Below are 57,671 nucleotides of genomic sequence, written 5' to 3' on the forward strand. Positions count from 1 at the left end.
GCGTAGAGAGTGTATTCAGACGGCTCGCCGCCATAGTAAACAAAAAAAGCAATAATCCCCAACATCATGCGTACAGATATCATACTTTCCGGTGTGGGAGGACAAGGTATCCTCTCCATCGCTACTATCATAGGTTCGGCAGCCATCAATGAAGGACTTTATATCAAGCAGGCCGAAGTACACGGTATGAGCCAGCGTGGAGGTGATGTGCAATCCAATCTCCGCATCAGTTCCGAACCCATTGCTTCTGACTTGATTCCACTGGGAAAAGCTGATATTATCATCTCTCTGGAACCGATGGAAGCTCTTCGCTATCTGCCTTATTTGCACAAAGACGGTTGGTTGATTACCAATACGGTTCCTTTCATCAATATTTCCAACTACCCGGAAGAAAGGAAGCTGATGGACGCCATTCAGGGATTGAAACATGCCGTTGCCATTGACGTGGATGCCATAGCCAAACAGGTAGCATCTCCGCGGGCTGCCAATATTGTCCTGCTGGGTGCCGCTTCACCGTTCATCGGCATTGATGTGGACAAGATAGAAGAAGGTATACGTCGTATCTTCGGACGGAAGGGGGAAGACATCGTAGAGATGAATCTCAAAGCTTTCCGTGCAGGGCTGGAACATGCTCATGCATCAATCGGTCAAACTAAATAGGAGCAGCTATGGGAATACCGTTTCAACGTGACGTGGTGGAGGATGTGCTGCAGCGTATGCGCATATCCAAAGTGGGGGATGCCACAATCCGCCAGACGGTCGCTCTGTCCGAAGAGTTGGAGCGACGTACCGGTGAGAAGTTCATTCATCTCGAAATGGGGTCTCCCGGTTTGCCGGCAAGCCGCCTTGGCATAGAAGCACAGAAGGAAGCTTTGGATAACGGAGTCGCTTCGTCTTATCCGAATATCTCAGGTATCGCTCCACTGAAAGAGCAGGCTTCGCGTTTTGTGAAAGCCTTTCTGGATATTGATGTCAAACCGGAAGGGTGTATCCCGACGGTGGGTTCCATGATGGGTACGTTTGCTTCTTTCATTGTATGTACACACCTGTCGCCGGAAAAAGACACGATATTGTTTATCAATCCCGGTTTCTCCGTACAACCTTTGCAGGCAAAAGTGCTGGGGTATAAACGGGAAGCATTTGATGTATATGACTGTCGGGGAGAGCGCTTGCGTGATAAGCTGGAGAGCATTCTGGCAAAAGGTCACATTGCAGGCATTGTCTATTCCAACCCGAACAATCCTTCCTGGGTTTGTCTGACGGAAGAAGAATTGCGCTATGTCGGTGAACTGGCGACAAAGTATGATGCCATTGTCATTGAAGACCTCGCTTACCTGGGCATGGACTTCCGGAAAGAGCTGGGACACCCCTTTGAGCCGCCTTATCAGGCAACTGTGGCGCGGTACACCAAAAACTACATGCTGATGCTTTCGGCTTCCAAGATATTCAGTTATGCCGGAGAACGGATTGCTACGGTGGCGATTTCTGACGAACTGTATAACCGGGTTTATCCGAAGTTGAAAGAAGAGTTCGGCATTGACACACTGGGGCGTTTCTTTGTCTTTGTGGTGGTCTATACCTTGTCTTCGGGTGTGACACATTCGGTGCAGTATGCATTGGCAGCCATGTATAAGGCTGCGTGCGACGGAACGCTGGACTTTGTGGGAGAGACGCGTGAATATGCCCGTCGGGCTGCCCGTCTGAAAGAAATATTCTTGCGCCATGGCTTCCACATCGTGTATGACAAGGATCTGGATGAACCGGTCAGCGATGGCTTCTTCTTCACAATCGGCCGCAAAGGATATACTGGCGATGAGTTGTTGGACCGACTGTTGTATTACGGCGTGTCGGCCATTTCCCTGCGGACGACGGGAAGTGAGCAACAAGGCATACGGGTCTGCACATCGATGGTGAAGGAAGCACACTACGCATTGCTGGACGAACGATTGGAAATCTTTAACCGAATGGAAAAATAGCAAACTCTTATGGCAGCGATAAAAGCAAATTATATGACCGCCGAAGAAGCGGTGAAACTGATCAAGTCGCATGACAGAGTCTATATTCAGGGAAGTACTTCCATCCCGGAGGTCCTCTTGGATGCACTGACGGCACGTGGGCACGAGCTGGAAGGTGTGGAGATGTATTCGGCTTTTGCCATCGGACGACGGGATGCCCCGTATGCCGTGCATGAGTTGAGGGATGCGTTTATTCCTCGTAGCCTGTTCATTGCAAACTGTCTGCGAAATGCCGTTGCCCGCGGTGAGGCGCAGGCGATACCTGGCTTCCTGGGACAGATTCCGGGTTTCTTCCGTGAAGGAATCATTCCGTTGGATGTGTCTTTGCTCAATGTATCCCCACCCGATGATGAAGGCTACTGCAGTTTTGGCATATCAGCAGACCTGGCCGTGTCGGCTGTGGAGTGCTCCAAGATACTGATTGCGCAAGTGAACAAGCAAATGCCGTTTTCTTATGGAGATCCGGTGATACATATTTCCAAGTTGGATGCGTGCGTGGAAGTCGATGACCCGTTGGTGACACTCCCCATTGCGCAACCGAATGAGAAAGAGCAAAAAATCGGACGTTACATTGCTGAACTTATCCCCGATGGTGCGACGCTGCAAATTGGGGTAGGAGGTATTCCGAATGCAGTACTCGACGCGTTGCATGACCATAAGGATTTGGGATTGCATACGGAGGCAATGACTGATGGGGTAGTCCCCTTGTTGGAAAGCGGTGTCATCAATAACTCCAAGAAAGTCATCATGCCCGGCAAGAGCGTAGCGTGTCTGGCTTTGGGCTCACAGCGTCTGTATGATTATATGGATTACAATCCGGATATTGTCATCAAGGATGTGGCATGGACCAACGATCCGTTCATTATTCGTCAGAATCCCAAAGTCATGGCTATCAATTCTGCGATTGAGGTTGACCTGACGGGACAGATTTGTGCGGATTCCATCGGTACACGTATGTTCTCCGGTGTGGGCGGTCAGCATGACTTCATGTATGGAGGATGGCTTTCAGAGGGTGGCAAGACCTTCATCGCCATGACGGCTGCCTCGAATAAGGGCCGTTCGAAGATTCAGCCGGTTCTGACGTCGGGAGCCGGGGTTGTGACGACACGGGCACAGGCTCAATACATCGTGACTGAATACGGCGTGGCGTTCCTTAAGGGAAAAGACCTGGCACAGCGGGCACGGGCCCTGATTGATATTGCCGAGCCCTCGGCACGCGAAGAATTGGAACGGGCTGCCTGTGAGCGATTCGGTTACAGTTTCCTACGCCTGAAATAATCACGCAGTCTGTCAAATGAACCAGTAGCGGGTTTGCCGGAAGAGAACTATTCCTTCCGGAGACCCGCTTCTGCTCTCTTGGATCGGGCTTGGCAGAAATTCGAAACTGTTTTTTAATTTTGCATCCGAAACCGATTCTGAATATATGAAGCTAACGCATATCGATCTTACTACCGGAAGTGTCACGCCTACCATGCTCCGTTTTGCTGTTCCCATGATTCTGGGCAATCTTTTTCAGCAAGTCTACAACCTGGCAGATACACTTATTGTCGGACACTTTCTGGGAGTCGGTGCTTTGGCTGCGGTGGGAGCATCCTATACCCTGATGGTCTTTCTCAACTCGATACAGCTGGGACTTTGCATGGGCAGTGGGGCGGCATTTTCCATTTATTATGGTGCGCAGGATTTCACCAGACTTCATCGCAGCCGTTTTGTCGCCTTTGTACTCATTGGGCTGCTGACTCTCGTGCTCAATATTGCCGTATTCCTGTGGCTTGATCCCCTGATGGGACTGATGCATGTACCGGCAGACATCTATACCCTGATGCGTGAATACCTGTGGGCGGTCTGTTGGGGAATAGGCTTTACCTTCCTTTATAATTATTATGCCTCGCTGTTGCGTGCAGTCGGAGATTCTCTGACACCTCTTTTATTTCTGGCGATTTCAGTGGTGCTGAACATTGGGTTGGATTTATTGTTCATCCTTCCATTGGACTGGGGAGTCGCCGGAGCAGCTTGGGCAACCGTCATTGCGCAGGCCGTATCAGCATTTTCACTCATGATGTATACTTATGGACGAGTGCCCGAATTGCGCATCCGGCGTAGCGACATGCATTTCAGTCGCGACATAGCCGGCGAGATTGCTTCTTTCTCCCTGCTGACCTGTGTCCAGCAGTCGGTCATGAACCTGGGCATCCTGATGGTGCAAGGATTGGTCAATAGCTTTGGAACAGTGGTAATGGCAGCATTTACGGTCGCGGTGAAAATAGACACTTTGGCATATATGCCGGCTCAGGATTTTGGAAATGCCTTTTCTACGTTTATTGCCCAGAATTTTGGAGCCAAACGGTTTGACCGTATCCGTCACGGTATCCGCAGTGGAGTCTGGACGACCTTTCTGTTTTGCGCAATCGTGTCCGTTGCAGTGTTCATGTTTGCAGAGCAGCTGATGATGTGCTTTGTAGATGCCGGAGAAACAGAACTGATCCGTACAGGTGCCGGCTATCTGCGTATAGAAGGAGCGTTTTATGTAGGTATCGGATGCCTGTTCCTGCTTTACGGTTATTACAGAGCAATCAAACGGCCTGGGATGTCGGTCGTGCTGACAGTCATTTCGTTGGGTACCCGTGTCGTGCTGGCCTATTTGCTGGCTGCCGTTCCGTCTATCGGTGTCGTGGGTATCTGGTGGGCTATTCCTATCGGCTGGTTCCTGGCAGATGCAGTCGGCATCCTGTGTCTGAACCGTCTCAAGCCTGTCGGAAGCTGAACAGAAAGCTTTGTCCGGTCTTCTCTTTTGCGGAAACAGCTTGTAGGGTGCTGTGTTTTTAGTACCTTTGCAACTCAAAATAAGAAATTATGGACACTAACAATTCTGTCATATTTCATCGTGATACGGTTGAGTTTGTCACGGTAGCTGCTGAGTTCTGTGGCTTTCTGGAGCGTGCAAATACCAGACCTCGCCGTCAGTTTGTAGACACGGCACTGAAGATTCTGCCGTTGCTCTATCTGAAAGCTTCCATGCTCCCTCCCTGTGAATCCATAGGAATGACGGAACCGGAGACGTTTGTGAACGAATCAGATTATGAAGTGGTGCGTCTTAGTGTGGCGGGAGTGATGGGCGAACGCGACGATTATCTGGATGTCTTTCTGGATGATATGCGTTACAGCGATACCCCCATCCGCAAGACCATTTCGGAAGACTTGGCTGACATCTATCAGGATGTGAAGAACTTTGTCAGCGTTTACCGCTTGGGGTTTGACGAGACCATGAACGATGCGCTGGCTATCTGTGAGGAGAATTTTGCACTATATTGGGGACAAACATTGGTCAACACCATGCGTGCCTTGCATGAAGTGAAATACGCACCTGCCGATGAGGATGACGCAGAAGAGTTACATGAAGATTACAACGACTGAATGAAGACAATAAGAGATGTATTTCCAAAGGCCGAATTGGCCGCTTTGCCCAAAGTGATGTTTGAAGGACGTATCGTCTGCATACAGACTGAAGCAGAGGCAAACAAAGCAATAGACTATTTAATGACTTATCCACGGGTGGGGGTAGATACGGAGACACGTCCGTCTTTTGTAAGCGGACAAGTGCATAAGGTTGCATTGGTCCAGATATCTACTGCCGATACCTGCTTCTTGTTCCGCTTGAACTATATAGGTTTTCCAGAATCGTTGAAGCGCTTTCTGGAAGATGAGACGGTGGAGAAAATCGGACTGTCGCTGAAGGATGATTTTGGAGCCTTGCGACGGAGAAGTGACTTTGTTCCGGGTAACTTTATCGAGTTGCAGGACTATGTTCACCAATTCGGTATCAAGGATCAGAGCCTTCAGAAGATATATGCCAACCTGTTCGGACAGAAAATATCGAAGTCCCAGCGTCTTTCCAATTGGGAAGCGGATGTATTGTCCGATGGTCAGAAGGTCTATGCTGCCATTGATGCTTGGGCATGTCTGAAGATCTACAATCTGTTGGAAGAGTTGCAAGGCTCCGGTGACTACCACCTGGAGTGCACCACCATTGAAAACATCGAAGTAGTACCACATGAATAAATCTATGAGTTATAAGAAAGTATTTCTGAAAGCAGGGAAAGAGGAGTCTTTAAAGCGTTTCCATCCATGGATTTTTTCGGGGGCCATCCATCACATTGAAGGAGAACCCGATGAAGGAGAAATCGTCAGTGTTTACACTTCACAGAAGGAGTTCATTGCTATCGGTCATTTCCAGGTAGGCAGTATTGCCGTCCGTGTACTGACCTTTCGGGACGAAGTGATTGACTCTGCGTTTTGGAAACGCAAGTTACAGATAGCCTACGATTTGCGTCGCAGTATCGGGGTGGCGGAGAATCCACACAACAACACCTATCGATTGGTACATGGAGAAGGTGACAACCTGCCCGGATTGGTAATCGATATTTATGCCCATACGGCAGTCATGCAGGCTCACTCTGTCGGAATGCATGTCTGTCGCATGCAGATAGCCGAAGCATTGGCCGAAGTGATGGGTGATGTCGTGCAGAACATCTATTATAAGTCAGAGACGACTTTGCCGTTTAAAGCAGAACTGGATGCAGAGAATGGTTTTATCAAGGGTGGAAGTACGGACAATGTGGCCATGGAATATGGACTCAGGTTCCATGTGGATTGGTTAAAAGGGCAGAAGACCGGCTTTTTTGTCGACCAACGCGAGAATCGTGCCTTGCTGGAAAAATATGCCAAAGGGCGCGATGTACTCAATATGTTTTGCTATACCGGAGGTTTCTCGTTCTATGCGATGCGTGGAGGAGCCCGTCTGGTACATTCGGTGGACAGCTCTGCCAAAGCCATTGATTTGACAAACGAGAATGTGCAGCTAAACTTCCCCGGAGATCCGCGCCATGAAGCGTTTGCAGAAGATGCTTTCAAGTACCTTGACCGTATGGGACATCAATATGACCTGATTATATTGGACCCTCCTGCTTTCGCCAAGCATAAGGATGCTTTGCGAAATGCACTGCAAGGATACCGCAAGCTGAATGCCAAGGCATTTGAGAAAATACGTCCGGGTGGTATCCTTTTCACTTTCTCCTGTTCACAGGTCGTGACCAAAGAGAACTTCCGTACAGCCGTTTTTACGGCAGCAGCCATGTCCGGTCGCAGTGTCCGTATTTTGCATCAGCTGACACAGCCAGCCGATCATCCCGTCAACATCTATCATCCCGAAGGGGAATATCTGAAAGGTCTGGTGCTCTATGTAGAGTAAAAAGGAAAAAGAAGATAGGATTTAGCCCGACTTGTTTGTCAAAACGACAAATGGGTCGGGCTTTCTTTAGAATTATGCTACCAATGTTTGTCGGTAACGAACACGGAACAGCATAATGATGCTGAAAATGCCTTCTCAGGTATTCTTTGGATTAAACAAGTGTTAATACAACACATTCTTAAAGCCTTTATCTCTGAAAATATGTTCTACAGCATAAAAAGCGTTAATATAACGCACTTTTTTACCCGATTATGTGTTGCATAACATAAATGTGCCTATCTTTGCACTGTGTTTTTCATGGTATTAGATTTAAGGTTAAGGAAGATTGGGGATCGTGAGATTCCCTTCTTTTTTTATATACCCTTCCCAACGTGTTTGTTTACTCCCTTCCGGCTATTGACTTCCCAAAATGTTTCATTACTTTTGTCTGCAAAAATGATATTCTATGCATGTATTTTATGTACCGGAAATAAGCGTGAGGCAAGAGCTTCCTGAAGAAGAAGCCGCTCATTGTCTTCGGGTGTTGCGTTTGTCGCAGGGAGATGAGATCACACTGACTGACGGAAGGGGATGCTTTTATAAGGCACAGATTACTGCAGCTACCGGTAAACGTTGCCTCTTTACCATCCTTGAACAGGAAACGCAACCTCCTCTGTGGCGGGGGCATTTGCACCTGGCTATGGCACCTACCAAGAATATGGACCGGACGGAGTGGTTCGCTGAAAAAGCGACAGAAATCGGTATGGACGAGCTGTCTTTTTTAAATTGCCGCTTTTCTGAAAGGAAGGTGATTAAGACCGAGCGCATTGAAAAGATAGTCGTATCGGCCGTCAAACAGTCATTGAAATCACGCAAACCGCAGGTGAACGAGATGATTCCGTTTGAGAAGTTCATTCGACAAGATTTTCCCGGAGATAAATTTATTGCTCACTGTTATGAAGGAGAGAAGCCTTTGTTGAAAGATGTGTTGACCTCTGACAGAGATACATTGGTACTTGTCGGTCCTGAAGGAGATTTCAGTCCGGAAGAGGTTGCACTGGCTGTTTCGCAAGGTTTCCGTCCAATCAGTCTGGGCAAATCGCGTTTGCGTACAGAGACAGCCGCATTGGTTGCCGTTCATTTGATGAATTTGTATCACCAAAACTAATAGCCTATGAAAAACAAGTTCACAGGAGCTGCCTGCTTATTCCTTTTACTATTGTTGGCAGCATGTAGCAAAGAGAGAGACATCCGTACTGCGATTCCTTCGGATGTAAAGATGGTTGTTGCAACTGATTTTAAAGCATTGGTCAAGAAAGGAGGGTTGACTGACCCGAAGATGGCACAATCCGTCAAAAAGCTGATTGAAGAGAATGTTCCGGAAGAGGACCGTGCGTTTGCCGGTGAGTTGCTGGATGACCCTGCCGGTATGGGGATTGATTTCGACCAACCCGTTTATACCTTCAGGACCGCGAAAGACGAAATAGCCGTAGTCGCCAAGTTGGCGGACAAAAGTGATTTCAAAGAGTTTTTTTCCCGTATATGGAGAGGGGAGACGGAAGTAGCATGGAAATCTGAAGATGGATTTGACTATGATGTACAGGGCGACGGAGTTGTTATAATGAATGATGAATTAGCCATGATCACGATGGCGTCGTCAGGCTCCGCCACATCGGATGCGTTGCGTTTGCGTTCCATGGGATGGATCAATCAGCGTCCGGAAGACAGTTTCCAGGCAACGGAGGACTGTGAGAAGATGGACGAGGAACAGGGAGATATCTCCAGTTGGATGAGCATGGAGATTGTACCTGAGGAGATTAAAAAAATGGTCCCTCAAATGGGACTTCCGCGTGATGTGCAGCTGGATGATATCCACTACTTGGTTAATCTGGATTTTGAAGAAGGAAAAGTAGTGCTCCACTCTGAAGTGCTGATAGCCAATGAAGCTGCAGCCAAGCACTATGAAGAACAGGCAAAGATACTCAAACCGCTGGATGGAAAATTCTTCCCAACCGGGAATGCTTCGCCATGGATTTGGGCCGGTGTCGGCATTGACGGACCGAAACTGTATCAACAACTGAAAGAAAACGCTCCGGTCAAACAGCTTTTGGAAGGTGCCGTCTTTGGATTCAATATCCAGAAGCTGATATCTTCCATGGATGGAGATGTGGCAGTAAGCGCGGATATCATACCGGACTCGTCAGCTGGCATTTTCCCGTTGTTTACCGTGCAGGCGGAGCTTGACAATGACTCCATTCTGGAGGATATGGACGTGATGCAACAGACCCTGAATATGCTGGGGTTGAACATGAAGAAGGATTCACCTCGTCAATACAGCCTGGAACAGCAGAAGATGAAGCTGTGGCTGGGAGTCGACAAGGAGAATCATTTCTATTGCACAAGTGATGCCAATGTGTTGCAGCCGGACGGTAAGGCCGCCGACTGGGCAGCTGATGCGGAAGGTTGCCTGTTCTACATGCGGATGGATATTCACCGGTCAGTGGAGAAGCAGTCGAGCATGCTGAAAAGCGACCCCCGTCTCCGGGTATCCATGCCGATTATTGAACTCTTTGATGCAGTGACCCTGTATGCAAAAGATGCCAACGAATGCCGGATGGAGCTGACGGCTGTGGACAAGGATGCAAATCTCTTGCAGCAACTTTTGGCAAAAGTAGTATCGCTTTATGGAACTCATTAAATTGGATCATACACTCCCGATGGCATTCAGCGGACAGGTACAGCCTGTTTCTGATGTATGGCATCGGGAGTTGTCTTTCCGGCGTGGGGAACATGTCCTGATAGAAGCTGCTTCCGGTACGGGAAAAACTTCGTTGTGCAGTTATGTGTATGGATATCGGGAGGATTATGAAGGAACGATTTGTTTTGACGGAAAGGATATTCGCCGTTTGAAGACAGGCGATTGGGCACAGTTGCGGAAACGGAGTCTCAGCATGTTGTTTCAGGAGCTGCGTCTGTTCCCGGGACTGACGGTCTGGGAAAATATAGAACTGAAAAACAAGCTGACCGCTTACAAGACGCACCGACAAGTGGAAGAATGCCTGGAGCGACTGGGACTGTCCGATAAACTCCGGACTCCGGTGGGTAAGATATCTTTCGGCCAGCAACAGCGGGTGGCATTTGTCCGGGCTATCTGTCAGCCCTTTGACTTCATATTCCTCGATGAGCCGGTAAGCCATCTTGATGATGCCAATGCAGAAGCGATGGCTGCCCTGTTGAAGGAGGAGGCAGAGGCTCGGAACGCAGGAATCATCGTTACTTCCATTGGAAAACAGTTGCCGTTGAACTATTCGAAGATACTTCATTTATGAATCTGTTGTGGAAACTTTTACGCGAACATGTAAGCGTTACCCAGCTGGTGGGCTTCTTTGTGGCAAATCTGTTGGGGATGCTTATCATCTTGTTCGGATTGCAATTTTATGCCGACATCTTGCCTTTGTTCCAGGGTAAAGATGCTTTTTTCAAGCGTGAGTTCCTGATTGTGTCTAAACCGGTGAGCACACTGGGCTCGCTTTTGGGAGGCAAGGGGACCTTTTCTGCCCGTGAGATACAGGGATTCCGTGACCAACCTTTTACCCGGCAGGTCGGAACCTTCACCTCCTCGCTCTATGATGTGTCAGCATCTATCGGTATGCTGGGGACCGGTATGCAGGTCGGGACGGAGATGTTCTTCGAATCGGTTCCGGATGATTACATCGATGTCAATGCCCAAGCATGGACGTATGAAGAGGGAAGCAGGACCATTCCAATTATTCTTCCTCGCAACTACCTGAATCTGTACAACTTCGGCTTTGCTCAGAGCCGTAATCTGCCGAAACTGTCCGAAGGAGTACTTTCCATGATCCGGCTGGAGATACGTTTGTCCGGCGGGGGACATGTGGAGGTCTATGACGGACGGATTGTAGGCTTCTCCAACCGGCTGAATACCATCCTGGTGCCTGAAGCGTTCATGAATTGGGCCAATCACTACTATGCACCGGGAAAGAAAGCCGAGCCTTCACGGCTGATTGTAGAAGTGAACAACCCGGCTGACGAGGAGATTGTCAAGTACATACAAGCTCGTGGCTATGAGGTGGAAGGCAACACCTTGGATGCCGGAAAGACCGTCTGGTTCCTGCAGATACTGGTCGGAATCGTACTTTTTATCGGAATTGTGATAACCTTCTTGTCATTTTATATTTTGATATTGAGTATTTTTCTACTTTTGCAAAAGAATACGAAGAAGATGCAGACTCTGCTGCTGATTGGTTATTCGCCCGTGCAGGTAGCCCTGCCTTATCAGGTACTGGCTGTCGGACTTAATTTGGGAGTTACAGGCATTGCTTGTGTGTTGCTCTACGGGTTGCGCAGGATGTATCTGAATAACCTGCAAACATTATTCCCCTCGTTGGAGGGAAGCAGCGGACATACGGTCCTTGCGGTGGCAGGATTTCTCTTCCTTTTCGTATCCATTATAAATATAAGTATTATTCATTATAAACTGAGACAAATTTGGAACGGAAAATAGCAAAACAGATTCACATCTCGGAGGGCACGATGTTCTCCATTGCAGTAATAGCCGTTTGTTGGTTTATTCTGTTCTCACCCTGGACACGTCCGTTGGTCAACTTCTGGTGGATACTCTCCATCTCGTCGGTGCTAATCTCTATCTTGGCGGGACATTTCCATCCGGAATGGACCCTTGACCTGGATGTCGATAAGAAGAATATTCTGATCGGGACGGTGCTGGCAGGAGTGTTGGGCATCGGATGCCATGTGGGCAGTCAGTTCCTGGTTGACTGGATTCCGGTCCTGGAGATTGATTTGGAGCGTATCCATCTGTTTTATGATGACCCTGTCTACTATCTGCTGTCCATCCTCATTTTGTTCCTGATGGGGGCGTCGGAAGAAATATTCTGGCGAGGGTATATCCAGCAGGTCTTTTCTGAACGGTGGGGAGCCAACACCGGTTACGTGCTGACCACACTGCTCTTTGCATCGATGTACGTGTGGTCGTTCAACTGGATGCTGATTGTGGGTTCATTGTTGCTGAGTATGTTGTGGGGAGGACTTTGCCGTTTGGACTCCCGCTGGCTTTCTCCGGTTATGTTGTCCCATGCGTTGCTTAATGTCATTGTCTTTGTTTTATTCCCCATTTGAACGGCATTCAAATCCTTTTTAAAGATGTTTCAACAAGTCGAATTTGCGTTACGTCCCCGTCCGCGGGGATTTCATTTAGTGACTGACGAGGTGCTTCGCCAGTTACCGGAACTGCCCCGTACGGGGCTTTTGCATTTATTTATCAAGCATACCAGTTGTGGACTGTCAGTCTGTGAAAATGCCGATCCCGATGTTCGGACTGATTTGGAGTCAATCTTCAATCGGTTGGTGAAGGAGCGAGAATCCTACTATGAGCACGTGCTGGAAGGAGATGATGACATGCCGGCTCATGCCAAATCGGTATTGGTCGGTGTCGAACTGACTCTTCCCATCACGAACGGCAGGTTGAACCTGGGGACCTGGCAAGGCATCTACCTGTGCGAGTTTCGGAATCACGGCGGAAGCCGCAGGGTGGTAGCTACCATCTTGGGAGAATGACACGCTGGGAGTATGACAAACCTGAAACCTCTATTTGCTTATGCTGAAAATCATCCATACAGCGGACTGGCACCTGGGACAGACTTTTTTCGGTTATGACCGGAGGATGGAACACCTTGATTTCCTGCACTGGCTGCGGAGGGAGGTCGGAATCTGTCAGGCAGACGTGCTGCTGGTGTCAGGCGATGTCTTTGACAGTCCGAATCCATCCGCAGAATCGCAAAAGCTTTATTACCGCTTCCTTCATGACATTACCCGGGAGAATCCGCAGTTGCAGTTGGTCATCATTGCCGGGAATCATGATTCCGCAGCCCGGCTGGAAGCCCCTTCGCCCTTACTGGAAAGCATGAACATTGTTGTGCGGGGTGTCATCCGTCGTCGTAGCGACGGGAGCATTGACACGGACCATTTGATTGTCCCCTTGCGAAAGGAGGGAGACATTGCGGCCTATTGCCTGGCTGTCCCTTATCTGCGCCAGGGGGACTATCCGCAGGCTGACAGTTATGCTGAAGGAGTGCAGTCATTCTATACGGAGCTGATTGAACAGGCGTTGCCACTGAGAAAACCCTTGGTTGCCATGGGGCATCTGCAAGCTACCGGTTCGGAACTTTCGGTGGATGACCGTTCGGAGCGTACGGTCGTAGGTGGGTTGGAGGCGGTCTCTCCACAAGTGTTTGACGGGAAGGTGGAATATGTGGCACTGGGTCACCTGCACCGGGCACAACGGGTGTCCGGACGGGAACTGGTGCGTTATGCCGGTGCACCGTTGCCCATGTCGTTTGCCGAAAAGCATTATCGGCAGGGCGTGATGCTGGTGACACTGGATGAGGACGGAAGGAAGCCGGCGGTTGTCGAACGCCGCCTCTATGAACCGCCTGTTTCCTTGTGGAGCCTGCCGACAGAAGAGGCTGAGATAGAAGGTGTGCTGGAAGCAATTGCCGGTCTGCCTGTAGGCGAACCGGACGATAGCTCTCCCTATCTGGAAATCAAGGTGAAGGTGACACAGCCGGACCCGACCTTAAAATACAAGATACAGGAGGCGTTGAAAGGGAAGCAGGTCAGGTTGGCACGTATTGTGGCAGTAGCTCCCCCGAAAGCAGAAAGTTCCCGCCGCTTGACAACCTATGAAGAGGTGCAGCAACTGCGCCCCATCGATATCGCACTTGATTTTTACAAGCAGAAATACGGAGGAAGTGAGATGCCGGACGCCTTGCAGCAACTGTTCAATGAAGTGGCGCGGGAAAATGTGTGATGACCCTATATATAATATAAGGAAAGGAGTAGGATATGAAGATATTGGCTATCCGAGGAAAGAATCTGGCGTCGCTGGAAGGCGAATTTGAAATCTCTTTTACCGAAGAACCCTTGAAGTCGGCCGGCATTTTTGCCATTACCGGTAGTACGGGTGCCGGGAAATCCACCTTACTCGACGCACTGTGCCTGGCACTCTTTGACGCCACACCGCGCATGAGCAAGGCACGGGAAAACAATGTGCTGGTGCCTGACGTGGCTGACCGGCAACTCTCGCAGAACGATAGCCGCACCATCCTGCGAAGGGGAACGGCTGAAGGATATGCCGAGGTGGACTTCCGGGCATTGGATGGACACGATTACCGTTCACGCTGGATGGTACGTCGTTCGCGTGGACAAGTCTATGGCTCGTTGCAGAAGGTCGAGATGCGTCTGACTGACCTGACTGCAGGCGGTGTGGAGGTAGGCGGTACCAAGACCGAACTGCTGGCGAAGATTGCCGGACTGATAGGACTGTCGTTCGAACAGTTCAGTCGTTCGGTGTTGCTGGCACAAGGCGATTTTGCCACGTTCCTGAAAGCGCGTCAGTCCGAGAAAGCTGAAATCCTGGAGAAGCTGACCGGAACGGAAATCTATTCACGCATATCGGCATCCATCTATGAACACTGGCGGCAGGCGAAGACAGGCTATGAACAGCTGAAGGCAAAGATGCAGGATGTGGTCCTGTTGCCCGGGGAAGAGCTGGAAAAGCTGATGGAGGAGGACCGCACGTTGGATGACGTCATCCGCCGGGAGCAGACCGAGAGGGACCGGCAAAAGGCGCGGTTGCAATGGCTGAACGAGCAGGAGCGGATGCTCACCCTGCTGCGTGAGGCGATGGAACAACGGGCGGCGGCAGATGAAGCGTATGAAAAGGCTGCTCCGCGTTTCCGGGTTCAGGAGGAGTGGGAGCAGGCACAGAGCATCCGTGAATCTTATGTGCAGGAGCAACGTTGCCGGGAACTGGCCGTGCAGCTTGCCGGTCAGCTGGAGTCGCTCCGTCGGGAGGAAACCACTTTGTCCCGTCAGTTGACGGAACTGCAGGCTGCCAAAGAAAAGGCGGATGCAGAGCTGGCTGCTTATAAAGAGGAGTTGCAGGCACTGCGTCCCCGCTTTGATGAAGCACACCGGCTGGATGCCCGACTGGAGGAAATCAGGAAGCAGGTACTGGATGCCGCAAGCCAGAAGCAACAGGCATCTGTCGAAGTGGAAAAACGTGAAAAGGAGCTGGCTGACCTTGCCCGACAGCAGGCGGAAGCCGAACAGCAGGACAAGCTGGCTGCCGAGTGGCTGGATAAATATAAATCGTATGAGACCCTGATACCGAAGGTAGACCTGATCGGCGATTTGATTCGAAACATTCGTGCCGCCCGTGAGATGAGGGCTTCCAACGAACGGTTGCTGACGGAGAACCGCCAGCTATTGGCGGAAGAGCAGGAACGGCTGACTGTCCTGCAACAGGAGGCACAACGGCTCGATGCGCTTCTTCCGGCAGAAATAGCAACCCTGCGTGCCCGGTTGGTGGAAGGTGAGCCGTGCCCGGTGTGTGGTAGTCTGCATCATCCGCTGACGGGGACAGGAGAGGCCCCTTCGTTGCAAGAGGAAGAACTGAACCGGGCGAAAGAACAGAACAACCGTTCGCTGACCTTGTTGCAGGAAGCCATTGCCAGGCATACGAACGAGCTGTCCAGGTTGACCGCCCTGATAGAGACGTATACCCGGCAAGCTGAAGAGGGAGCGACACACCTGGCATCACAGGTCGCTTTGCTGCCCGACTGGAAACAATGGCTGGAAGAAGGGAAGCTGGAGCACTACATCCGGAAGTTTGTCAGCCAGTGGAATGAACGGACACAACGCAGACATGTCATACAGGAAGGGTTGGCGAAGGTGAAAAGCCGCCTGGAGGCACTGTCGTCCGAGAGGGGTGCCCGACGTGAGGAACTGAACCGGAAAGTGGCGGCACATGCTCAGCTGGAGCAGACTTACGCCCAAGTGAAGGCGGATAGGGCGACCTTGTTCGGCGGACAATCCGTCAAGCAGCTTCAGCAGAAGCAGGAACAGCATCTGAAGGACCTGGAGGCTGCCGCCCAAAAGATGGCTGCCGAAGTGCAACAGTGTCTCTCCCGGTTGCAGCATTGCAAGGGAAATCACGAACAGTTGGTGAAAGAGCAGGCACGGACCGCGGAACTTCAGGCAGGTGCCGTGAAGCAAATCGAGGAGTGGTTGCATCTTCATCCCGCATTGGACGGGCGGAATGCCCTGGACCGTTTGTTTGCCAGGGATGCAGACTGGTACCGGCAAGAAAAGGAGGCCTTGGAGAAACTCAAAGAGCTGCGTACGTCCCGCATGGCTGTCTGTGAAGAACGTCGGCAGAGTGTGGACAAGCACCTGTCAGACAAGAATAGACCGGAAGATGGAGTCACCGCAGAGCAGCAGACGGAGCTGATCAGAGAGCTGGAGAGTCAGTTGGAAGTTCGCAACAAGCGGAAGCTGGAGTTGCACTTGACACTGGAGACTCACAAGAAAAACGAAAAGCAGCTGGCGCACTATCGGAAGGAACTGGAACAACAGGAAGAGGTGTACATCAATTGGGCGAAGCTCAACGACCTCTTCGGTTCACAGACCGGAAGCAAGTTCAAGGAGATAGCGCAAGGCTATACGCTGGACATCCTGGTCGCATACGCCAACAAGCACCTGGAGGAACTGTCCAAACGCTATCTGCTGCAACGTATTCCTGACACCCTGGCACTTCAGGTCATTGACCAGGACATGCTGGGAGAGGTCCGGACGGTGCATTCACTTTCCGGGGGCGAATCCTTCCTGGTTTCATTGGCGCTGGCATTGGGGCTGGCGTCCCTCTCATCAAACCGGATGAACGTAGAGTCGCTGTTCATTGACGAAGGATTCGGCTCGCTGGACCTCGATACCCTGCGCGTGGCGATGGAGGCACTGGAAAGTCTGCAGACCCAAGGACGGAAAATTGGTGTCATCTCACATGTCCCTGAAATGACGGAACGCATTACAACCCAAATCCGTGTGGTCAAGGAAGACAATGGAAAAAGTCGGATTGAAGTCGTCGTCCGCTGAATCCGCCTTCCTTGCCGGTCATGGAAAAAAGGGTGTGAATAAAGGAGGCAATAAATATTTCTTGTATTTTTGCACATCTTTTACGATTACATTTCGCATCCGGTGATTAGGGGAAGGAGCGAAGGTTCTCTCCCCTGGAGCCTGCGGAATCTGAATTGACTTATTAGAAAACTGTTCAAATAAAAAGTATTATGAAAGCCCTGAAGGAGCGGATTCTCCGCGATGGAAAATGTTTGGAAGGCGGCATCTTGAAGGTCGATAACTTTATCAACCATCAGATGGACCCCATCCTGATGAAGTCAATTGGTGTGGAATTTGTACGTCGCTTTGCCAGCGACCGCATTGACAAGGTGATTACCGTCGAAGCCAGCGGCATTGCCCCTGCCATCATGGTCGGGTACCTGCTGGAGCTGCCGGTGGTGTTTGCCAAGAAGAAGAAACCTAGCACCATGGACAACATGCTGGTCACTTCCGTCTACTCATTCACGAAAAACCGTTCCTATGACGTCTGTGTCAGCAAGGACTTCCTCTGCAAGGGAGACCGCGTGCTCTTCATTGACGATTTTCTGGCAAACGGCAATGCTGCCAAAGGCATCCTGGACCTGGTGCAGCAGGCAGGAGCCGAAGTGGTAGGCATGGGCTTCATCATTGAGAAATCCTTCCAGCACGGCGGTGACATGTTGAGGGAGATGGGCATCAAAGTCGAATCGTTGGCCATCATTGACAGTCTGGACAATTGTCAAATCAAAATACGTGATTAATGAAAGAACAAACAAGTGAACAAGTAAGTCCGTCGGGACTTATTTACGGGCTGGAAGACCGTCCCCCGTTCAAGGATGCCTTCTTTGCGGCTATTCAACACCTGCTGGCAATCTTTGTGGCAATCATCACGCCGCCGCTGATTATTGCCGGTGCGTTGAAGCTGGACTTGGAAACGACCGGTTTCCTGGTGTCTATGGCACTTTTCGCCTCCGGTATCTCCACGTTCATCCAGTGTCGCCGTGTCGGTCCCATCGGAACCGGACTGCTGTGCATCCAGGGGACTAGCTTCTCATTCATCGGCCCCATCATTTCTGCAGGTACTTTAGGAGGATTGCCCTTGATCTTTGGAACGTGTATGTCGGCATCTGTTGTGGAAATGTTGATTAGCCGGGTACTGAAGTACACACGCCGCATCATCACTCCGCTGGTGTCCGGCATCGTGGTGACCCTTATCGGTATGAGCCTCATCAAAGTCGGCATCACGGCTTGCGGAGGAGGAGAGGCTGCGAAAGCCGACGGCACATTCGGCGCGTTCCGCTACGTCGGACTGGCTGTAATGGTGCTGGTGCTTATCATCTTCTTCAACCGCAGCAACAACCGTTATCTGCGCATGAGTTCCATCGTTATCGGACTGGTGATTGGCTATGTTGTCGCCTGGTTCATGGGGATGGTCGATTTCAGCTCCATCCAGAGCTATGGCGGGTTCAACGTCCCCGTGCCCTTCCGTTACGGTCTGGCATTCGACTGGTCCAGCTTCATCGCGTTGGGACTGATTTACATGATTACTGCCATTGAGGCTTACGGCGACATCACGGCAAACTCCATGATATCCGGTCAGCCTGTGGAGGGAGAGACCTTTGTCAAGCGTGCTTCCGGAGGTATCCTTGCCGACGGATTCAACTCCATGCTGGCAGGAGTGTTCAATTCGTTCCCCAATTCCATCTTCGCACAGAACAACGGTATGATTCAGCTGACGGGCGTAGCAAGCCGTTACGTCGGTTATTACATTGCCGGTTTCCTGATTGTATTGGGCTTGTTCCCGGCTGTCGGTCTGGTGTTCTCGCTGATGCCTGACCCCGTTCTGGGTGGAGCCACCCTGCTGATGTTTGGCACCGTAGCCGCTGCCGGTATACGCATCATCGCCTCTCAGGAGATTAACCGCAAAGCGACGCTGGTGATGGCATTAAGTTTCTCTCTGGGACTGAGTGTCGAGCTGGTTCCTGAAATCCTGAACCAGTTGCCTGATGCCTTGCGGAACATCTTTTCGTCCGGCATTACGACCGGCGGTCTGACAGCCATCCTTGCCAATGCGCTGATTCGTATCAAAGAATAAATATTAGAGGACAGACAGTCGTCCGTCCGGAGGTCCGGAGATGCTCATCCGGATTCCGAAGCAGGAAGGCGCGAAACCACAGAGATTGCCATCGTCTGAGGAAGGCGATGAAATCCGGTGGTTTCGCGCCTTTCTTTTATTCCTTTCCCGGGATAACGGACGCCCCGTTGTCCGTGCTCCCCGGACCCGAGACGAGGGAAGCCGGGGATAGTTCCGGTACATGCCTGGGAGAAGCGACGTAAAAGTACGGCTTAGACAGACCTAAGTATAATACTTTGGCAGCCTAAATATAATACTTAGGGGGTCTAAGTATAATACTTTGCTCCATACAAGGCAGGCTTCGATGACGTCTATCCGGCGGTTTGTATGCATTGATGTCCCCCTTTGGAGAACTGAAGGACGAGTTCTCTATGGACAAATCGGGATTTTTGTTGACAGGTATCTGCATACGATGCTTTTTCTTATTGTATTTTTAGTCCCACGTACCTCAATTTTTGTAGCTTTGTACAGCAATCTTTATCATTCAATCTATGACAGACAACTATTTCAAGAACAATTTAGAGAGAAGTGTGGTTTGTGGCATCCTGTTATTGTATGAATTATTCAGTATGTACGCGGCAGATTCCCACTCGTCTGACTTAAATAGTTTTACCGGGTCCGTTCCACCCTTCCAGGCATCACTGTGGGGAGAATCGGAGCTTACGTACGGGATTATAATAGGATTTATTGTGCTGATTTCCAGTGGGGGGGGGTATTTGTGCACCTTAATTCGTGAACGAAATCGCTTGTCAGAGGAATTGCGTTTACGGACGACGGAGCTGGAGAGAGCAGAGGCACAATTGGAAAAGATGAAACGTCTGTTGCAGGACGGGAGGGATGTACGGCAAGAAAGCAACGAACCGGAATCTAAAACACAATTGGTTTTCGATGCCAAAAGCTCCGATTACACCAGCAATGACGAGGAATTCCTGAAACAGGCCGTGGCATGTGTGAACAGGCATCTGAGTGATGCGGATTTCGACCTGTCCCTCTTCCTGGAGGAAATGCATACCACCAAATCGACTTGCTTCCGCAAGTTGAAATCACTGACCGGCATGACGTTCGTGTCCTTCCTGCGCAGCATACGGATGAAAGCAGCCTGCCGCATCATGGAAGATAAGAGACAGATCGGTATTGCCGAGCTTGCCTATGCCGTAGGCTATAATGACCCCCGCTATTTCAGCAGCAGTTTCAAGAAAGAGATGGGAATCACCCCATCCGAGTACATGGAACGTTTCACCCAGGGAGGCGTCCTTTCGGAGTGACCATAGGGCGGAGAGAGAAGAAAGGTCCATTTTAGGGGGATAAATGGTTCATGCACGATTTTCCGACGTGTTTGAACGAAATAAAATATAACATTTCTTAAGATGCAATCTATATTCGCCACTCGAAAATCCGACAAGAACAAATATCGAAGTACGCAGATTTTCAGAGGCTAATACCAAAGTTTAAATATTAAAATGATTGCAAATGGAAATGCATGGGAAAATTTTCGAGCGAACTGCTTTAACTTCTCGTAGGTTGTTTCCTGCCGCTATGCTGCTGTGTATGTGTCTGCCTGTTCCGTTAGAGGCTTATTGTGCGACAGAGCCTATGCCGGAGACGGTGCAACAGAACACGGTCAGAGTGAAAGGAGTGGTGAAGGACGAAAAAGGTATTCCGGTTATCGGTGCCAACGTGACCGTGGAAGGGACCACGACAGGATGCGTCACTGACCTGGATGGTAAATTCGCTTTGAATGTGCCTGTGGGTGCAAAACTAAAAATCAGTTTCATCGGTTATAAGGAACAGTTTGTGACGGTCCGGAAGGATGCCGCCGACCTGACGGTCACCCTGGAGGACGATTCGCAACAGCTGAATGAGGTCCAGGTCGTGGCTTATGGTGTACAGAAAAAGGTGTCCGTGACCGGAGCCATCTCTTCCATGCGGGGAGATGACTTGCTGAAGACTCCGGCCGGCTCCATCAACAACATCCTGTCCGGACAGGTGACCGGTATCTCGACCGTCCAATATTCGGGAGAGCCGGGCGCTGACGCTGCCGACATTTATGTGCGAGGCATTGCGACCTATGCAGGTTCGTCTGCTCCGTTGATTCAGGTGGATGGGGTGGAACGGGACATGTCGCAGATTGACCCCAATGAAATCGAGAGCATCACGGTGCTGAAAGATGCCTCCGCAACGGCCGTGTTCGGCGTGCGCGGTGCGAACGGCGTCATCCTGATCACGACCAAGCGTGGCGCAGAAGGCAAGGCGAAGATATCCTTCTCCACTTCATTAGGTATCAACGTGCGTACGAAGGACCTGGACTTTGCCAATTCCTATCAGTATGCCGACTACTACAACATGATGTTGGTGAACGATGGTGGAAAGCCGGCATTCAGCGACGAACAGCTGGTAACCTTCCGCGACCACACCAATCCGTTGTTTTATCCCGATATCAACTGGATTGATTACTGCATGAACAAGTCGTCCATCCAGTCACAGCACAATGCGAATATCTCAGGAGGTACAGACTGGATGCGTTATTTCGTGTCAGTGGGTTTCTTCTCACAGAACGGCATGTTCAAGACCTTCAATGCTGCCGATGACTTCAATTTCGACTACAAGCGTTACAACTACCGCGCCAACCTGGACTTTGATGTGACCCGGACGACGTTGCTGTCGGTGAATATCGGCGGACGCATCGAGACCAAGAGTACGCCTGAATCGGATGAAGACCAGAACCAGCTGTTCCGTAAGCTCTATTGGGCAGTTCCTTTCGCCAGTCCGGGCATTGTCAATGGCATGTATGTCAAGTCGAACGGGGATTACCTGCCCTTTACAGGCACTGACGGTCTGGCGTCCTATTATGGCAAGGGGGCACGGACACGGACCAACAACGTGTTGAATGTGGACCTTGCCCTGACCCAGAAGCTGGACTTCATCACCGAAGGACTCTCCTTCAAGCTGAAAGGAGCCTACAACTCGTCCTACTCCGACGTGAAGCGTACCAGTGCATCCGTGGCAACCTATACGCCTGTAATAGCCGACGATGGGTCCGTCTACTTCAAGAAGAACGGTTCGGACAGTCAGTTGAGCTACAGCGACGGCGATTTCGGCAAGGCCCGGGACTGGTACATGGAGACCTCGCTGAACTACGGACGCAAGTTCGGTGACCACAATGTGTCCGGACTGTTGCTCTACAACCAGTCGAAACGCTACTATCCGGGCGGTGTGTACAGCTACATCCCCTCCGGCTATGTCGGTCTTGTCGGTCGTGTCACCTATGACTGGAAGACCCGTTACATGGCGGAATTCAACGTCGGCTACAACGGTTCGGAGAACTTTGCCAAGGGAAACCGTTACGGCTTGTTCCCTGCCGGTTCGTGGGGATGGGTCATCAGTGAAGAGCCTTTCTTCAAGCCGTTGAAGAAGTATGTGGGCTATTTGAAGCTGCGCGGTTCCGTCGGTCTCGTCGGTAATGACAAGAACGGTTCCGAACGTTTCATCTACCTGCCCGGCAAGTATACCTATGGAGGCAGTGACGGATACTATTTCGGCCAGAATGTAGGAAACAAGAAGCCCGGCGCCTATGAAGCTTCGCAGTCGAACCCCGAATCGAAATGGGAGACCTCCCTCAAGCAGAACTATGGGGTTGACTTCAATGTCCTGAATGACCGCCTGAGCGTTTCTGTCGATTACTTCATCGAGCATCGGAAAGACATCCTCACCAAGCCCGACTACCTGCCGAATATTCTGGGTATGGTCCTGCCTCCGGTCAATGTCGGAGAAGTGGAGAACAAGGGGTATGAGTTGCAGGTGAAGTGGGGTGATAACCTGGACGAGAAATTCCGCTATTGGGCAAACTTCAACCTGTCCTATGCCCGGAACAAGATCGTGTACAAGAATGAAGTGAAGCAGAACGAGCCTTACATGTACGAAACCGGGCGACGCATCAACTCCCGAGCCATGTACAAGTTCTGGGGATTCTATGACGAGACAGCCGACGCACGCTATCAGGAGGAGTTCGGACTTCCGATAGCCAATCACGGTATCACGCTGGTTCCGGGTGACGCTGTATACGTCGACCTGAACAAGGATGGCAAGCTGGACGGTAACGACGTGACCCGTGACATCGGATATACGGACGTGCCGGAATATACGTCCGGGTTCAGCGCCGGCTTCACCTGGGGCAAATTCGATTTCTCCATGACCTGGAATGCTGCGTGGCATGTAGACCGGATGCTAAGTGAGTTCCGCCGTCCGCTGGGTGACACGAACAATAAGGGACTGCTCCTGTATCAATATGAAAACACCTGGCGTACATCGGCCGATTCATTTACGGCGAAGTTCCCCCGCGCTTCCAGTAGCCATGCCGGTAACAACTATGCCGGTTCTGACCTCTACCTGGTAAATGCCAGCTATATGCGTCTGAAGAACATCGAGATTGGCTACAACATGGACTTTCCTTTCCTGAACAAGCTGAAGGTAAAGGATTGCCGTCTGTATGTGAATGGTTACAACCTGCTGACCTTTACGGACTTCATGTGGGGAGACCCGGAGTCCCGGCAGAGCGACCGTCCCAACTATCCCTTGACCCGTGTCTTCAACATCGGTCTGAAAGTCGGGTTCTGATTTGACAGGTATCATTGTGTAACAAAGAATTTTAGATATGAAAAAACTGATAAGGTTGTGTATGGCTGCATGTGTAGGAGGGACGTATCTCTTCTCTTCATGCGTCGACGAGGTAAAGTTTGGTGACAGCTTCCTGGAGAAGGCTCCTGACACGGGCGACATGAACCAGGACAGTATCTTTGGCAAGGCCGAATATGCCCGTGCGTTCTTGTGGAAAACGTACAGCTACATGTATTACGGGTTGGCGACCAACTGGAATCAGGTGGATGGCAAGATGAATACCGGCATGTTTGAGACCCTGTCCGACTGCTGGCACAGCCACAACCTGTGGGACGGTATCAACCGCAAATATTATTCCGGGGCCTATCGGGCGAATCATGAAGATGAGGGAGACGACACCCGCTTCGGCTATACGAAAGAGAACTGCTGGCAGGCTGTCCGGGCTGCCAGAATATTTATGGAGAATGTGGGGCGTGTCCCCGATATGGAAGAAGCTGAGAAGGCACGTCTGACAGCTGAAGCCAAGGTCATCATCGCTTCCCGTTATTTTGACCTGTTCCGGCATTTTGGCGGTTTGCCCTTGGTCAAACAGTCCTACGGCGTAGAGGCTGCGTACGAGATACCCCGTGCCACGGCAGAAGAAACGGTGAACTTTATTGTCGGTCTGCTGGATGAAGCTGCCGCAGTCCTTCCTTGGGACTTGGGTTCGGATGACACCAACTGGCAGGGACGATTCACGAAAGCGTCAGCCATGGGACTGAAGTGCAAGGTGCTCCTGTTTGCTGCCAGTCCGCTGTTCAACGACAAGGAACCCTATTGCACGGAAGCTCCCCAGGAAGCCATAGAGAAGAAGCAGGCATGGTATGGCGGTTACAATCCCGAATGGTGGAACCGTTGCCTGACTGCCTGCAAGGAGTTCTTTGCCGAATTGCAGTCCAAAGGATACTACCGGCTGATTCAGCCGGAGTCGGCGACGAACGACGGCTATCGCGCCGCCTTCAACAAGGCCTACTTCATCCGCGAAAACAATACCGAGCTGCTGATTTCCACACGCATCATCGGTAAGTACAATTGGGACTGGTGGTATTATTGGGGTGAATGGGTGACCTTTGGTGGCTATACCCCGACGTTGGAATACATGGAAATGTTCCCCATGAGCGACGGCAAACCATTCACCGAGGATTATCTGAAAGACGGTGCCCAGCCGTTCTTCGAAAACAACGACTACAAACGTCCGAATCGGGACCCGCGCCTCTATGAGACCATCCTGGTCAACGGAGCACGCTTTGGCGACCATGCAGCCGAGCTTTGGGTCGGCGGACGCGACAACATCGACGGTTCCCGCCTAGAGACCGGACGCACGGCAACCGGCTTCAGCTGCTATAAGTTCTTCAAGGAAGGCAAGAGCAGCCTGGCAGGCAACTACCTGGAGTGGCCCTACCTGCGATTGGCTGAAGTCTACTTGATTTATGCGGAAGCTTTGTTGCAGACAGGCGACCTGGCAGGTGCCATCGAACAGGTAAACAAAGTGCGTGCCCGTGTCGGTCTGGGTGACCTGAACGCCTGCAATCCGGACAAGCATCTGACCTCCGACAAAGAGGCCTTGCTGGCAGAGATTCTGCGTGAACGGGCTTGTGAATTGGGACTGGAAGATGTGCGCTTCTTCGATATGATTCGTTACAAACAGGCAGACCTGTTCCAAAAGAAGTTACACGGCTTGCGCATCTATCGCAATGACGGCGGTGGTGACCTCCCCTGGAGTGGCACGAGTGGAAACGCTTCTGAATTCCCCAAGAAACCGGCTGACTTCCGTTATGAAGTGTTCACGCTGAGCAACACGGCACGCTCCTGGTGGACGAACTTCAGTCCGAAGTGGTATCTGTCGGCATTCCCTCCCTCGGAAGTAAACAAGGAATACGGATTGACCCAGAATCCCGGTTGGAATTAGTCAGCTTATTGCTAGTCAATTACTAAAAAGGAACAATATGAAGAAATATAAGATAACAGTTTGGGCGATGCTGGCCTGTATGACAATGAATGCGTTGGCACAGAATGTCAATGTGAAAGGCAAGGTCATAGACAAGAAAGGCAACCCCGTAGAAGGAGCCTTGGTGCTCGTTTTGGACAATCCGAACATACAGGTGGCTACGGACCGGAACGGTATGTTCGAGATTGCTGCTGCGGAAGGCAACAATATAAAGGTACTGACCGGAAACGGTTCGTTTAAGGTCGTCCCCGTAGCAAACGACCGCCTGATGACGGTGAAGATGGATTTCGCATCCGAACATGTTGACTATGGCTTCGGACTGAATCAGAACAGGCTGGAAGCAACCGGAGCCGTGTCGACCGTCTATGCGGAGGATATCAGTACGCGTTCTGCCATGAATATCGGCAACTCGCTGTTTGGCAATGTGACGGGACTGACAACCTTGCAGAAGACCGGGAATATGCAGGACCAGAAACCTTCCATGTTCATCCGTGGGCTACAGACCTTGAACGGGAACAATGGCATTCTGCTGGTAATCGACGGTCTGGAACGGGATAATAACTGGAATGCGTTGAACTACATCACACCTGAAGAAGTGGAATCAGTATCCGTGTTGCGCGATGCAGCGGCAGTGGCCCTCTACGGTTATGGAGGAATCAATGGTGTGGTGAATGTCGTGACCAAGCGTGGCAAATACCGTACACGGGAAATCAACTTTTACTATGACCATGCCTTTACTGCACAGACCCGCATCCCCAAGATGGCAGATGCCTATGTGTATGCCAAGGCTATGAACGAAGCGCTGTCAAATGACGGACGTACTCCCCGCTATTCCCAGAATGAACTGGATGCGTTCCGGAGTGGCAAGTATCCCTACCTGTATCCCAATGTGAACTGGGCGGATGAAGTGTTCCGTTCCCATGGAGCCTCGGATATCGCAACGTTGACTTTCCGGGGCGGTACGTCGAAGATGCGTTACTTCACCCTTATCAACCTGCAGAACGATAAGGGCTTCATCAAGAATGCAGATGCCAATGAGGGATACTCGACTCAAAACAAATATTCCCAAGCCAATTTCCGTTCCAATCTGGACATCGATTTGACCAGGACTACCCGTATGCAAGCCAACCTGATGGGTGTTCTGAACGAGTTCAGCCGTCCGGCTTCCTCCGGAGAGAACCTGATAGGAAAGGTATTCACGGTCCCCTCTGCAGCTTTCCCCATCCGTACGGAAAAGGGACTGTGGGGTGGCAATGCAACCTGGGGAGGAGACCAGAATCCGGTCTACCTGTCCCAAGGCCGTGGATACACCAAGGGACATACCCGTGCCTTATATGCTGACATGCAGCTTCAGCAGGATCTGTCATCTCTGACCGAGGGCCTGAGTGCTTCACTGCGACTTGGATATGACAACATCGCTTCCTATTGGGAGGACTACAGGCAAAGTGCCAAGTACGGCATGCGTTCGGTGACGGCATGGGAGAATGGAGTACCGACAGAGTTCTCCGATTTTGAGGGAGGTACCGTCGGACAAGTCACCGGCGGAGACAATTTTGCCAAGCTCGACTGGCAGCACCGTTCGTTCAACTTCCAGGCACATGTCGATTGGGCACGTCGTTTCGACAAGCACAGTGTGTCTTCCATGCTGCTCTATACGTATAAGTATGACAACATGAACGGGGTCAACAACACCCTGTACACACAAAGTGCCTCCTGGTATACCCACTATGGATACGATAACCGCTATTTCGCAGATTTCATCCTGACGACTTCGGCTTCCAACAATCTCGACCCGGACAGCCGTTGGGGGCTGGCACCTACCGTCGGCGTAGCCTGGGTGCTCTCGAACGAGGCCTTCATGAAGCGCCAGTCCGTTATTGATTTCATGAAGCTCCGGGCTTCCTTCGGCGTGATTCACACCGATAACATCCCGTTCCAGGGCTATTGGAATGCTGCCGTCGGAGGCGGTGGCAGCTATCCGGTGCAGGATAACTTCGGTGGAGATGGAGGCTGGACGGAAGGTCGGTTGGCTTCTTCGAACGGGACAACCGAGAAGGCTTATAAATATAATGCAGGCATGGATGTCACCTTGCTCAAGTCACTTACGTTGTCTGTCGACGGGTACTATCAGAGACGCTCAGACATCTGGGTCAGTGCCGCCGGACAGAATTCAGCCGTATTGGGCATCGAGAGTCCCTATGTCAATGCCGGTATAGTCGACAGCCACGGTGTGGAGGTCGGACTGGATTATGCCAAAAGGCTGGGTGACTTCCTGCTGAGTGCCGGAGCTAATTATTCGTTCAATCGCAATAAGATTAAAGAAATGCTGGAAGAGCCCAAGGCTTACGACTATTTGTACCAGACCGGACATTCGGTCGGTCAGCTATTCGGTTTGCAGGCAACGGGATATTTCGTCGATGATGCCGATATCGCCAATAGCCTGCCACAGCAGTTCGGTCCGGTGAAGCCGGGAGACATCAAATACAAAGACATCAACGGCGATAAGGTCATCAACGAGAACGATAAGGTTCCGATGGGATACAATACCAGCTGTCCGGAAATCTACTACGGGTTCAATCTGGGGCTGGAGTGGAAAGGCTGGGGAGTCAGAGCCTATTTCCAGGGAACTGGCAACTATACTGCCATTCTGGATTCCTATCTGTACAGACCATTGGTAGGCAATATCTCCATATCCGAGCATGTTGCCGGGAACCACTGGACACCTGAGACTCCTGACGCACGCTTCCCCAGGCTGAGCACGGAGACGGTTGATAACAACACGCAGCATTACAGTTCTGTCTGGCTTGCGGACCGTTCCTTCCTGAAATTGCGCAATTGCGAGGTATACTACAAGTTCCCGGCTGCCTGGTTGAACAAGATCAAGATGAAGCAGGCGAAGCTCTATGTGAGAGGAGTCGACCTGTTCAGTTGGGACCACATTGACCTGACCGACCCGGAAGCGATGGGTAATAATGTATGGCCAGCTACCCGTTCGGTACATGTCGGGCTTTCGATTGGCATTTAAATGGTATTCAATGATGATTGAACAATAAATGATGTTTGACTATGAAAGTAACAAGAATATGCATGGCTTTGACCTGTCTGGCTGCCCTGTCCGCAGGATGCAGTGACAAGATGGACTACCATGAATTTACCAATTATGACAAGACGTATATCTTCAGTGATTTTGGACGTACGGCAGGCTTTGTAAACAACATCTATTCCTACCTGGACTCCGACCTTCCCGGGGTACACTCGTTGGCGTCGGCTTGCGATGAAGCAGAGATGGCAGTAAGCTGGTCGTCGGTCCTGGACTATACGAATGGCAACTGGTCTGCCCTGAATCCAAAATCACAATGGGGCATCTATTCGGGAATCCGTGCGGCAAACTATTTCCTGAAAGAAGCCAAGGACCTGACATTTTATGACCTGCGGTTTACGGAGGACTATCAGGCACAGATGAACCGCTTCAACCGTTATCAGTATGAAGTCCGCCTGTTGCGTGCTTACTATTACTTCCTGCTGGTACGTGCTTACGGCGACGTGCCCTTCTACACGGAAGTACTTACGGAGAAAGAAGCCAATACGCTCAGCCGGACACCGTCTGCTGACGTCTTTGACTTTGTAATCAGCGAGTGTGATGCAGTCGCTCCGGAACTTCCGACCTCTTACAAAGATTTGGGGGAAGATGCTGCCAGCGGCTCCAATCCGGAAACCGGGCGTGTGACACGAGGAACGGCTTTGGCACTGAAGGCACGTGCCGCCCTGTATCGTGCGAGCAAGCTGTTCAACACGTCGGATGACAAGTCGTTGTGGAAAGAAGCGGCACTGGCATCCCGGGACGTGATTGACTATTGCGCAGATAATGGGATTACCTTGGGCAAATACACCGATTTATGGGGTACGGACAATTACAAAGCCTCGGAAGTGATTTTCGCTCGCCGCATCGGTGACACGGCGACTCCGGAATATGAGAACTTTCCCATCGGCATGGAGAATGCCGGTTCCGGGAACTGCCCGACACAGACGCTGGTCGATGCCTATGGGATGCAGAATGGGGGAGAACCCAATCCGTCAAATCCCTACGCAGGGCGCGACCCCCGTTTCAAGATGACCATTGCCTGTAACGGGGATAAATGGCCCGACACCAATCCGACACCGTTAGAGACTTATGTCGGAGGAAAGAACGGTGCTCCCATATCCTATGCCACACCGACCGGCTACTACCTGAAAAAGTACCTGGACGGCAGCATCGACATCAGTGCCGGCGGAAGCACGGGAGGCAAACGTCACAGCTGGATTACCTTCCGTCTGGGAGAATTCCTGCTGGATTATGCAGAAGCACTGTTCCAATACACCGGTTCAGCAGACGAGGTTCCTGATGGTTTCAGGATGTCGGCGCGTGAAGCGGTCAACCTGGTGCGTGCCCGTCAGGGTGTAAACATGCCGGCTTTCCCGGAGGCAATGAGTCCCTCGGACTTCTGGAAGCGGTACAAGCGGGAACGCATGGTGGAACTGGCGTTCGAAGGACACCGGTTCTGGGATGTACGCCGATGGAAAGAAGGAGGCTTTACGTCCATTACCCGGATGCAGATTACCAAGACCTCGGACGGACGTTACACCTATACACGGATTGAAAAGCCGTTGGTGTGGAACGATAAGATGTACTTCTTCCCCATACCGGATGTTGAAAAACGCAAGAACAATAAGCTGACACAGAATCCGGGCTGGTGAACAACGTGCAAGGAGTATGGATAAATCCCAAAAGTAAAGTATTCAACTTCCGCATGTGCCGATTGGGGTTGGCAGGCCACTCTCCTGTCAACCGGTAAGCTGGCGGATGTGGAATTTAAAACCAAGTCTATGAGATACAATTTGAAATACATGTTGGTTGCAGCAGGCATGGCGGCAGGTCTGGCTGCTTGTGACGATAAAATCGAGCCGTTTGAGACGGAAGGGTTTACGGGTACCCCGGTAGCTTTTGATGCTTCGACAGTCAGTTCGGAAGCTTTGCCCGGGGAAATCAAGCTGTCGTGGACAGAACCGGCTGAGGACTTCTCTTACATGCAAATCCGTTACTTTGACCCCTTGTCGAAGGAGGATGTCTGCCGGATTGTCTCCAAGGGGACTACGGGGCTGCTGGTGGAGAATACACGGGCACGTTTCGGTGACTATACCTTTCGCTTCCAGACTTTCAATGCCCTCCATGAAGGCAGCCGGGTCACGGAAGTCAAGGCTCAGTCAGGACCCGCACCCGTCACATTGACCGAAGTGAAACGGATGAAGGTGGAGCTGACCAAGGACCAACTGAGCACCGACAACCAGGAGCCGACGGAAGGACCGATTGCGAACCTGCTTGATGGCAACACCAACACCTTCTTCCACACGCGGTGGAGCAGTCCGCAGGTTCCTCTTCCGCAATACATCCAGATTGACTTCAAGGAGGAGCATGAGGATTTCGCAATCAAGTACGTGACACGTAACATCGGCAACAAGGATGGTTTCCCCACGGCTGCCGACTTGCAAATCAGTGCGGACGGGAAGACCTGGGAGACAGTAGCCTCCCTGTCCGGTCTGCCGGCGTCGAGTGTGACGGAATACGTCTCTGCCTTTGTGCGTCCCGGCAAGAAGTTCAGTCACTTCCGTTTCCTGGTGACTTCCGCTTCAGCCAACAGCAAGTATTTCCACATGTCGGAATTCTCCTTCTATGATGTGGAAGTCGATGTCTATGACCCTGAAACAATACCTTTGGATGAATAAACTGATAACAACAATGAAAAAGAATATGATAGGAACAGCGATGCTTTGTGCGGCAGCCCTTTCAGCCGGTCTCTACAGCTGTGACGAGGAATATGTGGATTTGAAATACCGGGGCACACTGGACCTAGACCAACTGGTCCTCAAGCAGGCTCGTGATGTGTGGAACGGTTCAGAATCCAACAGCGTGTATGAATGCCAGTTTGATGCCGACAAACAGGCAAGGAACAAGGTGTATAAGCTGAATGTGGCACTCTATCAGAACCGGACGGCTGCCAAAGAAGCCGTTGTGGACCTGGTCGTCAATAAAGACTCACTGAGCAAGGCGATTGCACGCTCTGCCGAGGGTGGGGTCTATGAGAAGTATGCGGGTGCAGAATTGCTCCCCGAAGAGTTCTACACCTTGCAGAACACGAAATTGACGCTCAATGCCGGAGCTGCGTTGTCTGACGACGTGAACCTGATCGTGCATGTCCCCGAACTGATTGATTACATTCAGAACAAGGTGAAGGAAAGCAGAACATACGTGCTCCCGTTGAGCATCACCCACTCGACGGCGTATTCCATCAACCGGAAGGTAGACACATGGATGTGTTTTGTCAAAGTATCGTACGTGAAAGTCGAGGTTGACCCCGTATTCCTTGCTGACGGTGAAGGAGTACCCGACGGGCATACGCTGGAGGGAGGCTACAAGCTGTTGTGGCACGACGAGTTCAACGGGGAAGGCACTCCGAACGAAGCCATGTGGCGTTTCGAAGAGGGATTCCAACGCAACGAGGAAGACCAATGGTACAGCAGGAACAATGCGTCGATGAAGGAGAATGCCTTGGTCATCACTGCCAGACGGGAACGCGTGAAGAACCCGAACTACAACCCGAACGCTTCAGGTGGAAATGCCTGGAAACAAAAACGGGAATATGCGGAATACACCTCGGCATGTGTGGTGGCAAAAGGTGATTATGCCTTCAAATACGGAAGGGTGATTGTCCGTGCCAAAGTGCCCGTTGAGCAAGGCGGATGGCCTGCCATCTGGTCTACCGGGAACTGGTATGAATGGCCGTTGGGTGGAGAGATTGATATCCTGGAGTTCTATAAGAATAAGATTCATGCCAACCTCTGCTGGGGTGGTTCGTCCCGTTGGAGCGGGACCTGGAATTCCAAGAACTACCCGCTTACCCATTTCACCGGGAAGGACCCGAAGTGGGCGGACAAATACCACATCTGGCGCATGGACTGGGACGAAAAGTATATCCGCATCTACCTGGACGACGAGCTGTTGAACGAGACAAACCTGAGTACCACGCGGAACCGGGGAGACCATGGTGCCGGAGACGGAGGCTCGATCAATCCTTTCTCCAACGACATGAAAGGCTTCGGGCAATGCATGATGCTGAATCTTGCCATCGGTGGAAACAACGGACGTCCCATCGAGGCGACCTTCCCGCTTGAATACCGTGTCGATTACATCCGTGTTTATCAGAAAACGGAGTAACGGGTGAGATGACGAAAGAGACATTCCGCATCGTTCGGTGACATTGCCGTTGCCGGGTGATGCGGAATCTCTTTTTGACTATTATCCGTATCTTTGACAACCCGAACAAAAACTGAAGATTATGAAAAGACGATTGAAACAGAACCTCTGGAGGGCGTGGCTCCTTGCTGTCTGCCTGGGAGTCGGAGGACTTGCCAGGGCACAGGACGATGCTTCCCGGCTGTCAGGCGGACGGCTGGTGGAAGTCGGTAAAGGATACAGCCAGACCTCCGTCAATACCGCCATCTTCCGCAACAGCGCCCTGGTGACTCACAAAGGCGTGCAGTACATCAGCTATTACGATGCCGAAGGATACCTGACACTGGGAAAACGCAAACAGGGTTCCGGGCAATGGACGCTGCACCGGACTCAATATAAGGGCAATGTGAAGGATGCCCACAACGTCATCAGCATGATGGTGGATGGCGAAGGCTATCTGCATGTAGCCTTTGACCACCATGGGCAGCCGCTGAACTATTGCCGGAGTGTGGCACCCTGTTCCCTGGAACTGGGCGAAAAGGAAGCGATGACCGGAGTAGATGAGGAGAATGTCACCTATCCGGAGTTCTACAGACTGTCACAGGGAAACTTGCTCTTCGCCTACCGTTCCGGCGCCTCGGGGCAGGGGAACCTGGTGATGAACCGCTATGACACCCGGACACGGACGTGGAGCCGGGTGCAGGATGTCCTGCTCGATGGAGAGGGCGAACGGAACGCGTATTGGCAACCTTATGTAGACGGGCAGGGCACAATCCATCTTTCCTGGGTATGGCGGGAGACGTGGCATGTGGAGACAAACCACGACCTGTGCTATGCCTGCTCTCCCGACGACGGGAAGACTTGGTACAGGACCGACGGCACACGCTATGAACTGCCCATCCGTCAGGACAATGCCGAGTATGCCTGCCGCATTCCTCAAAATTCGGAGCTCATCAACCAGACCAGCATGACCGCCGACGAAAGCGGACATCCGTACATTGCCACCTACTGGCGTGCAGCCGACAGCCAGGTGCCCCAGTATCGGGTGGTGTGGCACGACGGACACGCCTGGCACACCCGTCAGGTTTCCGGGCGTACGACCCCCTTCTCGCTGAAAGGCGGAGGCACAAAGATGATTCCCATCGCCCGTCCGCTGATTGTGGCGGCGGAGGGACAGACCTGCGTCCTCTTCCGTGACGCGGAGCGCGACAGCCGGGTATCCGTTGCCTTTACGCACGACGTGGCGGCCGGTCCGTGGCAGGTGGTCGACCTGACACCGTTCCCGGTCGATGCCTGGGAGCCTCTGTATGATGCGGAATACTGGAAACAATGCCGTCAGCTTCAGCTGTTTGTACAGCACACCCGGCAAGGGGATGGCGAACGTACCGTCCCCTTTGAACCACAGCCGGTCTATGTCCTGGAAGTTCATACGCCACTCTTACAGCATCGATGACAGGCTTAGACGTCATACAAGCCCTACTTGTACGGACCTAAGTATAATACTTTGGCAGCCTAAGTATAATACTTAGGGGGTCTAAGTATAATACTTTGGTCTGTCTAAGCCGTACTTTTACCGGACTTATCGCGGACTTGCAGGTCATCTCATTTTTTTATCCTACCTTTGTACGGCTATTTCACGAAGAGTAGCCTTCTAAACCTCAAAGAAAGCAGAACTACATGTTGATTTATAACACTACCTATCACACCTCGATGGATGAAGCCCGCAATTTTGTCATCTGGCTTCACGAGGCCTACATACCCCAGGTGGTCGAGGAGGGCAGCCTGCGCAATCCGCGGCTGGTGCGTGTCCTCAGCCACAAGGACCCCAATTCTGAATGTTTCTCCCTGCAATGGGAGGTCGACGACAGCACGGCGCTGCACCGGTGGTATGTGAAGCAGGGCGAGAAGCTGGACGGAGAGATTACCAGGATATTCAAGGACAACGTACTGGGCTTTACGACCCTGATGGAGGTCATCGAATGATACAACCGGTCAAGGAGAAGGTCATCCTGGGCATCGACCCCGGAACGACCATCATGGGATACGGAGTACTGCGTGTAGTGGGAGTGAAGCCGGAGCTGGTGACCCTTGGTGTCATTGACTTGCGGAAGTACGGAAACCACTATCTGAAGTTGCACCGCATCTTCGAGCGCGTCACGGGCATCATCGAAGCTTATATGCCCGACGAGCTCGCCATCGAGGCCCCTTTCTTTGGCAAGAACGTACAGTCCATGCTGAAGCTGGGACGTGCACAGGGAGTTGCCATGGCTGCGGCACTCCATCATGACATCCCTATCACCGAATATGCCCCGTTGAAAATCAAGATGGCGCTGACCGGCAACGGACAGGCGAGCAAGGAACAGGTCGCCGACATGCTCAAACGCATCCTGCACATTCCCCAGGAGTCGATGTTGCCCTTCATGGATGCCACCGACGGACTGGCGGCAGCCTACTGCCACTATCTGCAGATGGGACGTCCCGACACGACAAAGCCCTATCACGGTTGGAAAGATTTTATAGCGAAGAACCCCGACAAGGTCGTGCGTTGACACGGACGACGGAAAGAGGGATTCCGGTCACAGCATTTACACTTGACGAGGTATGAGAAAAGTTATTGAAATCGTGAACGGAGTGGCACGTAATCCTGCCTACCGGCTTGCTGCTCCGATAAATCTGTGCATGGAAGCCGGTGAACAGTTAGCCATTGTCGGTCCCAACGGCGGCGGAAAGAGTCTGTTGGTCGACACGCTGACGGGGAAATACCCGCTGCTCATGAACGAACCGGCTTATGACTTCGGAGAGGGAGCTTCGCGGCTGGCTTCCGAGAATATCCGCTCCATCACTTTCCGCGATTCTTACGGTGAGGCGGACGGCACCTATTATTACCAGCAGCGTTGGCATTCACAGGATACGGAAGATTCCCCGCTTGTGCGTGACAGCCTTCCGGAAGGCGACCCTGCCGGGATGCGTGAGAGGCTGTTTGAGGTCCTGGAGCTGCATAGGTTGCTGGACAAGCCGATGGTGCTCCTTTCCAGTGGTGAGCTGCGGAAGTTCCAACTGGCAAAGGCCCTCCTGTCCGGACCACGTCTGCTGATTCTGGATAACCCCTTTATCGGGCTGGATGGCGCTGCACGCGAGTTTGTCAGTTCATTGCTGGAGCTTGTGAGCGGACGCCTGGGCATGCAGCTCATTCTGGTATTGTCGCGTCCCGATGAGATTCCGTCATTCATCACTCATGTCGTGGAGGTGAATGACCGTATCTGTGGTCCGAAGCTCACCCGTGCGGACTATCTGCAAACCCCGTTACACATACGACCCCACGTTTTGCCGGAGGAGAAGGTGCAGAGCATCCTCACCCTTCCGGCTAGTGACAGGCAGTTTGCAGCCGACTGTGTGATTGACCTGCACCACGTGAGCATCCGTTATGGAGAACGCACCATCCTCCGTGAACTGGACTGGCAGGTGATGAATGGCGAACGCTGGGCGCTGTCGGGAAGAAATGGTTCCGGCAAGTCTACGCTGCTCAGCTTGGTCTGTGCCGATAATCCCCAGTCCTATGCTTGCGACATTTCCCTGTTCGGACGCCGTCGTGGTTCGGGAGAGAGCATTTGGGAAATCAAGCGCCACATCGGCTATGTCTCCCCGGAGATGCACCGTGCTTATCTGAAGAATCTTCCGGCTGTCTCCATCGTTGCATCCGGGTTGCACGACTCTATCGGGTTGTACCGCCAAATGCATGCGGAAGATGTGGAACAGTGTGTCCGCTGGATGGATATTTTCGGTATTGCCGCATTGAAGGACCGCAACTTCCTCCAGCTTTCCAGCGGCGAGCAGCGGTTGGTGCTTCTGGCCCGTGCCTTTGTCAAGGACCCTGAACTGCTCATTCTCGACGAGCCCATGCACGGTCTGGACCTGTCCAACCGACGGCTGGTGAAAGACGTCATCGAGACCTTCTGCCGGCGGCCCAACAAGACCCTGGTCATGGTGACACATTATGAAGAGGAATTGCCCGCCGTGATTGACCATCGGCTGGAGCTGAAACGGAACTGACGAAAAGCATCCCGGTTGATTGTCGTGTGATGCCGGGACACGAGGGCGGAAGGAGAGCTGTCAGACCTCAATCTCAATCATTCCTCCATAAGGTGTCAGCGAATGGAAGGCTTCTTCCTCCCGGACCAATCCCGCATACAGACCGGCGCATAGCAGTACGCCTCCATGCGCAAAGACAGCCACCTGATTGTAAGGGAGGATACGCACTTCATCCAGAAAGGCAAAGACGCGGGTACGCTGGTCCTCGAATGACTCGCCTCCGGTGGCACGGACATGGAGGAAATCGTCATACCACAATTGCAGGCGTGGGTCGGAGATGTCATCGAAACGTTTCATTTCCCATTCACCGAAGTTCAGTTCCAGCAAGCGCACATCGCGCTCCGCGTCGAGGAAACCACACCATTCCGCCAACCGTACGCAACGGCTCAACGGACTGGTGTACACCTTGTCAAAGGAGCGTCCGTCCAGACCTGCCGACACGGCTGCTGCCTCTTCCGGGAATGAAGCGTTCAAAGGAACGTCCGTCTGGCCGTAACACGTGCCTCGCGGGACATTGACCGAAGTGTGACGAATAAAAGTGATGTTCATAGTATCAATGCCAGAAATAATTGGTTAGATACAGCCCTGCGTAGGACGTCAGTTCACACAGCAGGAAGGTGGCTCCGCAACAGTCGCCGGTGTATCCCTGCAGGCGGCGCTTCATCAGAAGGACCAGCCCGATGAATGTGACCAGGGAGAGGAACGCACCTCCCCATAGCACAGCGATGCTGTCCGGGAAAAGGAGCCAGCACACCCCTCCGGCAAATGCCAGCAGGAACATGGGCAGGTTCATGCGTTCGTAAATGACGCGAGCCTTGCTCTCCGTTTCCTTCCGTGCATAACTCAGGAGATTGATCAGATTGGATGCTACAAACTTGTTCCACACGTCAAAGCCCAGCAGTGCCCGCCATGCAAGGTCGGCAGGCAAGGATGAGACGAGCGATGTCAGCAGTAGGAAATAGACAATCAGCGCAATGACTCCATAACTTCCGATATGGGAATCTTTCATGATGGAAAGGATACGCTGCCGGTCGCTACCGCCGCCTCCAAACCCGTCGAAGAAGTCCGCAAGCCCGTCTTCATGGAGGGCACCTGTCAGCAACAGACGTGCGGCCAATGCTAAAAGGACAGCCACGAGAGGGGGAAACACCTCGGACATCAGCAGGTAAGTACCTGCCATGACACCACCGGTCAGCCAGCCGGCGAACGGCCAGTACTCCACCAGGTGTTTGAAGCTGTCGACAGGAACCCGGCAGATGCGCCACAACGGCAGACGCGTGAAAAACATCAGAGCAGCAAGCAATCGGTTCATCTCAGAAATATTTGGTGATGGATGCACGTCCAAACGTATCCATCTCATTCAGCATACGTACCGCAGAATCTATCAGAGGGTAGGCACATACGGCGCCGGTCCCTTCTCCTAAGCGCATGCCCAAGTCCAGTAAGGGGCGTGCCTGCAAGTATTCAAGAACCAGTGCATGCCCGTTCTCATCCCCCCGATGTCCGAAAATGGCATAGTCCGTCACTTCCGGATAGAGCCGTGATGCTGCCAGCAGGCAGTTGGTCATGATGAAGCCGTCAACCAGTATGATCATATGCAGTTCGGCAGCCCGGAGCATTCCTCCGACAGCCATTGCCATTTCGTAACCGCCGAAGTAACGGATGATGTCGAGGGGCGAGCCATCGCCGTCATAATTTCCCCAAGCCGCTTTCAAGATGTGGTACTTGCGTCGAACCCCTTTATCGTCCAGCCCGCTCCCGGCGCCGATACAACGGTCAAGCGGGATGTGCGTGAAGGCATGCATCCAGAGTGAGGATGCTGACGTATTGCCAATGCCCATCTCACCGAAACTGACGATGTTGCAGCCTTCCTTGTAACAGCGGGTAACGATTTCAGCTCCCCGTTCGAAACAGAGATTCAACTCATTGGAGGTCATGGCAGCTTCATGAAGGAAGTTGCGTGTACCTTTTCTGACTTTCTTGTCAATGATGCCCGAATGGGGTTCAAAGTCATAATCCACTCCGGCATCCACAACCTTCAATGTAAAACCATGCTGACGGCAAAAGAAGTTGATTCCTGCCCGTCTTCTTCCGGCGAAATGAATCATCTGTTGCCAGGTAACTTCCTTGGGCGACACGCTGACGCCCTCATCGGCAATGCCGTGGTCCCCTCCGAAAAGGATATTGCACGGATGGTGAAGAGTCGGGCGGAGGGTTTGTTGGATCAATCCGACTTGCAATGCCAGTTCTTCCAGTCTGCCCAAAGCCCCTTTCGGTTTGGTCAGGTCATTGATTTTTGCCTCCAGCAGAGGACGCATTTGTTGGTCGGGTTGTTCTATATGAAATGTTTTCATGTATATTGATGTTCAGTTTGGCTTCTAGCATGTATGGTTACAGTTATTTAATCCTCACGGGTATCCCGCTCACCATGAGATATACCTCATCTGCGCTTCGGGCAACATACTGATTCATCCACCCCAGTAAATCCGTGAAACGGCGTTGGAGCTGATTCTCAGATACCCCGCCTAATCCTATCTCATTGGATACAAAAAGGAATGTGGCATCCTGTGCGATCAATCGGTCGAATTCCGTCTTCAGGGCTTGGAGCGCAGGTTCAACTTCCGAGTTTGAATCGAAGAAGAAATTTGTGCACCAGAGTGTCAGGCAGTCCACAACCACCACACGACCGTTGAAGTCATGCCGGCTCAGGACTCTTTCCTCTTCCACATTGACCCAGCGTGGTCCGCGGTTTTGCTGGTGTCGTACGATCCGTTGACGGAACTCTTCGTCCCAGACATGCGCAGTAGCCAGATAGACGGGATGTTCTGCCAATGAGAGAGCCAACTGTTCGGCATAAGAGGTTTTACCGGACCGTTGTCCACCGGTGATGAATATGATACGTTTCATAGCAGGGGGGGGGAATAAAATGAAGGCAAGTGAACAAGTCCGGGCTAAATCATAATGAGTGTCCCATTATGCAGGCTCCCGACTTGTTGACTCGCCTGTGCTTATATAGACAACGGTTAGAAGTTAAAGAACTTCTTTGCGTTGTTGTAGCAGATGTCTTCTACCATCTGGTTGACACGCTCCATTTCTTCAACGGGGATTTCTCCGTTTTCAACATCGTTGCCCAGGAGGTTACACAATGTACGACGGAAGTATTCATGACGCGGATAGGAGAGGAAGGAACGTGAGTCTGTCAACATACCCACGAAACGGCTCAGCAATCCAAGCAGTGAGAGTGCATTCATCTGCTTTTCCATGCCATCCTTCTGATCAAGGAACCACCAGCCTGAACCAAACTGGATCTTGCCCGGAACCGAACCATCCTGGAAGTTACCCAACATGGTTGCGATGACTTCATTGGCACAAGGATTGAGGTTATACAGGATGGTCTTGGTGAGCTTGCCTTGTGTATTCAGCTTGTCGAGGAACTTGGCCATAGACTTGGCTGTAGTAAATTCACCGATAGAGTCGAAGCCAGTATCAGGACCAAGAAGTTTGAACATCTTCGTATTGTTGTTGCGGATAGCTCCGTAGTGGAACTGTTGCGTCCATCCCTTCTCATAATCCATGATGGCAAATTCAATCAGCATAGCAGACTTGTACTTGAGGATTTCCTCGTGTGTCAGTTCTGCGCCACCATATACCTTATTAAATATAGCATCAATTTCAGCTTGCGTATAGTCCTCTGCATAGAACTCTTCGATACCATGGTCAGAAAGACGGCATCCCTGCTCTGCAAAGAAGTCATGACGTTTACGAAGAGCCTCGATTACATCTGCAAACTTGGAAATCTTTACGCCGCTGACCTCTGACAATTTCTCCATGTATGCACGGAACTCAGCCGGAACCTCGACTGCCATAGCCTTGTCCGGACGCCATGTCGGAAGCATTTTGATTTCAAAACCGCTTTCACGGGTCTGAATGTGATATTCCAAAGAATCTACAGGATCATCCGTTGTACATACGGTCTCCACATGGTAGCGACGCATCAAGTTGCGTGCTGACATCTCAGGCTTTTGAAGTTTCTCGTTACATTCATCGAAGATTTCACGGGCAGTCTTCGGATTCAGAATCTTGTCGATGCCGAAAGCCGTCTTCAACTCCAGATGAGTCCAGTGATAAAGCGGGTTGCGGAGGGTATAAGGAACTGTTTCTGCCCACTTCTCAAACTTTTCCCAGTCGGTGGTGTCCTTACCGGTGCAGTAGCGTTCATCGACACCATTCGAACGCATTGCACGCCATTTGTAGTGGTCACCGCCCAACCAGATTTCAGTGATTGACTTAAACTGATAATCGTCGGCAACCATTTTCGGAATCAAGTGACAGTGATAGTCAATGATAGGCATTTTGGCTGCATGCTCGTGGTACAACTTCTGTGCTGTTTCAGTCTGCAACAAGAAGTTCTCATCCATAAATTTTTTCATAATACTTAGAATTAATCGTTGTATATATTAGAGTCTCTTGCTATGTTTCATCATCAGCCAGCAGAGTGGGAGAGGAGAGAGGATATCCTCCGGTTCCTTTCGTTCGTTTTCCCTAACAATCACTTGCATTTATTTAAACAAACACAATGAGGAAACGTCCAGCTTATGCTTTAAAACATGTATTTAACTTTATTAACCGTTATCGAACACGAAAATAGATATTTTATTTGTGATAGCAAAATAAGTTCGTATATTTGTAGCAAAATTTAATGATTTTATTGCCTTCGGGAAAGACATAAACCTTTGAATGAAGAAGTTACTATGGATGAAAAACAATATACGATTAAGGATATTGCGCAGATGGCAGGCGTTTCGGCAGGAACTGTCGATCGGGTGCTCCATCAGCGGGGCGAGGTTTCCGAGAGTAGTAAAAGAAAGGTCGAGGCCATTTTGAAAGAAATTGACTACCAACCGAACATGTATGCCATCGGGCTTGCCCGCAAAAAGAAATATCATTTCGGTTGTTTCATTCCTAAATATGAGCCCAACGACTATTGGTATACAGTGGCATGTGGCGTAAGGAAGGCACTTGACGAGGTTGCTCCCTTCAATATCAGTGTTGATTTCATCTATTACGACCATTCTGACAAGGCATCTTATGTGGCAGAGAGCAGGAAACTGCTCAGTCGCAAATTCGATGCGGTGCTCATTGCTCCCAATTACAATCTGGAGACGTTGGATTTTACACGCCAGCTCAGTGAACAAGGCACTGTCTTTGCTTTTATCGATGTCAATGTCGAAGGCGCCGGTGCATTGACCTATATCGGACAGGATTCTTTCCGAAGTGGGTATATTGCCGCCCGTATATTCTGTGATACCGGGTTTGACGGTCAGGAAGTCGTCCTTCTGCGTACCGAAAAGGACCCGGACGCACAGGAAATACAGATGCAGCGTCGTTTGGAAGGATTCAATGCCTATATGAACGAGCGTCATCTGAATATCTGCTTGCATGATATCACCTTGAAAAGGGATGGCTTGGAAAATTACCGGACATTGGATGACTTTTTCGAACATCACCCCGGTGTCAGTGGGGGAGTTGTATTTAACTCACGGGTCTATCGGGTCGGCGAATATCTGAAAAGCAGAGGGCGTTCCTTGAATCTCATAGGCTATGACCTTTTGCCGCAGAATATCGCATTACTCAAGGATGGGGTGATTGATTATCTGATCGGACAACGACCGGCCATGCAAGGATACAGCTGTATCAAAATGCTGACTGACAAAGTGGTATTCAAACGTGAAGTCGAACCTCTCCGGTACATGCCTGTCGATATTCTCGTGAAGGAGAACATTGACTACTATGTTGAATCCTATAATTTGTAAATCACATTTATTTAATATAAATCACATATTATGAAACCGTTAAACAAAGAAACAGCCGTTAAGGTACAACGCCCCGAACGGATTATTCAGTTTGGTGAAGGAAACTTCCTTCGTGCATTTGTCGATTGGATCATTTACAACATGGACCAGAAGACCGACTTCAACAGCAGTGTTGTTGTTGTTCAACCGATTGAAAAAGGTATGGTTGATATGCTGAATAAGCAGGACTGCCTCTACCATGTCAACTTGCAAGGTCTTGACAAGGGTGAAACTGTAAACAGCCTGACGATGATTGATGTCATCAGCCGTGCGCTCAATCCTTATACTCAGAACGATGAGTTCATGAAATTGGCTGAGCAACCGGAAATGCGCTTTGTGATTTCCAATACGACGGAGGCAGGTATTGCTTTTGATCCGGCTTGCAAGCTGGATGATGCTCCCGCTTCTTCCTATCCGGGCAAATTGACCCAGTTGCTCTATCACCGTTTTAAGACTTTCAACGGCGACAAGAGCAAAGGTTTGATTATCTTCCCCTGCGAGCTGATTTTCTTGAACGGACACAAACTAAAAGAGTGCATCTATCAGTACATTGATTTGTGGAACCTGGGTGAAGAGTTCAAGACTTGGTTTGAAGAGGCTTGCGGTGTATATGCTACTCTCGTTGACCGTATTGTTCCGGGATTCCCGCGTAAAGACATTGATGCCATCAAAGAAAAGTTGCAATATGATGACAATATGGTGGTTCAAGCTGAAATCTTCCACTTGTGGGTGATTGAGGCTCCTCAGGAGATTGCTAAAGAATTCCCCGCCGACAAGGCTGGCTTGAACGTACTCTTCGTTCCGTCTGAAGCTCCGTATCATGAAAGAAAGGTTTGCTTGCTCAATGGCCCGCACACTGTTCTTTCTCCGGTAGCTTATCTCTCTGGCATCAATATTGTACGTGATGCTTGTCAGCATGAGGTGGTAGGCAAGTACATTGATAAGGTTATGTTCCATGAATTGATGGAGACTTTGAACCTTCCGAAAGAGGAACTTCAGAAGTTTGCTAAAGACGTATTGGAGCGCTTCAACAACCCGTTTGTTGATCACCAGGTGACTTCCATCATGCTGAACTCATTCCCGAAATTTGAAACTCGTGACCTCCCCGGTCTGAAGACTTATCTGCAACGTAAGGGTGAGTTGCCTAAGGGACTGGTATTGGGCTTGGCTGCTATCATTACCTATTATAAAGGTGGCAAACGTGCTGATGGTGCTGAAATTGTTCCGAATGACGCACCGGAAATTATGCAATTGTTGAAAGACCTGTGGGCAACCGGTGATACTCGTAAGGTAGCCGAAGGTGTACTTGGCGCAACTTCTATCTGGAATGAAGACTTGAATCAAATTCCCGGCTTGACCGATATGGTGGTTGCTTTCTTGAATTCTATCCAGGAAAAGGGTATGCTGGAGACTGTAAAGTCTATCCTCTAATAGATTAGGATTAGAAATTAACGGATAAGCTCCTGTTGCAAATGTGTCGTTTGGCGCATGCGTACAGGAGCTTTTTCTTTATACTTTCTGATAAAAGGGAGAACAGGTATACGAACATGGGGTAACTCTCATTATTTTGAAGATGCCAATATGGAATACATCAGACCTATCTACACCCCCGAAAGAATCACAAGCCTTCAACCAGGCGAAATATTTGTGTTTGGCAGCAACCTGCAGGGAATGCACGGCGGAGGAGCGGCCCGCATGGCATACGAAAAGTTCGGTGCCATCTGGGGCAAGGGCGTTGGGCTACAAGGGCAATCTTACGCCATACCGACCATGCAAGGTGGCGTGGAAACCATCCGTCCCTATGTGGAGGAGTTCATTGCTTTTGCCAAGGAACATAAGGAGCTGACCTTTCTGGTGACTCCCATCGGTTGTGGAATTGCCGGATTCAAGACAGAGGACATCGCTCCCTTATTCACAGAAGCGATAGTGGAAGAGAACATTGTGTTGCCGGAATCGTTTGAGGAGGTCATCATGCAAATCCGTCCGCTAAGCAAGGCTGCCATAGATGTGCTGGCAAAACGGATGCAAGCAAGGAATCCCTATTCCGCAGGTACGCTTTCTCACGGTATTTGGGAACATCAGCACTATTTTGAACTTTTGTGGAATAGTTATGACCATTATGACTGGCACGAGCATTTTGAAAAGTACGGCCTGCACAAAGACTTTGAAAGAGGAGTGGTGCTGACTGATGATCTCATGCACCAACCGGTTAATAAAGAATGGATGTTCAGTATGTATATGTCGGCAGAGTTCCCATCGCAGAAGCTGATGCTGCTGGAACAGTGCCATTATTATAAAGGAGAAAGGTTGTGTCCTTTTCATCCACATAGGAAGGCCATGTTATTTGCGTATGAACGATGTTGGGTGAAGTTCAATCTATTTCCGCAAGAGCATCCCCATATAGAAGAGGATTTGGATTATTACAAACAATGCGGACTTGCCGATTTATGTCCTGATGATGGTGTGCCTATGTCCATGAAAGCCTTGTTGCTTAACCGCTGGCTTTATTGGGGAGGTGATTTCGCGAATTTGGATATTTTCAGGGAATGGTACCGCGCTTTGGACTATACGAATGTGAATGGAGGATTAAGGAAAGAAGACCTCTATGAGATTTCCAATCCGGATTTCCTGTTCTTTTGGGGACATCACGGCAAGCCGGGTGAAACGACCAAAGCCTGTCTCAGCCAATGGTTCCCTTGTAAGTTTACCGTAAATGGCATCCATTACAACTGTGCGGAACAGTTCATGATGGCAGAGAAGGCGCGAATCATGGGTGATGAAGATACTAGAAATAGAATTTTGGTTTCTACTGACCCTAAAGAAATAAAAGCATTAGGTAGAGAAGTGCGGAATTTTGACGAATTCAAATGGCAAAAGCACCGTATGGAAGTTGTCATTACCGGCAATCTGCATAAATTCATGGACAATGAAGAGCTGAAAGTATTTCTGCTCGACACAAGAGACAAGATATTGGTGGAGGCCAGTCCCTACGATACAGTCTGGGGAATTGGCATGAAAGAAGATGACCCGGACTGCCGGAATCCCCGTCTATGGAAAGGAGAAAACCTGCTTGGGTTCGCATTGATGGATGTGAGGGAAAAACTCAGTAAAATAAAATGAAGAAACATCCATATGGAATCATTGAATAAACATCAAACGTATTATATGACTCCCATCTTCACCATAGACCGCTTACGGATGGGAACGGACAGACATGGAATCATCACATTGGGCTGTTTCATGGGCCGTCCGCTTCGGTCTGAACTACCCTCAAACAAAAGGACTGTAACATGAACGGAAAAGATAAATGCAACTTGCTCAGAGAAATCCGCAGGCGGATAACCGAACAGTATGGACTGACATACCAACCTGTAGAGTGTCATCACGAAGGAAATTGTGCAGGCACATGCCCCCAATGTGACGCTGAGCTGCAAAACCTGCAAAAGCAATTAAGGGAGAAAGGCATTGAGAATATTGAACTTGACCGGCAGATGGAGGAAATGGTGAGAAACCTCAATCCAGGCGGTGATACGGACAACAACCTCATTGACCTAGGCGATGTCGCTCCATCCGAATATGATGACAAAATAGAATTTACAGAAGGGATGCCTGTACCGCCTCCTGCAGGAATGTTCAATTTTCCTGAACCCAAAAAGAGAAGGGCATTTTTCAAGGAATGTGCCGTTGCCGGCTGGAGCTTCCACCATCCCGAAGACTTTTTGGACGAGTTGTACGAAGGTGCGAAACTTGTCTTACTCCGCGAACGTGCCAATAAGCACGACTGTTTTGCATATAAAATGCAGATGGAAGCAAAATATCAACGTCGTTGCAGATTTTTAGAGTTTGTCTTCGATTGCCGCTTGCGCGACTCTAATTAGATATTCATATTCAATGAGTTATCTACTATGCAGAAAACAAATAGCAAACAGTCTCGTGAATTTGATTTCTCTTATCGAGTTCCCATCGAATATCCAAACTCAATAACAGTCGAAATGATAGCAATATATATTTGAAAATCAGATAACTACCGATATTGGTGTAAACATTCTGCGCTACTATGTGCCAATCATCATATTGACCACAGTATTCAATGTTACATATTTTGCCTCCTTTCTTTTAGTAGTTCTATAATTGCGTCTTTGTCCTTCAGATTGGAATCCAGACGGATAATTTGTGCATTCAGGCTATCTATCTGCTCCTTCAGTAGCTTGATAGTGCCGTTCAAGTTTTCCACCTTGGTCTGTTCGGCGGTAAGCTGGGCTGCAAATCCGCTATCGCCAATGTTGTTATTGGCATCTCCCCCGTCCAATGCCACTGCCGCGAGGTATGCGGATATCTGGGGGTTGACCGGGCAGAACAAGGCGAAAAAATTAAAGTCCAACGCCTTGCAAGCCTTGACAAGCCGCTTGGTCTCCATCGTCTCCCTTTCCAGAAGGCGGTTGATATGCTGTTGGGGGATGCCAAGCCTGCGTCCAAGTTCAGACTTAGAAAGGCCGAGTTCGTTGCGGCGTTGGTCAATAGCCTGTCCCACATGTACGTCTTTAATGTCTATATTCATGGGTCAAACCTTAAATTGCAATATTAAATCAACAATTATCAAACAAATATTTGGCTATATAAACCTTTTTATGTTATTTTGTCGATGATATAAATTGAATTATCGACTACAAAGTTAAACATTAATCATTAAACAAACAAATATTATGGCAGAAAACATGGAAAAAATCCGTCCTGCTCTTGTCGCACTCGAAGTTGGCGATGAAATCACCTTCCACATCTCCAGGCTGAAAAGCGTTCGAACCCAAGCCTCAGAGCTTGGTGCCATCTACAACCGTCAGTTCAAGACACGGACGGACAGGGAGAAACAGACCATAACCGTAATACGTACTTTGTAAATTCTGGGGTTATGCAGTTCCTTCAGTTTTTAGACCGTCTAATCCCTTATGATACATTTCTGAACGACCTTGCGGCAAGGATTGTCAAGTACCTGAAATCAGACAATGCCGATCCGGAATTTGTCAGCCAAAGAAAGGCTTATGAGATGTTCGGCCGCCGGAATGTCGAAAGATGGAGACGGCAAGGGAAAGTGATATGCTACAAGAGACCCGGCAAAGTGGAATACAGGACGGCTGACCTCCGCCTCCTGCAACGCACGGTACAGGACTATTTCGACAACACTTCTTCTGGTATAAACAGAAATAGTTTAGATGCAAAGAAATAAGAAAACAATATCAGGATATGCCTGTGCTGTAACTTATGAGACCTACGGAACTGGCATACGAAAAAAATATAGCGGATGAGAGAATTAGTGCCAACATGTGACCCGGAAGGGGTTTATTCGGTCAAGCGTACTTGCGCAGAACTGGGTGTCAGTTACAAGACGCTTAGAAAATATAAGGCCAGCGGCTTGATAAAGCCGCTTAATCCCGATAATGCCAGCCGGCCAAAATATTCCGGCCAGTCCATAATTGATTGTTGGAAACTCCTGACAACCCTATGAGAAGCGAGTCAACAATCAACAAGGTCAGGGAGCTTTCTATCGAGGATGTATTGGAGCCGTATGTCAGACTGTCAAGGAAAGGCTCGACCCTGATGGGCATTTGTCCGTTCCATGAGGAGCGGACCGGCTCTTTTTCTGTCAGTCCTGGAAAGAACCTGTTCCACTGTTTCAGCTGCAACCGTGGCGGCGATGCCATCACATTTATCATGGAGAAAGAGAACCTTTCCTTCATGGAAGCCATCGAGTTCCTGGCCAGACGGCACAATATTACTATTGAGTATGTGGAAGAGCAGGACAAGGAGATAGTTACAAAAAATCGGCACAAAGAAATGCTGCTTGCTACGCTCGGCTATGTACAAGACTTCTTTATAAGTAGTCTGCTGGCACCAGACAATGATGAAAGCCGCCTTGCCCGTGAATATGCTTACGGAAGATGGCCGGAAGAGTTCTGTTCGGTCGCAGGCATCGGGTACGCGCCGCGTGACGGAGGTGCGTTCATGGAGTTCTGCCGGACAAAAGGACTGGACGAGGATGTACTTTTCGAGCTGGGGCTGCTCCGGCGCGGAGATGACGGTCGTATGTATACCATGTTCAGACACAGGATAATGATTCCCATACGCAACAGATGGGGGCGCATCATCGCTTATACCGCCCGTTACATCGGGAACAATCCGAAAGCACCGAAATACATCAATTCGCCAAACAGTGCGATCTATGCCAAGGGAGAATGTCTGTTCGGCATAGACCGGGCGAGTCGGGAACGCAATGCGGAATACTTCATCATCGTGGAGGGTGCACCTGACGTGTTGCGTATGCAGTCAATCGGCTACGACAATACCGTGGCCGCATTGGGAACGGCATGGACGGACAGCCAGCTTGAGCGGCTGAAAAAGTACATCACTTCATTATGCTTCATCCCTGATTCCGATGTCAGTGAAGGAAAGCCCTTCGGGCCGGGATTTGAGGCGGTCATGGCAAACGGGATGGCCGCTGTCAGGAAAGGCTTCCATGTAACCGTCAGGGAACTGCCGTTTGCCGAAATCCCCGACGGTGAAAACGGCTGGAATGTGAAACCCGGAAAGAATGATGCCGACAGTTTCATTCATAGTCGGGAGGATTACACCTCATTGAAAGAAAGGCTGTTTATTGTCTGGCTGGCACAGAAAAGCTTTCTTGTTGCGGACTCTTTGATGGAAGAACGGAAATGCGTGTCAGAGATAGCCGACCTGATGCGCTATGATTACGCCACCGGGGATGACGATGAGGAGCCGTCAAGGATTTCCAACTTCATCATGGAACCGCTGTTTCACATCGAGGACGAGAACAACGGCACACGCATCTTCCGTATGCGCAACACCTATAATATATGCCGTGTCATTGAGCTGAGGGAGTCCGAATTGTGTTCGTTGAACAGCTTCCAACAGAAGGTCGGCTCCGTGGGCAACTATGTGTGGCTGGCCAAGATAGACAAGCTCAACCGTGTCAAGGAGTACCTGTATTCTAAGACAGATACGGCGGAACGTGTGCGCAAATTAGGATGGAACGCTACAGAGGGCTTCTTCGCCTTTGGGAACGGACTTCTTGCTGATGGAAAATTTCAAGCTGTGGATGACCTTGGCATTGTCCGTGGTGTCAGCGGAAAGGCGTACTACATTCCTGCCATGTCCAAAATCTACATTCATAACCCGGAGATTTTCCAGTTTGAGCGTCTGATGGTACACGAGAACCGCAACGGCATAAAGCTATACGATTATGTGAAACAACTGATGGAAGTGTTCGGCGAGAACGCCACCGTTGCTTTCTGTTACCTGCTTTCCACTTTGTTCCGCGACATCGTTTTCAAACGGACGCGCCATTTCCCTATTCTGAACCTATTTGGAGAGAAGGGAACAGGAAAGACAACGCTTGCCACTTCATTGCAGGCATTTTTTCTACACGGTGTAGACCCGCCAAACCTCGGTGTCACTTCCATACCAGCTATGAACGACCGGGTTTCACAAGCTGTCAATACACTTGTGGTGCTTGACGAGTACAAAAACGACCTCGACATCCGTAAGATAGCCTATTTGAAAGGACTTTGGGGTGGTGGTGGCCAGACGAAGAAAAACACGGGTACGGACGGTATGGCGGCGCAGACCATCGTCAGTACGGGCGTGGTGCTTTGCGGACAGGACAAACCCACTCAGGACATGGCACTCTACACCCGTGTCCTGTTCCTCGCCTTTTCCAAGACCTCGTTCAGCCAAAAGGAGAAAAGCCGCTATGAGGATTTGGTGGCCCTATGCAACTTGGGACTGACACACCTGACCATAGAGATATTGAATCACCGGGAGTTGTTCGAGAAGAATTTTGCGGATACTTACTCCATTGTGAAGCGGGAACTGGCCGCCAAGATGGAAGACGAGACGATACATGACCGAATTTTCGGCAACTGGGTGATTCCCTTGGCCACGTTCCGCACATTGGAGACCGTGTTGGATGTACCGTTTAACTATACAGACTTGTTCGATACCGCCGTCAAGGGTATGCGCGTCCAGAACGAGCTTGCCCAGGAAAGCTCCGAAGTCGCCGACTTCTGGAACATGCTGCAAGGTTTCCAGACGATGGGCAAATGTGTGGAGAAGGCGCATTACCGCATCCGTTACCTGAAAAGTTTCCGTCCGCTGGCAGCCAAGGAAGAAATCGAGTTCATGGAGGCCCGTCCCATTCTCTACCTGAACATGGCAGCCGTAGCCTCCCTATTCAATAGCCGTAACCAAAATGCCACGGCCAACCGCTCTAACTGGTCAACCATCATGTCCTACCTCAAATCGCATCCGTCATTCCTTGGGCTGAAGCAGGACAGGTTCACGATACTGTTGCCAAATGGTCTGCCGGATTACACGATAGAGATGTCAGGCGGCGAACAAGTCAGGAAAGTCAAGGTCAACCGTCCGAAAGCGTTGTGTTTCGACTACTTACAGTTGAAGGATATGTTTGGGCTTGACCTTGAAACGGAAATGGTTCAAGACGAGATGGATTTAGCAAATGAGGTCTCATGAAATGAAACAGTTCATTATTCCTCATCTTGCTTTATAATCCATGAACCGTCTTTGCGACCGCCTTCCCTTGATATGATGCCTAATTCTTGAAAAGTTGTAATGTCACATTTGTCTTTAGGGACATTTCAGATATGGTTAGGCCTTTATTCTCACGGATTAAACCTAACGCAATCATCTGACGTTCAGTTATTTCTTTCGTGACATGCTTTTGTCCTCTAATATGTAAGACAAGTTTTACTATTATAAGTTCAGGCTGTTTTACTGCAAAATACCCGGTTGGCCCAATGCTGAATAGTTCAAACTAAGGAAATAAATCAATTTAGTAGATATGAAAATCCAGCTATCTTTACCAAATACGGAAGAAAACTTGTATATTTGCAAAAAATCAGCAAATAACAAGGTTAAATATATGATTCTCGAATTTTGTGTCAGCAATTTCCTGTCCATAAAGGATGAACTTAAACTATCCTTTGTGGCCACTACCCTAAAGGAATCCCTTTCGGAACCTAATGATGTCATTCCGCTTTCCGACATGGGATTGTCACTCGTGCGCAGTGCGGTGATTTACGGGGCGAACGCTTCAGGAAAAACGAATGTATTGAAGGCCATCGCTTTTTACAAGCGTTTCATCATGGATTCGTTCAAGAACAGCCAGGCTGGCGAAAGCATAGACGTGGAGAACTTCCGCCTGAACATTTCCACCGCCCATGAGCCGACCACGATGGAGGCCACCTTCGCCGTCGGTGAATACATCTACCGTTACGGCTTTGAGGTAGCCCCCAAAGCTATACATGCCGAATGGCTTTACCGCCGTATGAACAGGAAACGTGCCAAAGAGGTAGAGATATTCTACCGCGAAGGGGAAACAACCACCGTTCATGCTAAAAGCCCGTTGATACAGGATTTGGTCAACAAGAAAATGGTTCGCGGCAACGCGCTTCTTCTCTCCACTGCCGCCCAGTTCAACGAAACGACCGCCGTCAATATCCTGCATTGGCTTGGCGACACACAAGTCCTGTTCTGTAGCGAGGACGAGAAAATGTGGTCGCAAGCCATCAGGCATCTGGACGATGAAAAGATGCGTGAGCGTATAGTTCGTTTCGCCAAATATGCGGATTTGGGCATAGACAACATAGCCAAGATTGACAACCGCATCGTAAGCAGCCATCGTCAGTACGATGATGAAGGAAAAGCGACCCATAATGTAGCCTTTTCGTTTAACGGAAACGAATCCGAGGGAACCATCAAATATTTCTCCTTGGCATATCCTATCATAGATGCGCTGGACAATGGCAAACGTCTGGTGGTGGATGAGCTTGACTCCAAACTCCATCCGTTGCTTGTGCGCAAGATTATCACGCTTTTCAACTCGGCGGAGACAAATCCCAAAGGAGCGCAACTGCTGTTTACCACTCATGACACGTTCCTGCTCAGTGCAGGTCTGTTCCGCAGAGACCAGGTATGGTTCACTCAAAAGGATAGTTTCGGCGCGACAGAAGCCTATTCGCTGGCCGAGTATAAAGTGCGTGGCAGTTCACCCTTCGAGCGGGATTACCTGCAAGGTAAGTTCGGTGCCACGCCCATTATAGGTGATATGGAAACAATATTTACGGCGGAGGGATGACCATGGGAAAGACAAAAAAGAAAGACCATCGTTCCGCTTCATTGACACGCCGCCAAAGCACGAGAGAAGTAAAGCAGTCGTTTCTCATCGTATGTGAAGGTGTCCGCACGGAACCGGATTATTTCAAGGCCTTCAGAATGACCGCCGCCACGGTAAAGGCGGTAGGCCAGGCAATGAACACGACCAGTCTTGTGAGCAAGGCCATTAGTATCCGTGACGCCGACCAAAAGAAGAAGCGGACTTATGACCAGTGCTGGGTAGTGTTCGACAAGGACGATTTTCCTGCAAAGGACTTCAATGAAGCCATTACACTGGCCGAAAAAAACGGTTTCAAGGTGGCCTATAGCAACCAGGCGTTTGAATATTGGTTCCTGCTGCACTTCAATCTCTACAAAGGGGCGTTGCACAGGAACAGTTATGCCGACATGCTGTCAAGGCTTTCAGGAATACCCTATTCCAAGACGGAAGGATTCGGGGCTATTATGTATAACCGATTGCTCCACTTGCAGTCGCAGGCCATTAAGAATGCCTCTGCCGTTCTTGCCGATGTCTCACATGGTAATCCGGCTATGGAAGAATCTTCCACTACCGTACATCTGTTGGTAGAAGAATTGAACAAGTTTATCTGATTATGCTCGTTAAGGTCATCCTATGGATGGCCTTTATTTATGGCATATTTCAAAATATAATCTGCACACATTTCAGGATTGACGTTGTTGACAAGATACAAGTTGCATCGTATCAGTTACTTGCATCAAAAACGATGCGTTGACAAACGTTGACAAGCGTTGACGCTTTTGAAAATCCTATGAATTTTGTAGCCAATGGTTGACAAAAACACACGTATCTATATTTATTCTTATTTCTATAAGAAAAAAGATAAAGTATTGAATAATAAGCATTTCTGGTAAGCTGTATAATCAAGTTTGTACATTGGCTTTCTTGTCAACCTTGTCAACGCTGAAATATATATGCCTATCTGTTTTTTAGATTTTTGTCCCATTGCCATTTCATGTAAAGATGATTACCTTTCTGAACAGACGGACACATATTCCCTGAAAATCCTACAAACTACGTGGTATTCCCATGTTTAACCTGTTTCATTTTGATTTTCAGCATTGTATCTTTAATGCCAAAACAAAGTGGATATGGATATATGCAAACATTTTTCAGAGATAAAGCCGGAACAGTCGTATTCGGTAAGCGATGCGGCGCGTTTCCTCGGCATACACCGGTGTACCATCTATGATTACATTACCCATACGGAAAGGCCGTTGCCGTTCTTCCGGATGCAGGACAACCAGAGAATACAATTCCGTGGTGATGACCTGATTGCCTACAAGACTGCCGGCCTCCCGAAGAAAGGGCGCAAACGGAGATAGGATGAAAATTTCATAGCCTGCCACACCAATAGAGATATAGCAGGCCATGTTTGTATTCGTGGTCAATCTGCCAGCCCCCTGACCGCTTCAAGCAGCTTACAGACCATACCCTCCGCCGCTTCCATGTTGGCCAGTACATCCTTCATTCGGTAAGGTGCGCCATTTTTGCCGTGTCCGTTACCGTCCAGCCATAGATAGGCTTCCGAATCAGCGTCAAAACCCTCGTAATACTCTTCCATATCGCTTACCAGACTTTCAAGGCTGCGTCCTTGCATCGTGGCAGAAAAGAAGAAATCTTGTCCGGCAGGAGTGAATTGGGAAAACTCAAAAATGACGATATTCTTGTCCTGATGCTTCTCTGCATCCACATGCCATCCGTTTGCCTCTGCACATTGGATGACTTCCTTTATAATCTTGTTTCTCGTTCGCATGGTTATTGATGTTTATGTCAGCCGTGGCACTCGGTTGATTGCACCACGGCTGACGGGTTATTTTAATGTTCAAATCTGGCTAAGAACTGTTGCAGACGGAAGTCCTGCAAGTTCTTTAACGGCGTAGGAGTAAAATTCTCCTGTAGCCTTACTTGTAGCTTACCCAAGCCTTGTGCCGTAAGGTCAAGCTCCACTTCCGACAATTCGTTAAGAGAGATATAGCCGTATTCGTCCTCCGCAAGTCCTACCACGATGCCAAAGAGGATAGTGTCGTTCTCTTCTCTCTCACCTTCAAGGATGAACCAGCGTACCGCTCCAAGAGCGAAGATAGCACGGCAAACCGCTTCTTTTCCCTTGCCGTCCTGGGAATAAAGGGGATAGCCTTCCAAGGCTTCCTCCAACCGGGGTGTCATCAGTCTGTTCATATCAGTCAAATTCTATTTCGTCGTCATACACTTCTATTTCCGCTCCGCTGCTGAACTGCACGATAAAGCCTTTTGCAGTCCTGCCCACAATCGTTCCGCTATGGTAGCCACGCCACGGTGTGACCAGTTCGCATTGCTGCCCGTATTCGGGAAAATCTGTTTCATACATAATTGAAAAGTTTTAGATGGTTGCTTGATAGTAAATTCTCAGTTCAGCGGAAACATTGTAGATGTAGCTGCCACAACGTACCAACAGGCAGTCCTTGCCGTAGTACAGCCGTTTCATGCCCCTGACGCTTCCGCTTTTGTGGAAGTTGGGAAAGCGGTCTATGCCCACTCTCCGGCCTTGCTCGATAGTCATTCTTCTTGTCCGCATAAATTCTTGTTTTTAAGAGTTGGTGAAATCTGATACTTTTCCCTTTTGTGAAGCTCCTTTGAGCTTCTTGGCCGGGAATACCGTTTTACGTGCAAATGGCCACTGCGGACACAAGGGAGAATAAGGCAAGTATGAGGCCGGAGAGTGCGGACGGAATACCCCAATTTTGGAGGGACGAGAAAATTTGCGGAAGGCTTCCGTCAAGCCCTCCTGCCGAAAGCCCATGGCGGTGCTTGACATTTCTCCCGTCCGCAGTAGTTTTGCACGGTAAAACGTACCCGGCTAAGATGCCCAAAGGTGGCTAAGAAAAACTCCATAAAGCAAGTCCTATTCATAGGATAGCATCCCTGTCCAATCTGTTTTCCAAATACCGTTGCCATTGTGAGAGCCTGCGAAATGGAATGTAGTGGAGTCTTGCAGGCTCTCTCTATAGCAACGGATTGGGACACCCAAACCGTTGTAAATTCCTGTCAGACGAACTTGCTTGGTGTCATTGACACGGAGTAAGTCGGATGGCTTTATCCATAAGACAGAAGAAGTCCGCAAAATGTTATTGACTGCAGTTTCGGGAAAAGAAACAAGAAGTAGCGAGTGATAGATAATTGACGAAATTAGCATTTTCTTGATTGATTCAGATGTTTCTTTCCAATATTAGAATGTTCTTGTAGTAATTTTATTATCTTTGTAGCCATATACATACTGATGCAATATGGAAAATAAAGACTTAAATCGGTTGAAGGTGGTGCTTGCCGAAAAAAAACGTACCAATAAATGGCTGGCAGAGCAGTTAGGCAAAGACCCGGCAACCATTTCAAAGTGGTGTACCAACAGTGCACAACCCAACTTGGAAACCCTCATCGAGATTGCCAAATGCCTCGGTGTGACAGTAAATGATTTAATACGCCAGGAATGATTTGTATGCAAAAGAACAATAGTCCATATACTTCCCTGACGGGATGCACGTTTCTCTATTATGAGTTCAAACGCATCCTTCCCGTCCTAATGAGTGCGGATGCTGAAAGGCTGTTGAAGGAAGAGGTTGAAAACAACCAGATCCTTCAAGTCAATTCCCGCACCTCGCGCCAGCGTTTTGCTGTGGAATTCAAGCGGCGTTATGCAGCCGTACCGGCACAATTCTGGAGAGAATGGCAGCATTGGAGCGAAGCAGGGCAAAGGGCTGGCCTGTTTTATGCCATCCTGAAAGCCTATAAGCTCGTATTTGACTTTCATGTCAATGTGGCCATGAAGAAGTGGAACTCCATTGACCATAAGCTCACGGCTGACGACATACAGATGGAGTTCAACGAAATCTCCGCGCACGATGCTTTTGTGGACGGCTGGTCGGCTGCCACGAAAAAGAAATGTGCCAGCTGCTATCTGACCATCCTGCGGCAGACCGGACTGCTGCAGGAGAAAACGGACGAGCTGACTCCGGTCAGGCCCTGTCCGGAAGAATCGGCTTATTACATCCATACGGGAGAGGAATGGTTTCTGGAAGCCTGTTTCCTTTATCCGTATGAGATTAACGAAATCAAATCCCATTTGCCATGAAGAGAATGACCGTAGACGAGTTGTATGAGTATCTTTGTTCGCCGCTGTTCCTCGACGAGAAGAGCGGCAACATCTTCTACAACTATTACATATACCAGTATCCTGCCAGCCAGGAATACGAGATGCGCCGGCAGATACAGGAGTTCAAGCAGAAGCTGGAGCGTCCCACCAACTTTGTCAACGC

52 protein-coding genes and 2 pseudogenes (2 of these 54 cut by a window edge) are annotated in these 57,671 nt (G+C 50.1%); 44 read left to right on the top strand and 10 right to left on the bottom strand.

The genetic code is table 11. From position 1 onward, the window contains the following. From M3087_RS01935 to M3087_RS02075, 29 genes and pseudogenes are all read left to right on the top strand, one after another. On the top strand, positions 1 to 55 hold the end of the coding sequence (locus M3087_RS01935) for a thiamine pyrophosphate-dependent enzyme (protein WP_249093357.1). It extends 1,544 nt beyond the left edge of the window; the window shows 55 of its 1,599 coding nt (coding positions 1,545-1,599); its start codon lies beyond the left edge, outside the window; the stop codon is at positions 53 to 55. Positions 56 to 66: 11 nt separating this feature from the next. Then, positions 67 to 660, top strand: coding sequence for an indolepyruvate oxidoreductase subunit beta (locus M3087_RS01940; RefSeq protein WP_022384549.1), 594 nt, complete (start codon positions 67 to 69; stop codon positions 658 to 660). Between the two features lie 8 nt (positions 661 to 668). Next, positions 669 to 1,976, top strand: coding sequence for an aminotransferase class I/II-fold pyridoxal phosphate-dependent enzyme (locus tag M3087_RS01945; protein ID WP_022384548.1), 1,308 nt, complete (start codon positions 669 to 671; stop codon positions 1,974 to 1,976). A gap of 9 nt (positions 1,977 to 1,985) precedes the next feature. Then, on the top strand, positions 1,986 to 3,293 hold the full coding sequence (locus M3087_RS01950) for an acetyl-CoA hydrolase/transferase family protein (RefSeq protein WP_249093359.1): 1,308 nt from the start codon (positions 1,986 to 1,988) through the stop codon (positions 3,291 to 3,293). 145 nt (positions 3,294 to 3,438) lie between these two features. Then, positions 3,439 to 4,779 (top strand): MATE family efflux transporter, encoded by a 1,341-nt coding sequence (locus tag M3087_RS01955; protein WP_249093361.1) that lies wholly within the window; start codon positions 3,439 to 3,441, stop codon positions 4,777 to 4,779. An 89-nt stretch (positions 4,780 to 4,868) separates the two neighbouring features. After that, positions 4,869 to 5,429, top strand: coding sequence for a DUF5063 domain-containing protein (locus tag M3087_RS01960; RefSeq protein WP_022384545.1), 561 nt, complete (start codon positions 4,869 to 4,871; stop codon positions 5,427 to 5,429). Further along, the gene (locus M3087_RS01965; RefSeq protein WP_106484946.1) at positions 5,430 to 6,074 is read left to right on the top strand and encodes a 3'-5' exonuclease; all 645 of its coding nucleotides are present in this window, start codon (positions 5,430 to 5,432) and stop codon (positions 6,072 to 6,074) included. It abuts the gene before it with no gap. Positions 6,075 to 6,078: 4 nt separating this feature from the next. After that, entirely contained in the window at positions 6,079 to 7,263 is a 1,185-nt protein-coding gene (locus tag M3087_RS01970; protein WP_106484945.1) for a class I SAM-dependent rRNA methyltransferase, read from the top strand. 445 nt (positions 7,264 to 7,708) lie between these two features. Further along, entirely contained in the window at positions 7,709 to 8,410 is a 702-nt protein-coding gene (locus M3087_RS01975) for a 16S rRNA (uracil(1498)-N(3))-methyltransferase (protein WP_249093366.1), read from the top strand. Between the two features lie 6 nt (positions 8,411 to 8,416). Next, complete coding sequence (locus M3087_RS01980) at positions 8,417 to 9,940, top strand: DUF4836 family protein (RefSeq protein ID WP_249093369.1); 1,524 nt, start codon at positions 8,417 to 8,419, stop codon at positions 9,938 to 9,940. Next, the gene (locus M3087_RS01985; protein ID WP_249093374.1) at positions 9,927 to 10,571 is read left to right on the top strand and encodes an ATP-binding cassette domain-containing protein; all 645 of its coding nucleotides are present in this window, start codon (positions 9,927 to 9,929) and stop codon (positions 10,569 to 10,571) included. Before M3087_RS01980 ends, M3087_RS01985 begins: the two co-directional genes overlap by 14 nt. Beyond that, positions 10,568 to 11,767, top strand: coding sequence for an ABC transporter permease (locus M3087_RS01990; RefSeq protein ID WP_249093376.1), 1,200 nt, complete (start codon positions 10,568 to 10,570; stop codon positions 11,765 to 11,767). The genes M3087_RS01985 and M3087_RS01990 overlap by 4 nt, the downstream gene beginning before the upstream one ends. Continuing rightward, on the top strand, positions 11,752 to 12,399 hold the full coding sequence (locus tag M3087_RS01995) for a CPBP family intramembrane glutamic endopeptidase (protein ID WP_022384538.1): 648 nt from the start codon (positions 11,752 to 11,754) through the stop codon (positions 12,397 to 12,399). The genes M3087_RS01990 and M3087_RS01995 overlap by 16 nt, the downstream gene beginning before the upstream one ends. Positions 12,400 to 12,423: 24 nt before the next feature. Further along, positions 12,424 to 12,837, top strand: coding sequence for a secondary thiamine-phosphate synthase enzyme YjbQ (locus M3087_RS02000; RefSeq protein WP_249093379.1), 414 nt, complete (start codon positions 12,424 to 12,426; stop codon positions 12,835 to 12,837). Between the two features lie 40 nt (positions 12,838 to 12,877). Next, positions 12,878 to 14,089, top strand: coding sequence for an exonuclease SbcCD subunit D (locus tag M3087_RS02005; protein WP_410796782.1), 1,212 nt, complete (start codon positions 12,878 to 12,880; stop codon positions 14,087 to 14,089). Between the two features lie 35 nt (positions 14,090 to 14,124). Further along, positions 14,125 to 17,214, top strand: a complete 3,090-nt coding sequence (locus tag M3087_RS02010) for an AAA family ATPase (protein WP_249093381.1) — start codon at positions 14,125 to 14,127, stop codon at positions 17,212 to 17,214. Between the two features lie 191 nt (positions 17,215 to 17,405). Continuing rightward, on the top strand, positions 17,406 to 17,975 hold the full coding sequence (gene xpt, locus M3087_RS02015; protein ID WP_022384534.1) for a xanthine phosphoribosyltransferase: 570 nt from the start codon (positions 17,406 to 17,408) through the stop codon (positions 17,973 to 17,975). After that, complete coding sequence (locus M3087_RS02020; RefSeq protein WP_022384533.1) at positions 17,975 to 19,309, top strand: nucleobase:cation symporter-2 family protein; 1,335 nt, start codon at positions 17,975 to 17,977, stop codon at positions 19,307 to 19,309. Before xpt ends, M3087_RS02020 begins: the two co-directional genes overlap by 1 nt. A gap of 908 nt (positions 19,310 to 20,217) precedes the next feature. After that, positions 20,218 to 20,613 (top strand): annotated as a pseudogene (locus M3087_RS02025) (helix-turn-helix domain-containing protein); the annotation flags it as partial. Positions 20,614 to 20,824: 211 nt separating this feature from the next. Then, positions 20,825 to 23,962: a SusC/RagA family TonB-linked outer membrane protein gene (locus tag M3087_RS02030; protein ID WP_410796784.1), complete on the top strand. Its 3,138-nt coding sequence runs from the start codon at positions 20,825 to 20,827 to the stop codon at positions 23,960 to 23,962. 37 nt (positions 23,963 to 23,999) lie between these two features. After that, positions 24,000 to 25,910: a RagB/SusD family nutrient uptake outer membrane protein gene (locus tag M3087_RS02035; protein WP_249093384.1), complete on the top strand. Its 1,911-nt coding sequence runs from the start codon at positions 24,000 to 24,002 to the stop codon at positions 25,908 to 25,910. A gap of 37 nt (positions 25,911 to 25,947) precedes the next feature. Continuing rightward, positions 25,948 to 28,974 carry a SusC/RagA family TonB-linked outer membrane protein gene (locus M3087_RS02040; RefSeq protein WP_249093386.1) on the top strand — a complete coding sequence of 1,009 codons (3,027 nt, stop codon included), beginning with the start codon at positions 25,948 to 25,950 and terminating at the stop codon, positions 28,972 to 28,974. A 41-nt stretch (positions 28,975 to 29,015) separates the two neighbouring features. Further along, a complete protein-coding gene (locus M3087_RS02045) occupies positions 29,016 to 30,683 on the top strand; it encodes a RagB/SusD family nutrient uptake outer membrane protein (protein ID WP_249093388.1) in 1,668 nt (555 codons plus the stop codon). Between the two features lie 129 nt (positions 30,684 to 30,812). Further along, entirely contained in the window at positions 30,813 to 31,709 is an 897-nt protein-coding gene (locus tag M3087_RS02050; protein ID WP_249093391.1) for a discoidin domain-containing protein, read from the top strand. 13 nt (positions 31,710 to 31,722) lie between these two features. Further along, the gene (locus M3087_RS02055) at positions 31,723 to 33,198 is read left to right on the top strand and encodes a BT_3987 domain-containing protein (protein ID WP_249093394.1); all 1,476 of its coding nucleotides are present in this window, start codon (positions 31,723 to 31,725) and stop codon (positions 33,196 to 33,198) included. 121 nt (positions 33,199 to 33,319) lie between these two features. Further along, on the top strand, positions 33,320 to 34,669 hold the full coding sequence (locus tag M3087_RS02060; protein WP_249093397.1) for a BNR repeat-containing protein: 1,350 nt from the start codon (positions 33,320 to 33,322) through the stop codon (positions 34,667 to 34,669). A gap of 224 nt (positions 34,670 to 34,893) precedes the next feature. Further along, positions 34,894 to 35,199, top strand: coding sequence for a DUF4286 family protein (locus tag M3087_RS02065; protein WP_022384532.1), 306 nt, complete (start codon positions 34,894 to 34,896; stop codon positions 35,197 to 35,199). Further along, entirely contained in the window at positions 35,196 to 35,765 is a 570-nt protein-coding gene (gene ruvC / locus M3087_RS02070) for a crossover junction endodeoxyribonuclease RuvC (protein WP_022384531.1), read from the top strand. Before M3087_RS02065 ends, ruvC begins: the two co-directional genes overlap by 4 nt. Positions 35,766 to 35,817: 52 nt before the next feature. Next, the gene (locus M3087_RS02075; RefSeq protein ID WP_249093399.1) at positions 35,818 to 37,266 is read left to right on the top strand and encodes an ATP-binding cassette domain-containing protein; all 1,449 of its coding nucleotides are present in this window, start codon (positions 35,818 to 35,820) and stop codon (positions 37,264 to 37,266) included. A gap of 60 nt (positions 37,267 to 37,326) precedes the next feature. On the opposite strand, the gene cobC is transcribed toward M3087_RS02075, so the two are convergent. From cobC to uxaC, 5 genes are all read right to left on the bottom strand, one after another. Beyond that, positions 37,327 to 37,854 carry an alpha-ribazole phosphatase gene (cobC, locus tag M3087_RS02080; RefSeq protein ID WP_022384529.1) on the bottom strand — a complete coding sequence of 176 codons (528 nt, stop codon included), beginning with the start codon at positions 37,852 to 37,854 and terminating at the stop codon, positions 37,327 to 37,329. A gap of 4 nt (positions 37,855 to 37,858) precedes the next feature. Further along, positions 37,859 to 38,617 (bottom strand): adenosylcobinamide-GDP ribazoletransferase, encoded by a 759-nt coding sequence (locus M3087_RS02085; protein ID WP_249093401.1) that lies wholly within the window; start codon positions 38,615 to 38,617, stop codon positions 37,859 to 37,861. A 1-nt stretch (position 38,618) separates the two neighbouring features. After that, positions 38,619 to 39,659 carry a nicotinate-nucleotide--dimethylbenzimidazole phosphoribosyltransferase gene (cobT, locus tag M3087_RS02090; protein ID WP_106484932.1) on the bottom strand — a complete coding sequence of 347 codons (1,041 nt, stop codon included), beginning with the start codon at positions 39,657 to 39,659 and terminating at the stop codon, positions 38,619 to 38,621. Positions 39,660 to 39,702: 43 nt separating this feature from the next. Further along, positions 39,703 to 40,212: a bifunctional adenosylcobinamide kinase/adenosylcobinamide-phosphate guanylyltransferase gene (cobU, locus tag M3087_RS02095; protein ID WP_022384526.1), complete on the bottom strand. Its 510-nt coding sequence runs from the start codon at positions 40,210 to 40,212 to the stop codon at positions 39,703 to 39,705. Positions 40,213 to 40,328: 116 nt separating this feature from the next. Beyond that, positions 40,329 to 41,735 (bottom strand): glucuronate isomerase, encoded by a 1,407-nt coding sequence (gene uxaC, locus M3087_RS02100; RefSeq protein ID WP_106484930.1) that lies wholly within the window; start codon positions 41,733 to 41,735, stop codon positions 40,329 to 40,331. Positions 41,736 to 42,056: 321 nt separating this feature from the next. On the opposite strand from uxaC, the gene M3087_RS02105 reads away from it, so the two are divergent. The 5 genes and pseudogenes from M3087_RS02105 to M3087_RS02125 all read left to right on the top strand — a co-directional run bounded on the left by M3087_RS02105 (position 42,057) and on the right by M3087_RS02125 (position 47,035). Next, positions 42,057 to 43,118 (top strand): LacI family DNA-binding transcriptional regulator, encoded by a 1,062-nt coding sequence (locus M3087_RS02105; protein WP_249093618.1) that lies wholly within the window; start codon positions 42,057 to 42,059, stop codon positions 43,116 to 43,118. 30 nt (positions 43,119 to 43,148) lie between these two features. Then, complete coding sequence (locus M3087_RS02110; RefSeq protein ID WP_022384523.1) at positions 43,149 to 44,588, top strand: tagaturonate reductase; 1,440 nt, start codon at positions 43,149 to 43,151, stop codon at positions 44,586 to 44,588. 150 nt (positions 44,589 to 44,738) lie between these two features. Further along, positions 44,739 to 45,137: pseudogene (locus M3087_RS02115) on the top strand (hypothetical protein); the annotation flags it as partial. A gap of 495 nt (positions 45,138 to 45,632) precedes the next feature. Next, positions 45,633 to 46,277, top strand: a complete 645-nt coding sequence (locus tag M3087_RS02120; protein ID WP_249093621.1) for an NADAR family protein — start codon at positions 45,633 to 45,635, stop codon at positions 46,275 to 46,277. Between the two features lie 170 nt (positions 46,278 to 46,447). Next, positions 46,448 to 47,035, top strand: a complete 588-nt coding sequence (locus tag M3087_RS02125) for a hypothetical protein (protein ID WP_249093404.1) — start codon at positions 46,448 to 46,450, stop codon at positions 47,033 to 47,035. A 215-nt stretch (positions 47,036 to 47,250) separates the two neighbouring features. Here the strand turns inward: M3087_RS02125 and M3087_RS02130 are convergent, their stop codons facing one another. Further along, positions 47,251 to 47,715 carry a helix-turn-helix domain-containing protein gene (locus M3087_RS02130; RefSeq protein ID WP_249093406.1) on the bottom strand — a complete coding sequence of 155 codons (465 nt, stop codon included), beginning with the start codon at positions 47,713 to 47,715 and terminating at the stop codon, positions 47,251 to 47,253. A 145-nt stretch (positions 47,716 to 47,860) separates the two neighbouring features. Here M3087_RS02130 and M3087_RS02135 point away from each other — a divergent pair, with 145 nt between their 5' ends. From M3087_RS02135 to M3087_RS02165, 7 genes are all read left to right on the top strand, one after another. After that, positions 47,861 to 48,052 carry a hypothetical protein gene (locus M3087_RS02135; RefSeq protein ID WP_249093409.1) on the top strand — a complete coding sequence of 64 codons (192 nt, stop codon included), beginning with the start codon at positions 47,861 to 47,863 and terminating at the stop codon, positions 48,050 to 48,052. Between the two features lie 11 nt (positions 48,053 to 48,063). Further along, positions 48,064 to 48,378, top strand: a complete 315-nt coding sequence (locus M3087_RS02140) for a hypothetical protein (protein ID WP_249093411.1) — start codon at positions 48,064 to 48,066, stop codon at positions 48,376 to 48,378. Between the two features lie 75 nt (positions 48,379 to 48,453). After that, entirely contained in the window at positions 48,454 to 48,657 is a 204-nt protein-coding gene (locus M3087_RS02145) for a hypothetical protein (RefSeq protein ID WP_022384515.1), read from the top strand. Beyond that, the gene (locus tag M3087_RS02150; RefSeq protein WP_249093413.1) at positions 48,654 to 51,698 is read left to right on the top strand and encodes a DNA primase; all 3,045 of its coding nucleotides are present in this window, start codon (positions 48,654 to 48,656) and stop codon (positions 51,696 to 51,698) included. The genes M3087_RS02145 and M3087_RS02150 overlap by 4 nt, the downstream gene beginning before the upstream one ends. A gap of 409 nt (positions 51,699 to 52,107) precedes the next feature. Continuing rightward, on the top strand, positions 52,108 to 53,322 hold the full coding sequence (locus tag M3087_RS02155) for an AAA family ATPase (RefSeq protein ID WP_172774763.1): 1,215 nt from the start codon (positions 52,108 to 52,110) through the stop codon (positions 53,320 to 53,322). A gap of 2 nt (positions 53,323 to 53,324) precedes the next feature. Next, entirely contained in the window at positions 53,325 to 53,951 is a 627-nt protein-coding gene (locus tag M3087_RS02160; RefSeq protein ID WP_241209994.1) for an RloB family protein, read from the top strand. Between the two features lie 519 nt (positions 53,952 to 54,470). Beyond that, positions 54,471 to 54,704 (top strand): helix-turn-helix domain-containing protein, encoded by a 234-nt coding sequence (locus M3087_RS02165; RefSeq protein ID WP_022384507.1) that lies wholly within the window; start codon positions 54,471 to 54,473, stop codon positions 54,702 to 54,704. Positions 54,705 to 54,766: 62 nt separating this feature from the next. On the opposite strand, the gene M3087_RS02170 is transcribed toward M3087_RS02165, so the two are convergent. The 4 genes from M3087_RS02170 to M3087_RS02185 all read right to left on the bottom strand — a co-directional run bounded on the left by M3087_RS02170 (position 54,767) and on the right by M3087_RS02185 (position 55,936). After that, entirely contained in the window at positions 54,767 to 55,135 is a 369-nt protein-coding gene (locus M3087_RS02170; RefSeq protein WP_249093415.1) for a hypothetical protein, read from the bottom strand. Positions 55,136 to 55,197: 62 nt separating this feature from the next. Beyond that, complete coding sequence (locus tag M3087_RS02175; RefSeq protein ID WP_249093417.1) at positions 55,198 to 55,560, bottom strand: DUF2958 domain-containing protein; 363 nt, start codon at positions 55,558 to 55,560, stop codon at positions 55,198 to 55,200. 1 nt (position 55,561) lies between these two features. Next, a complete protein-coding gene (locus M3087_RS02180; protein ID WP_249093419.1) occupies positions 55,562 to 55,729 on the bottom strand; it encodes a glyoxalase in 168 nt (55 codons plus the stop codon). Between the two features lie 12 nt (positions 55,730 to 55,741). Then, a complete protein-coding gene (locus tag M3087_RS02185) occupies positions 55,742 to 55,936 on the bottom strand; it encodes a hypothetical protein (RefSeq protein WP_087250977.1) in 195 nt (64 codons plus the stop codon). A gap of 709 nt (positions 55,937 to 56,645) precedes the next feature. On the opposite strand from M3087_RS02185, the gene M3087_RS02190 reads away from it, so the two are divergent. The 3 genes in view from M3087_RS02190 to M3087_RS02200 are tightly spaced (at most 5 nt apart) and all read left to right on the top strand, a layout consistent with a single transcriptional unit that may run on beyond the window. Beyond that, positions 56,646 to 56,849, top strand: coding sequence for a helix-turn-helix transcriptional regulator (locus tag M3087_RS02190; protein ID WP_022384501.1), 204 nt, complete (start codon positions 56,646 to 56,648; stop codon positions 56,847 to 56,849). A gap of 5 nt (positions 56,850 to 56,854) precedes the next feature. After that, positions 56,855 to 57,487, top strand: a complete 633-nt coding sequence (locus M3087_RS02195) for a BrxA family protein (RefSeq protein WP_249093420.1) — start codon at positions 56,855 to 56,857, stop codon at positions 57,485 to 57,487. Next, positions 57,484 to 57,671 carry the beginning of a DUF1788 domain-containing protein gene (locus M3087_RS02200; protein WP_022384499.1) on the top strand. 421 nt of this gene lie beyond the right edge of the window, so 188 of the gene's 609 nt are visible here — the first part of the coding sequence; the start codon lies at positions 57,484 to 57,486; its stop codon lies beyond the right edge, outside the window. The genes M3087_RS02195 and M3087_RS02200 overlap by 4 nt, the downstream gene beginning before the upstream one ends.

The organism is Mediterranea sp. ET5, assembly GCF_023337025.1.
Taxonomy (GTDB): Bacteria; Bacteroidota; Bacteroidia; order Bacteroidales; family Bacteroidaceae; genus Phocaeicola_A.

What these genes read in the sequence shown, in the direction of transcription:
- M3087_RS01940 (WP_022384549.1), top strand. Translation starts at nt 67, where the DNA reads ATGCGTACAGATATCATACTTTCCGGTGTGGGAGGACAAGGTATCCTC.
- M3087_RS01945 (WP_022384548.1), top strand. Translation starts at nt 669, where the DNA reads ATGGGAATACCGTTTCAACGTGACGTGGTGGAGGATGTGCTGCAGCGT.
- M3087_RS01950 (WP_249093359.1), top strand. Translation starts at nt 1,986, where the DNA reads ATGGCAGCGATAAAAGCAAATTATATGACCGCCGAAGAAGCGGTGAAA.
- M3087_RS01955 (WP_249093361.1), top strand. Translation starts at nt 3,439, where the DNA reads ATGAAGCTAACGCATATCGATCTTACTACCGGAAGTGTCACGCCTACC.
- M3087_RS01960 (WP_022384545.1), top strand. Translation starts at nt 4,869, where the DNA reads ATGGACACTAACAATTCTGTCATATTTCATCGTGATACGGTTGAGTTT.
- M3087_RS01965 (WP_106484946.1), top strand. Translation starts at nt 5,430, where the DNA reads ATGAAGACAATAAGAGATGTATTTCCAAAGGCCGAATTGGCCGCTTTG.
- M3087_RS01970 (WP_106484945.1), top strand. Translation starts at nt 6,079, where the DNA reads ATGAGTTATAAGAAAGTATTTCTGAAAGCAGGGAAAGAGGAGTCTTTA.
- M3087_RS01975 (WP_249093366.1), top strand. Translation starts at nt 7,709, where the DNA reads ATGCATGTATTTTATGTACCGGAAATAAGCGTGAGGCAAGAGCTTCCT.
- M3087_RS01980 (WP_249093369.1), top strand. Translation starts at nt 8,417, where the DNA reads ATGAAAAACAAGTTCACAGGAGCTGCCTGCTTATTCCTTTTACTATTG.
- M3087_RS01985 (WP_249093374.1), top strand. Translation starts at nt 9,927, where the DNA reads ATGGAACTCATTAAATTGGATCATACACTCCCGATGGCATTCAGCGGA.
- M3087_RS01990 (WP_249093376.1), top strand. Translation starts at nt 10,568, where the DNA reads ATGAATCTGTTGTGGAAACTTTTACGCGAACATGTAAGCGTTACCCAG.
- M3087_RS02000 (WP_249093379.1), top strand. Translation starts at nt 12,424, where the DNA reads ATGTTTCAACAAGTCGAATTTGCGTTACGTCCCCGTCCGCGGGGATTT.
- M3087_RS02005 (WP_410796782.1), top strand. Translation starts at nt 12,878, where the DNA reads ATGCTGAAAATCATCCATACAGCGGACTGGCACCTGGGACAGACTTTT.
- M3087_RS02010 (WP_249093381.1), top strand. Translation starts at nt 14,125, where the DNA reads ATGAAGATATTGGCTATCCGAGGAAAGAATCTGGCGTCGCTGGAAGGC.
- xpt (WP_022384534.1), top strand. Translation starts at nt 17,406, where the DNA reads ATGAAAGCCCTGAAGGAGCGGATTCTCCGCGATGGAAAATGTTTGGAA.
- M3087_RS02020 (WP_022384533.1), top strand. Translation starts at nt 17,975, where the DNA reads ATGAAAGAACAAACAAGTGAACAAGTAAGTCCGTCGGGACTTATTTAC.
- M3087_RS02030 (WP_410796784.1), top strand. Translation starts at nt 20,825, where the DNA reads ATGCATGGGAAAATTTTCGAGCGAACTGCTTTAACTTCTCGTAGGTTG.
- M3087_RS02035 (WP_249093384.1), top strand. Translation starts at nt 24,000, where the DNA reads ATGAAAAAACTGATAAGGTTGTGTATGGCTGCATGTGTAGGAGGGACG.
- M3087_RS02040 (WP_249093386.1), top strand. Translation starts at nt 25,948, where the DNA reads ATGAAGAAATATAAGATAACAGTTTGGGCGATGCTGGCCTGTATGACA.
- M3087_RS02045 (WP_249093388.1), top strand. Translation starts at nt 29,016, where the DNA reads ATGAAAGTAACAAGAATATGCATGGCTTTGACCTGTCTGGCTGCCCTG.
- M3087_RS02050 (WP_249093391.1), top strand. Translation starts at nt 30,813, where the DNA reads ATGAGATACAATTTGAAATACATGTTGGTTGCAGCAGGCATGGCGGCA.
- M3087_RS02055 (WP_249093394.1), top strand. Translation starts at nt 31,723, where the DNA reads ATGAAAAAGAATATGATAGGAACAGCGATGCTTTGTGCGGCAGCCCTT.
- M3087_RS02060 (WP_249093397.1), top strand. Translation starts at nt 33,320, where the DNA reads ATGAAAAGACGATTGAAACAGAACCTCTGGAGGGCGTGGCTCCTTGCT.
- M3087_RS02065 (WP_022384532.1), top strand. Translation starts at nt 34,894, where the DNA reads ATGTTGATTTATAACACTACCTATCACACCTCGATGGATGAAGCCCGC.
- ruvC (WP_022384531.1), top strand. Translation starts at nt 35,196, where the DNA reads ATGATACAACCGGTCAAGGAGAAGGTCATCCTGGGCATCGACCCCGGA.
- M3087_RS02075 (WP_249093399.1), top strand. Translation starts at nt 35,818, where the DNA reads ATGAGAAAAGTTATTGAAATCGTGAACGGAGTGGCACGTAATCCTGCC.
- cobC (WP_022384529.1), bottom strand. Translation starts at nt 37,854, where the DNA reads ATGAACATCACTTTTATTCGTCACACTTCGGTCAATGTCCCGCGAGGC.
- M3087_RS02085 (WP_249093401.1), bottom strand. Translation starts at nt 38,617, where the DNA reads ATGAACCGATTGCTTGCTGCTCTGATGTTTTTCACGCGTCTGCCGTTG.
- cobT (WP_106484932.1), bottom strand. Translation starts at nt 39,659, where the DNA reads ATGAAAACATTTCATATAGAACAACCCGACCAACAAATGCGTCCTCTG.
- cobU (WP_022384526.1), bottom strand. Translation starts at nt 40,212, where the DNA reads ATGAAACGTATCATATTCATCACCGGTGGACAACGGTCCGGTAAAACC.
- uxaC (WP_106484930.1), bottom strand. Translation starts at nt 41,735, where the DNA reads ATGAAAAAATTTATGGATGAGAACTTCTTGTTGCAGACTGAAACAGCA.
- M3087_RS02105 (WP_249093618.1), top strand. Translation starts at nt 42,057, where the DNA reads ATGGATGAAAAACAATATACGATTAAGGATATTGCGCAGATGGCAGGC.
- M3087_RS02110 (WP_022384523.1), top strand. Translation starts at nt 43,149, where the DNA reads ATGAAACCGTTAAACAAAGAAACAGCCGTTAAGGTACAACGCCCCGAA.
- M3087_RS02120 (WP_249093621.1), top strand. Translation starts at nt 45,633, where the DNA reads ATGAAAGCCTTGTTGCTTAACCGCTGGCTTTATTGGGGAGGTGATTTC.
- M3087_RS02125 (WP_249093404.1), top strand. Translation starts at nt 46,448, where the DNA reads ATGAACGGAAAAGATAAATGCAACTTGCTCAGAGAAATCCGCAGGCGG.
- M3087_RS02130 (WP_249093406.1), bottom strand. Translation starts at nt 47,715, where the DNA reads ATGAATATAGACATTAAAGACGTACATGTGGGACAGGCTATTGACCAA.
- M3087_RS02135 (WP_249093409.1), top strand. Translation starts at nt 47,861, where the DNA reads ATGGCAGAAAACATGGAAAAAATCCGTCCTGCTCTTGTCGCACTCGAA.
- M3087_RS02140 (WP_249093411.1), top strand. Translation starts at nt 48,064, where the DNA reads ATGCAGTTCCTTCAGTTTTTAGACCGTCTAATCCCTTATGATACATTT.
- M3087_RS02145 (WP_022384515.1), top strand. Translation starts at nt 48,454, where the DNA reads ATGAGAGAATTAGTGCCAACATGTGACCCGGAAGGGGTTTATTCGGTC.
- M3087_RS02150 (WP_249093413.1), top strand. Translation starts at nt 48,654, where the DNA reads ATGAGAAGCGAGTCAACAATCAACAAGGTCAGGGAGCTTTCTATCGAG.
- M3087_RS02155 (WP_172774763.1), top strand. Translation starts at nt 52,108, where the DNA reads ATGATTCTCGAATTTTGTGTCAGCAATTTCCTGTCCATAAAGGATGAA.
- M3087_RS02160 (WP_241209994.1), top strand. Translation starts at nt 53,325, where the DNA reads ATGGGAAAGACAAAAAAGAAAGACCATCGTTCCGCTTCATTGACACGC.
- M3087_RS02165 (WP_022384507.1), top strand. Translation starts at nt 54,471, where the DNA reads ATGGATATATGCAAACATTTTTCAGAGATAAAGCCGGAACAGTCGTAT.
- M3087_RS02170 (WP_249093415.1), bottom strand. Translation starts at nt 55,135, where the DNA reads ATGCGAACGAGAAACAAGATTATAAAGGAAGTCATCCAATGTGCAGAG.
- M3087_RS02175 (WP_249093417.1), bottom strand. Translation starts at nt 55,560, where the DNA reads ATGAACAGACTGATGACACCCCGGTTGGAGGAAGCCTTGGAAGGCTAT.
- M3087_RS02180 (WP_249093419.1), bottom strand. Translation starts at nt 55,729, where the DNA reads ATGTATGAAACAGATTTTCCCGAATACGGGCAGCAATGCGAACTGGTC.
- M3087_RS02185 (WP_087250977.1), bottom strand. Translation starts at nt 55,936, where the DNA reads ATGCGGACAAGAAGAATGACTATCGAGCAAGGCCGGAGAGTGGGCATA.
- M3087_RS02190 (WP_022384501.1), top strand. Translation starts at nt 56,646, where the DNA reads ATGGAAAATAAAGACTTAAATCGGTTGAAGGTGGTGCTTGCCGAAAAA.
- M3087_RS02195 (WP_249093420.1), top strand. Translation starts at nt 56,855, where the DNA reads ATGCAAAAGAACAATAGTCCATATACTTCCCTGACGGGATGCACGTTT.